The 56,877-nt window shown below is 32.7% G+C and carries 61 protein-coding genes and 11 pseudogenes (1 of these 72 only partly in view); 28 read left to right on the top strand and 44 right to left on the bottom strand.

The annotated features are described in order from the left end of the window. The 6 genes from IGJ63_RS13545 to IGJ63_RS13520 all read right to left on the bottom strand — a co-directional run. Positions 1–556: the 5' portion of a DUF916 and DUF3324 domain-containing protein gene (locus IGJ63_RS13545; RefSeq protein ID WP_438746716.1), read on the bottom strand. 467 nt of this gene lie to the left of the window's left edge; only the first 556 of its 1,023 coding nucleotides appear in the window; it begins with the start codon at positions 554–556; its stop codon lies beyond the left edge, outside the window. A gap of 136 nt (positions 557–692) precedes the next feature. Continuing rightward, entirely contained in the window at positions 693–1,409 is a 717-nt protein-coding gene (locus IGJ63_RS13540) for a WxL domain-containing protein (protein WP_438746016.1), read from the bottom strand. A 180-nt stretch (positions 1,410–1,589) separates the two neighbouring features. After that, complete coding sequence (locus tag IGJ63_RS13535; protein WP_000997695.1) at positions 1,590–2,768, bottom strand: IS256-like element ISEf1 family transposase; 1,179 nt, start codon at positions 2,766–2,768, stop codon at positions 1,590–1,592. 83 nt (positions 2,769–2,851) lie between these two features. Next, positions 2,852–3,238, bottom strand: coding sequence for a hypothetical protein (locus IGJ63_RS13530; RefSeq protein ID WP_438746715.1), 387 nt, complete (start codon positions 3,236–3,238; stop codon positions 2,852–2,854). 435 nt (positions 3,239–3,673) lie between these two features. Next, positions 3,674–3,931 (bottom strand): Txe/YoeB family addiction module toxin, encoded by a 258-nt coding sequence (locus IGJ63_RS13525; protein ID WP_016617334.1) that lies wholly within the window; start codon positions 3,929–3,931, stop codon positions 3,674–3,676. Further along, complete coding sequence (locus IGJ63_RS13520) at positions 3,924–4,193, bottom strand: type II toxin-antitoxin system Phd/YefM family antitoxin (protein ID WP_101732003.1); 270 nt, start codon at positions 4,191–4,193, stop codon at positions 3,924–3,926. Before IGJ63_RS13520 ends, IGJ63_RS13525 begins: the two co-directional genes overlap by 8 nt. Before the next feature lie 708 nt (positions 4,194–4,901). Between IGJ63_RS13520 and IGJ63_RS13515 the strand changes: the two genes are divergently transcribed. The 6 genes from IGJ63_RS13515 to IGJ63_RS13490 all read left to right on the top strand — a co-directional run bounded on the left by IGJ63_RS13515 (position 4,902) and on the right by IGJ63_RS13490 (position 8,580). Beyond that, on the top strand, positions 4,902–5,468 hold the full coding sequence (locus tag IGJ63_RS13515) for a hypothetical protein (RefSeq protein ID WP_438746711.1): 567 nt from the start codon (positions 4,902–4,904) through the stop codon (positions 5,466–5,468). Positions 5,469–5,474: 6 nt separating this feature from the next. Then, positions 5,475–5,720, top strand: coding sequence for a type II toxin-antitoxin system PemI/MazE family antitoxin (gene mazE, locus IGJ63_RS13510; RefSeq protein ID WP_016619114.1), 246 nt, complete (start codon positions 5,475–5,477; stop codon positions 5,718–5,720). Continuing rightward, positions 5,710–6,075: a type II toxin-antitoxin system PemK/MazF family toxin gene (locus IGJ63_RS13505; protein ID WP_014862256.1), complete on the top strand. Its 366-nt coding sequence runs from the start codon at positions 5,710–5,712 to the stop codon at positions 6,073–6,075. Before mazE (IGJ63_RS13510) ends, IGJ63_RS13505 begins: the two co-directional genes overlap by 11 nt. Positions 6,076–6,650: 575 nt before the next feature. Beyond that, positions 6,651–7,094, top strand: coding sequence for a hypothetical protein (locus tag IGJ63_RS13500; protein WP_016622506.1), 444 nt, complete (start codon positions 6,651–6,653; stop codon positions 7,092–7,094). A gap of 22 nt (positions 7,095–7,116) precedes the next feature. Further along, the gene (locus tag IGJ63_RS13495) at positions 7,117–7,503 is read left to right on the top strand and encodes a hypothetical protein (protein ID WP_016622507.1); all 387 of its coding nucleotides are present in this window, start codon (positions 7,117–7,119) and stop codon (positions 7,501–7,503) included. A 627-nt stretch (positions 7,504–8,130) separates the two neighbouring features. Further along, positions 8,131–8,580: a hypothetical protein gene (locus IGJ63_RS13490; RefSeq protein WP_016632486.1), complete on the top strand. Its 450-nt coding sequence runs from the start codon at positions 8,131–8,133 to the stop codon at positions 8,578–8,580. 429 nt (positions 8,581–9,009) lie between these two features. Here the strand turns inward: IGJ63_RS13490 and IGJ63_RS13485 are convergent, their stop codons facing one another. Next, positions 9,010–9,264, bottom strand: coding sequence for a hypothetical protein (locus IGJ63_RS13485; protein WP_016632484.1), 255 nt, complete (start codon positions 9,262–9,264; stop codon positions 9,010–9,012). Positions 9,265–9,427: 163 nt separating this feature from the next. Here IGJ63_RS13485 and IGJ63_RS13480 point away from each other — a divergent pair, with 163 nt between their 5' ends. Next, positions 9,428–9,721 carry a transposase gene (locus IGJ63_RS13480; RefSeq protein ID WP_104885382.1) on the top strand — a complete coding sequence of 98 codons (294 nt, stop codon included), beginning with the start codon at positions 9,428–9,430 and terminating at the stop codon, positions 9,719–9,721. 239 nt (positions 9,722–9,960) lie between these two features. Here the strand turns inward: IGJ63_RS13480 and istB (IGJ63_RS13475) are convergent, their stop codons facing one another. Beyond that, a complete protein-coding gene (gene istB, locus IGJ63_RS13475) occupies positions 9,961–10,716 on the bottom strand; it encodes an IS21-like element helper ATPase IstB (RefSeq protein WP_438746664.1) in 756 nt (251 codons plus the stop codon). Positions 10,717–10,728: 12 nt separating this feature from the next. Continuing rightward, the gene (gene istA, locus IGJ63_RS13470; protein ID WP_438746707.1) at positions 10,729–11,955 is read right to left on the bottom strand and encodes an IS21 family transposase; all 1,227 of its coding nucleotides are present in this window, start codon (positions 11,953–11,955) and stop codon (positions 10,729–10,731) included. A gap of 119 nt (positions 11,956–12,074) precedes the next feature. On the opposite strand from istA (IGJ63_RS13470), the pseudogene IGJ63_RS13465 reads away from it, so the two are divergent. Then, positions 12,075–12,743, top strand: a pseudogene (locus tag IGJ63_RS13465) (IS3 family transposase); the annotation flags it as partial. Between the two features lie 1,004 nt (positions 12,744–13,747). On the opposite strand, the gene traE reads toward IGJ63_RS13465, so the two are convergent. After that, complete coding sequence (gene traE / locus IGJ63_RS13460; protein ID WP_231433038.1) at positions 13,748–14,092, bottom strand: type IV conjugative transfer system protein TraE; 345 nt, start codon at positions 14,090–14,092, stop codon at positions 13,748–13,750. A gap of 627 nt (positions 14,093–14,719) precedes the next feature. After that, complete coding sequence (locus IGJ63_RS13455) at positions 14,720–15,721, bottom strand: replication initiator protein A (RefSeq protein WP_101731747.1); 1,002 nt, start codon at positions 15,719–15,721, stop codon at positions 14,720–14,722. Between the two features lie 464 nt (positions 15,722–16,185). On the opposite strand from IGJ63_RS13455, the gene IGJ63_RS13450 reads away from it, so the two are divergent. Beyond that, complete coding sequence (locus IGJ63_RS13450; protein ID WP_101731746.1) at positions 16,186–17,025, top strand: ParA family protein; 840 nt, start codon at positions 16,186–16,188, stop codon at positions 17,023–17,025. Next, positions 17,025–17,396, top strand: coding sequence for a DUF5388 domain-containing protein (locus IGJ63_RS13445; RefSeq protein WP_101731745.1), 372 nt, complete (start codon positions 17,025–17,027; stop codon positions 17,394–17,396). The genes IGJ63_RS13450 and IGJ63_RS13445 overlap by 1 nt, the downstream gene beginning before the upstream one ends. Before the next feature lie 137 nt (positions 17,397–17,533). Here the strand turns inward: IGJ63_RS13445 and IGJ63_RS13440 are convergent, their stop codons facing one another. Further along, a complete protein-coding gene (locus IGJ63_RS13440; RefSeq protein ID WP_010709172.1) occupies positions 17,534–17,824 on the bottom strand; it encodes a hypothetical protein in 291 nt (96 codons plus the stop codon). A 269-nt stretch (positions 17,825–18,093) separates the two neighbouring features. Here IGJ63_RS13440 and tnpA (IGJ63_RS13435) point away from each other — a divergent pair. From tnpA (IGJ63_RS13435) to IGJ63_RS13405, 7 genes and pseudogenes are all read left to right on the top strand, one after another. Next, positions 18,094–18,418 (top strand): annotated as a pseudogene (gene tnpA, locus IGJ63_RS13435) (IS200/IS605 family transposase); the annotation flags it as partial. Between the two features lie 220 nt (positions 18,419–18,638). Further along, positions 18,639–18,896 (top strand): hypothetical protein, encoded by a 258-nt coding sequence (locus tag IGJ63_RS13430; RefSeq protein ID WP_101731743.1) that lies wholly within the window; start codon positions 18,639–18,641, stop codon positions 18,894–18,896. 357 nt (positions 18,897–19,253) lie between these two features. Continuing rightward, positions 19,254–19,970 (top strand): WxL domain-containing protein, encoded by a 717-nt coding sequence (locus IGJ63_RS13425; protein WP_438746016.1) that lies wholly within the window; start codon positions 19,254–19,256, stop codon positions 19,968–19,970. Between the two features lie 136 nt (positions 19,971–20,106). Continuing rightward, entirely contained in the window at positions 20,107–21,129 is a 1,023-nt protein-coding gene (locus tag IGJ63_RS13420; protein WP_438746018.1) for a DUF916 and DUF3324 domain-containing protein, read from the top strand. Positions 21,130–21,149: 20 nt separating this feature from the next. After that, a complete protein-coding gene (locus tag IGJ63_RS13415) occupies positions 21,150–21,482 on the top strand; it encodes an LPXTG cell wall anchor domain-containing protein (RefSeq protein WP_227301284.1) in 333 nt (110 codons plus the stop codon). Further along, entirely contained in the window at positions 21,482–21,691 is a 210-nt protein-coding gene (locus IGJ63_RS13410; RefSeq protein WP_070363810.1) for a hypothetical protein, read from the top strand. Before IGJ63_RS13415 ends, IGJ63_RS13410 begins: the two co-directional genes overlap by 1 nt. 32 nt (positions 21,692–21,723) lie before the next feature. Beyond that, on the top strand, positions 21,724–23,637 hold the full coding sequence (locus IGJ63_RS13405) for a BspA family leucine-rich repeat surface protein (RefSeq protein WP_438746704.1): 1,914 nt from the start codon (positions 21,724–21,726) through the stop codon (positions 23,635–23,637). A gap of 577 nt (positions 23,638–24,214) precedes the next feature. Here IGJ63_RS13405 and IGJ63_RS13400 read toward each other — a convergent pair. The 7 genes from IGJ63_RS13400 to IGJ63_RS13370 form a co-directional block, all read right to left on the bottom strand. Further along, a complete protein-coding gene (locus IGJ63_RS13400) occupies positions 24,215–24,460 on the bottom strand; it encodes an IS30 family transposase (RefSeq protein WP_438746724.1) in 246 nt (81 codons plus the stop codon). A gap of 40 nt (positions 24,461–24,500) precedes the next feature. Then, the gene (locus IGJ63_RS13395; protein ID WP_438746702.1) at positions 24,501–25,169 is read right to left on the bottom strand and encodes a hypothetical protein; all 669 of its coding nucleotides are present in this window, start codon (positions 25,167–25,169) and stop codon (positions 24,501–24,503) included. Between the two features lie 31 nt (positions 25,170–25,200). Continuing rightward, complete coding sequence (locus tag IGJ63_RS13390; RefSeq protein WP_070363810.1) at positions 25,201–25,410, bottom strand: hypothetical protein; 210 nt, start codon at positions 25,408–25,410, stop codon at positions 25,201–25,203. Next, entirely contained in the window at positions 25,410–25,742 is a 333-nt protein-coding gene (locus tag IGJ63_RS13385) for an LPXTG cell wall anchor domain-containing protein (protein WP_438746700.1), read from the bottom strand. Before IGJ63_RS13385 ends, IGJ63_RS13390 begins: the two co-directional genes overlap by 1 nt. Before the next feature lie 20 nt (positions 25,743–25,762). Continuing rightward, positions 25,763–26,785, bottom strand: coding sequence for a DUF916 and DUF3324 domain-containing protein (locus IGJ63_RS13380; RefSeq protein ID WP_438746698.1), 1,023 nt, complete (start codon positions 26,783–26,785; stop codon positions 25,763–25,765). A 136-nt stretch (positions 26,786–26,921) separates the two neighbouring features. Beyond that, a complete protein-coding gene (locus IGJ63_RS13375) occupies positions 26,922–27,638 on the bottom strand; it encodes a WxL domain-containing protein (protein ID WP_438746016.1) in 717 nt (238 codons plus the stop codon). A 526-nt stretch (positions 27,639–28,164) separates the two neighbouring features. Continuing rightward, a complete protein-coding gene (locus IGJ63_RS13370) occupies positions 28,165–28,242 on the bottom strand; it encodes a putative holin-like toxin (protein WP_407027211.1) in 78 nt (25 codons plus the stop codon). A 220-nt stretch (positions 28,243–28,462) separates the two neighbouring features. Here IGJ63_RS13370 and IGJ63_RS13365 point away from each other — a divergent pair, with 220 nt between their 5' ends. Continuing rightward, positions 28,463–28,885 (top strand): hypothetical protein, encoded by a 423-nt coding sequence (locus tag IGJ63_RS13365; protein WP_438746696.1) that lies wholly within the window; start codon positions 28,463–28,465, stop codon positions 28,883–28,885. Here IGJ63_RS13365 and IGJ63_RS13360 read toward each other — a convergent pair whose 3' ends face one another. Then, positions 28,886–29,227 (bottom strand): type II toxin-antitoxin system PemK/MazF family toxin, encoded by a 342-nt coding sequence (locus IGJ63_RS13360; RefSeq protein WP_438746694.1) that lies wholly within the window; start codon positions 29,225–29,227, stop codon positions 28,886–28,888. Further along, positions 29,227–29,457 carry a type II toxin-antitoxin system PemI/MazE family antitoxin gene (gene mazE / locus IGJ63_RS13355; protein WP_438746692.1) on the bottom strand — a complete coding sequence of 77 codons (231 nt, stop codon included), beginning with the start codon at positions 29,455–29,457 and terminating at the stop codon, positions 29,227–29,229. The genes IGJ63_RS13360 and mazE (IGJ63_RS13355) overlap by 1 nt, the downstream gene beginning before the upstream one ends. 203 nt (positions 29,458–29,660) lie before the next feature. Here mazE (IGJ63_RS13355) and IGJ63_RS13350 point away from each other — a divergent pair, with 203 nt between their 5' ends. After that, complete coding sequence (locus IGJ63_RS13350) at positions 29,661–30,254, top strand: recombinase family protein (protein WP_438746690.1); 594 nt, start codon at positions 29,661–29,663, stop codon at positions 30,252–30,254. Positions 30,255–30,428: 174 nt separating this feature from the next. Here IGJ63_RS13350 and IGJ63_RS13345 read toward each other — a convergent pair whose 3' ends face one another. The 3 genes from IGJ63_RS13345 to IGJ63_RS13335 all read right to left on the bottom strand — a co-directional run bounded on the left by IGJ63_RS13345 (position 30,429) and on the right by IGJ63_RS13335 (position 32,705). After that, positions 30,429–31,907, bottom strand: a complete 1,479-nt coding sequence (locus IGJ63_RS13345; RefSeq protein WP_438746688.1) for a glucosaminidase domain-containing protein — start codon at positions 31,905–31,907, stop codon at positions 30,429–30,431. A gap of 104 nt (positions 31,908–32,011) precedes the next feature. Beyond that, positions 32,012–32,473 (bottom strand): hypothetical protein, encoded by a 462-nt coding sequence (locus IGJ63_RS13340; RefSeq protein ID WP_438746685.1) that lies wholly within the window; start codon positions 32,471–32,473, stop codon positions 32,012–32,014. Continuing rightward, the gene (locus tag IGJ63_RS13335) at positions 32,433–32,705 is read right to left on the bottom strand and encodes a hypothetical protein (RefSeq protein ID WP_438746683.1); all 273 of its coding nucleotides are present in this window, start codon (positions 32,703–32,705) and stop codon (positions 32,433–32,435) included. The genes IGJ63_RS13340 and IGJ63_RS13335 overlap by 41 nt, the downstream gene beginning before the upstream one ends. Positions 32,706–33,407: 702 nt before the next feature. Here IGJ63_RS13335 and IGJ63_RS13330 point away from each other — a divergent pair. Next, positions 33,408–34,569 (top strand): annotated as a pseudogene (locus IGJ63_RS13330) (IS3 family transposase). A gap of 1,245 nt (positions 34,570–35,814) precedes the next feature. Further along, a pseudogene (locus IGJ63_RS13325) lies at positions 35,815–35,907 on the top strand (IS200/IS605 family transposase); the annotation flags it as partial. On the opposite strand, the pseudogene IGJ63_RS13320 reads toward IGJ63_RS13325, so the two are convergent. The 5 genes and pseudogenes from IGJ63_RS13320 to IGJ63_RS13300 all read right to left on the bottom strand — a co-directional run. Further along, positions 35,882–36,718: pseudogene (locus tag IGJ63_RS13320) on the bottom strand (ABC transporter permease); the annotation flags it as partial. The pseudogenes IGJ63_RS13325 and IGJ63_RS13320 overlap by 26 nt on opposite strands. 1,008 nt (positions 36,719–37,726) lie before the next feature. Continuing rightward, positions 37,727–37,918, bottom strand: a complete 192-nt coding sequence (locus tag IGJ63_RS13315) for a hypothetical protein (protein ID WP_070363692.1) — start codon at positions 37,916–37,918, stop codon at positions 37,727–37,729. An 808-nt stretch (positions 37,919–38,726) separates the two neighbouring features. Further along, positions 38,727–38,912: pseudogene (locus IGJ63_RS13310) on the bottom strand (zinc ribbon domain-containing protein); the annotation flags it as partial. Positions 38,913–39,186: 274 nt separating this feature from the next. Further along, positions 39,187–39,747: a DUF805 domain-containing protein gene (locus IGJ63_RS13305; RefSeq protein WP_101731990.1), complete on the bottom strand. Its 561-nt coding sequence runs from the start codon at positions 39,745–39,747 to the stop codon at positions 39,187–39,189. 124 nt (positions 39,748–39,871) lie between these two features. Beyond that, positions 39,872–40,222 (bottom strand): hypothetical protein, encoded by a 351-nt coding sequence (locus IGJ63_RS13300; RefSeq protein WP_101731991.1) that lies wholly within the window; start codon positions 40,220–40,222, stop codon positions 39,872–39,874. Positions 40,223–40,724: 502 nt separating this feature from the next. Between IGJ63_RS13300 and IGJ63_RS13295 the strand changes: the two genes are divergently transcribed. Further along, a protein-coding gene (locus IGJ63_RS13295) for an IS3 family transposase (protein ID WP_438746680.1) occupies positions 40,725–41,881 on the top strand; the annotation gives its coding sequence in 2 pieces (ribosomal slippage) (positions 40,725–40,983 and positions 40,983–41,881; 1,158 coding nt in all). A 34-nt stretch (positions 41,882–41,915) separates the two neighbouring features. Here IGJ63_RS13295 and IGJ63_RS13290 read toward each other — a convergent pair. From IGJ63_RS13290 to IGJ63_RS13280, 3 genes are read right to left on the bottom strand one after another with little or no spacing between them, the layout of a single operon-like run. Then, positions 41,916–42,062, bottom strand: coding sequence for a hypothetical protein (locus IGJ63_RS13290; protein ID WP_226062445.1), 147 nt, complete (start codon positions 42,060–42,062; stop codon positions 41,916–41,918). Positions 42,063–42,086: 24 nt separating this feature from the next. Next, positions 42,087–42,371, bottom strand: a complete 285-nt coding sequence (locus IGJ63_RS13285) for a bacteriocin immunity protein (RefSeq protein WP_010717206.1) — start codon at positions 42,369–42,371, stop codon at positions 42,087–42,089. Positions 42,372–42,387: 16 nt separating this feature from the next. Then, positions 42,388–42,603 carry a class II bacteriocin gene (locus tag IGJ63_RS13280; protein ID WP_057086846.1) on the bottom strand — a complete coding sequence of 72 codons (216 nt, stop codon included), beginning with the start codon at positions 42,601–42,603 and terminating at the stop codon, positions 42,388–42,390. Positions 42,604–42,856: 253 nt separating this feature from the next. On the opposite strand from IGJ63_RS13280, the gene yajC reads away from it, so the two are divergent. Next, entirely contained in the window at positions 42,857–43,105 is a 249-nt protein-coding gene (gene yajC, locus IGJ63_RS13275) for a preprotein translocase subunit YajC (RefSeq protein ID WP_050560578.1), read from the top strand. A 207-nt stretch (positions 43,106–43,312) separates the two neighbouring features. On the opposite strand, the gene IGJ63_RS13270 is transcribed toward yajC, so the two are convergent. From IGJ63_RS13270 to IGJ63_RS13250, 5 genes are all read right to left on the bottom strand, one after another. Beyond that, entirely contained in the window at positions 43,313–44,401 is a 1,089-nt protein-coding gene (locus IGJ63_RS13270; RefSeq protein WP_438746676.1) for a hypothetical protein, read from the bottom strand. A 232-nt stretch (positions 44,402–44,633) separates the two neighbouring features. Next, positions 44,634–45,233 (bottom strand): recombinase family protein, encoded by a 600-nt coding sequence (locus IGJ63_RS13265; protein ID WP_256277677.1) that lies wholly within the window; start codon positions 45,231–45,233, stop codon positions 44,634–44,636. Between the two features lie 116 nt (positions 45,234–45,349). Beyond that, the gene (locus tag IGJ63_RS13260; RefSeq protein ID WP_002367773.1) at positions 45,350–45,619 is read right to left on the bottom strand and encodes a type II toxin-antitoxin system RelE family toxin; all 270 of its coding nucleotides are present in this window, start codon (positions 45,617–45,619) and stop codon (positions 45,350–45,352) included. Beyond that, positions 45,609–45,842: a type II toxin-antitoxin system RelB family antitoxin gene (relB, locus tag IGJ63_RS13255; protein WP_002334254.1), complete on the bottom strand. Its 234-nt coding sequence runs from the start codon at positions 45,840–45,842 to the stop codon at positions 45,609–45,611. The genes IGJ63_RS13260 and relB overlap by 11 nt, the downstream gene beginning before the upstream one ends. Before the next feature lie 137 nt (positions 45,843–45,979). Then, positions 45,980–46,600, bottom strand: a complete 621-nt coding sequence (locus tag IGJ63_RS13250; protein WP_438746674.1) for a DNA-methyltransferase — start codon at positions 46,598–46,600, stop codon at positions 45,980–45,982. Between the two features lie 106 nt (positions 46,601–46,706). On the opposite strand from IGJ63_RS13250, the gene IGJ63_RS13245 reads away from it, so the two are divergent. Beyond that, a protein-coding gene (locus tag IGJ63_RS13245; RefSeq protein WP_438746672.1) for an IS3 family transposase occupies positions 46,707–47,863 on the top strand; the annotation gives its coding sequence in 2 pieces (ribosomal slippage) (positions 46,707–46,965 and positions 46,965–47,863; 1,158 coding nt in all). Positions 47,864–47,903: 40 nt separating this feature from the next. On the opposite strand, the pseudogene IGJ63_RS13240 reads toward IGJ63_RS13245, so the two are convergent. From IGJ63_RS13240 to tnpA (IGJ63_RS13220), 5 genes and pseudogenes are all read right to left on the bottom strand, one after another. Next, a pseudogene (locus IGJ63_RS13240) lies at positions 47,904–48,302 on the bottom strand (IS256 family transposase); the annotation flags it as partial. Positions 48,303–48,450: 148 nt separating this feature from the next. Then, the gene (locus IGJ63_RS13235; RefSeq protein WP_438746670.1) at positions 48,451–48,966 is read right to left on the bottom strand and encodes an IbrB-like domain-containing protein; all 516 of its coding nucleotides are present in this window, start codon (positions 48,964–48,966) and stop codon (positions 48,451–48,453) included. Positions 48,967–49,136: 170 nt separating this feature from the next. Beyond that, positions 49,137–50,447 carry a DUF3440 domain-containing protein gene (locus IGJ63_RS13230; protein WP_438746668.1) on the bottom strand — a complete coding sequence of 437 codons (1,311 nt, stop codon included), beginning with the start codon at positions 50,445–50,447 and terminating at the stop codon, positions 49,137–49,139. Between the two features lie 174 nt (positions 50,448–50,621). After that, positions 50,622–51,192 (bottom strand): annotated as a pseudogene (locus IGJ63_RS13225) (helix-turn-helix domain-containing protein); the annotation flags it as partial. 11 nt (positions 51,193–51,203) lie between these two features. Further along, positions 51,204–51,610 (bottom strand): annotated as a pseudogene (gene tnpA / locus IGJ63_RS13220) (IS200/IS605 family transposase). Positions 51,611–51,885: 275 nt separating this feature from the next. On the opposite strand from tnpA (IGJ63_RS13220), the gene istA (IGJ63_RS13215) reads away from it, so the two are divergent. Both istA (IGJ63_RS13215) and istB (IGJ63_RS13210) read left to right on the top strand, forming a co-directional pair. Continuing rightward, a complete protein-coding gene (gene istA / locus IGJ63_RS13215) occupies positions 51,886–53,112 on the top strand; it encodes an IS21 family transposase (protein WP_438746666.1) in 1,227 nt (408 codons plus the stop codon). A gap of 12 nt (positions 53,113–53,124) precedes the next feature. Beyond that, positions 53,125–53,880, top strand: a complete 756-nt coding sequence (gene istB, locus IGJ63_RS13210) for an IS21-like element helper ATPase IstB (RefSeq protein WP_438746664.1) — start codon at positions 53,125–53,127, stop codon at positions 53,878–53,880. A gap of 150 nt (positions 53,881–54,030) precedes the next feature. Here istB (IGJ63_RS13210) and IGJ63_RS13205 read toward each other — a convergent pair whose 3' ends face one another. Beyond that, positions 54,031–54,450 (bottom strand): IS110 family transposase, encoded by a 420-nt coding sequence (locus IGJ63_RS13205; RefSeq protein WP_438746662.1) that lies wholly within the window; start codon positions 54,448–54,450, stop codon positions 54,031–54,033. Positions 54,451–54,723: 273 nt separating this feature from the next. Between IGJ63_RS13205 and IGJ63_RS13200 the strand changes: the two are divergent. Further along, positions 54,724–55,372, top strand: a pseudogene (locus IGJ63_RS13200) (ABC transporter ATP-binding protein). 712 nt (positions 55,373–56,084) lie between these two features. After that, positions 56,085–56,294, top strand: a complete 210-nt coding sequence (locus IGJ63_RS13195; RefSeq protein WP_438746660.1) for a hypothetical protein — start codon at positions 56,085–56,087, stop codon at positions 56,292–56,294. Between the two features lie 463 nt (positions 56,295–56,757). On the opposite strand, the pseudogene IGJ63_RS13190 reads toward IGJ63_RS13195, so the two are convergent. Then, positions 56,758–56,877: pseudogene (locus IGJ63_RS13190) on the bottom strand (type II toxin-antitoxin system PemK/MazF family toxin); the annotation flags it as partial.

The raw sequence follows: 56,877 nt of genomic DNA, 5'->3' as shown, positions 1-56,877 counted from the left end.
CCGATTCATTCGTTACGACCAACCCTATTGTATAGGTATATACATTTCCTATAGATAATTCGTTTTGTTTCTTCTTCTCTGATTGCTTTTCAGAAACAGTAATCCCTCCTATCGTTACCCCAGGTAACGTTTGTTTAGGCATCTGAATATCAATCGCTGTTTCTACACTACTTTTGGCCGGAACTTTTACTTCTTTTTGAGTAGCTTTTGCCATTGATGTCAACGGATATTTTAAAGACCGATGGTCTTTTAACTGACCGGTATAATCAATTAACCCGTTTGCGTTTGTATTTGCATTTGTTACTTTTACTTCTAACGTTTTTTCTTCAGAAGAATCATTGGTTAGTTTTACTTTAACCTGATCTTTATCCCCCGGATTTTCTTTTAAATAAAAGTAACTTACATTTTTATCTAATTGATGCTCATTAGGAACCCCTTCAATGGTATAGCCTCCTGCTAATTGACTAGAAGAAGAGGACGTTTCTTCCGCCAAGGCATTTTTATTCCCAACAAATAGACTAATCAAACACATGCCACATAAAACCCATTTTTTCATAAACTAAAATCCTTTCTAATATTTATTTAGTGCCCTTTTTATTAATATATGTAAAACAGCCAACAAAGCATCCTTCTGTTGGCTGTTGCAAGAAATAGAAAATGCTTCTACATTCCCCTTTAGGTTTAGATTAAACTTACATTGCGTTAGACAAGTTCCAGACAATATTTCCTGTGTACGTCCCTGCTGCAACAACAGTAGGATCTGCAATTTTTAATTGAGGCATTTTAAATTGATAGTTATATGTTCCGGACATAACTTTATCATTTTTCGCCGTCATAATGTCTGTTGGAGCGTCTGTTCCAATGGATAGACTACCTGTTACATCGTTATTAATTTTATCTGTACTGTTTAACCTTCCAGAAATATTCTCAGTTACGTTCCCTGTACCTTGAGCTTCAATAGATGATCCTGCTAAAGGAGAACCTGTCCATTGTAATTGAGCGCTTAACGTCCAGTGTCTTCCTGTTTTAGCAGTTTCGTCTCGAACCCCGACGTTTAGGTTAGTTACAGTATCTCCTTTACTAGATTTTAAGTTAACCATTTGATTAGCAGATTTTCCTAATTCAACGGTTTGTTCTTTCTGCACTAATTTAGCAGGAGCGTATGCAATACCAAATGGTCCTGTAATGGTGGTATTATTATCGCCTCCGCCAGGGTTGTTTGGATTGTCTGGCTCAGGAATCGGTGGTTTTGGCACCTCATCGGTGACATCACGCGGACTAAGAGTCACTTCTACTGGAGTAGACGCCGAATTTGGATCAGGTGTAGAATCATTCGCAAACACATTTCCTGCCCCTAGAAGCGCCGTAGAAGCTAATAGAGTAGCGCCTAATAAGTTGATAGATTTCATTACACATGTTCCTTTCCTAGGTTATTTTGTAAATTAAATTTACAGACGTAATTTATCATAACTATCCAGTTTGTGATTCTAAAAAATTTTTGAAAACACAAAAAAAATAAACATTTAGTCACAAAAGTGGGAGCGTCAATAATTTTGTGTAAATAAATTGTCCTCCTGCAAAATAATTAGTTACTCAGTAAACATTGAAACTAATGTATCGGTTACCTGTTGAAAACCTTTATGGCTTCTGTTTAGAAATTTTTGATTGTATGTATCAAAAATGCTGACTAGAAAGCGTTCTAGTGATTCTTCATTTTGAAACTGCTCTTTTCTACGGCTGTATCTTTTAATTTGCTTATTGAAAGACTCGATTAGATTGGTTGAGTAAATGGTTCTACGAATGCTAGGTGGAAAATCATAAAAAGTTAATAAGTCTTGGTTTTCTATGAGTGACTGCGTCACTTTAGGATAGTTTTTCTTCCATTTCTCAATCATGCCGGATAAGAAGGTATTCGCTTCTTCTTTTGAGTTAGCTTGATAAACAGCCTTAAAGTCATCACAGATTTCTTTTCGGTCTTTGACACGTACTTTATGAGCGATATTACGAGATACATGGATACAACAATGCTGATATTTTGCTTTAGGATAAATTTGATGGATAGTATCTTTCATGCCTTTTAAGCCGTCCGTAATAAAAAGCAAGACTTCTTGAACTCCTCTGGAGTTAATATCTTGTAGCAGCTCATTCCAAACGTATGTTGATTCAGTTGGAGCAATCGCATAACTCAGTACTTCTTTAGTGCCGTCTTCTCGTATACCAATGGCAATATAAATCGCTTCTTTGGATACGGTTTGACGTTTTAGTGGAATGTAAGTAGCGTCCATAAAAATAGCGACATACTTATCATTTAAGGCTCTGGATTTAAAGGCATTTACTTCTTCAGTCAGAACTTTAGTCATGTTGGACATGGTTTGTGGAGTATAGTGATGACCGTACATTTTTTCGATCAAATCAGCAATTTCAGACATCGTAACACCTTTTTCGAATAAATGGATAATAGTGGTTTCCAATGTATCGTTTGTTCTTTTGTAGGCTGGTAAAGTTTGTTGTTTAAACTCACCATTACGATCTCTAGGTATTTCCAATGTTAATTCGCCATATTCGGTTTTGATTGATCGAAAGTAAGAACCGTTTCTCGAATTACCTGAATTAAAACCAGTGCGATCATATTTTTCGTAATCTAAAAAAGCCGTTAATTCAGTCCGTAGGAGTGTGTTTATCGCTTTTTCTAAGTGCGAACGGAATAATTCATTTAAATCGCCTTTAGTGACTAGAGTTTGCACAATTTCTGTAGTAAAATCATTCATAGGGAAGTCCTCTTTTCTGTGAATTGGTTGTCGTTAACTTTATTCTACAGAAGCGACTTCCTTTTTTGTATGGATTTTTTCATTTACACAAAATATTTTACACTCTCAGAAATATCTCTTTCTATAATACCAAACACCGTCTGATAGTATTCACTATTATCATTAGTATTGAATTTAACTAAAAATTTCCTTTTTATCGGAAACATTTTTGTATAATGCAAACCATGTGCACAATTCTTAGGTGTAGTAGGTCTTGGAGGTAAACTTTTATATTCATCTTTTGGGGTTCTAGGAGATAATTTGGATCTAAAAGGAATGGCAAAATCCACTTTTTTTCCTCGATAATTTAAATTAACCATTATCATAAAAGGTCTATCTTTGCCCATATCTTTTCCATGCAATAGTTCCTTATCTTGAGGAAGCCCATTAAAAAACGATTTACTAATTCCTACAACTTTTATTTTTCTCATTTGCTCCTCCTGAAAAAATCTGAAAAAAATAGCCCACAACACGTGGGCTTCCATACAAATGAGTAATATTCTAAATTAACGACCCGTTACTCTCGGAGTCCACCATAAAACTGAATAATATTTTATACCCGTTATTCTCGGACTTTTACCATACAAATGAGTAATATTCTAAATTAATGACCCGTTACTCTCGGAGTCCACCATAAACTATCATTTTCTATACTCATTATAAATAAATATATTTAATTCGTCAACTTCAACACAAACATTAAATCAAAAAAAGAACTAGCCAAAAACAGCTAGTTCTTTTTAGTTCATTAAAGTTGCAGCTCTTTGCCTCATGCTTTTACAAACATCCGATTAATCACTTTTATTGCAATATCATAGCTAAGCGAAAAAATAAAAGTTTCTTACTTTCCTATTACTATTGATTAGTTAATAATGATCTTTGGCAGAATAAATGAATATCGTTTCATTTTCAACTTTATATATCAGCCTATGCTCATCTGTAATTCTTCTAGACCATTTCCCAGATAAATCATGCTTCAATGGTTCGGGTTTACCTAATCCAGCAAAGGGCGAACGATCTATATCTTTTATTAACCTATTGATTTTTTTTATGTTGCTTTTGTTTCCTTGATCATGCCAATAAAGATAGTCATCCCAAGCATCATCAGACCATGCTTTAATCATCAGATTCAACCTCAATTAAATCATGTGTCTTAAATAAACCTTTGGAAAACTGTTCATCTCCTCGACGAATTTTTTCCATAACATATTTATTACTAAGTGTTCTCAAAGTTTCTTGCATAGAATCATAATCTCTTTTTGATAATACCACTACTGTATCTTCTACTTCTTTACTTGTTACAATAAGTGTTTCAGCGTCCTCATTAACTTGTTTCATATAACTACGTAGGTTTTGGCGGAAATTTGAATAAGCTACTGCTTCCATTTTATTCACCTCTTATTATTGCTTTAACATAATTGTACATTATATTGTACAACAAGTCAAATAATTACAATTTTTGGATAATTTTACTTGAATCACACTGTTCTAACGACTATTTGTAATACTCTTCATTCGTTTTAAAACAATCAATTGCTGTTATTTCATCTAAAATCTAAAAAACTTTTTTTATGGATGCAAAATCTTACAGACTTTGCTATGAATTTGTCAATATACAGTCGTTCGCTCGTACCGTCTTCGACTTCGCTCACTACCTTTGACGCTTCGCTATATTGACAAATTCAGCCAGCTGTTACACAGCTGCCTTTTTATTAAAAAGGAACGGGGCTTACAGCCCCTTTTCCCCCATCAATCTACGATTGCTGGGTCCCCCTGCGTGTGCTACGCACACTTTCCGCCCGTTTACAACGGGCTGTCGGACTACGTCCTCCCTTTAGCGCTCCTTCGTCGCGCACCGGCCTTTTCGGCCTCCACCTTCTTGTCATTTTATTTTTTTGAAAAAGCGGCAATTCCATTGCCTTATATCCTATCCTCCGTTGGATTGACAAGGGTAAAATGCACTAACACCTGTATCCAGCTAAAGCTGGTACAGCTGTAAGCCCTTGTCAATCACTTCAGATAGGATCTATTTTTCTTAACAAAAAAATAAAAAAACAACAAGAAGGTAACCCCTTCAAAAAAGGAGAAATTCATATGCAAGATAATGAAATTCAAGGACTTTTAGAACTAGCATTAGATTATGATTATATGTTAGATTCATTTACACTAAACCAATACTTTCCTTACCCGCTTCGTTTACTAAAAACAGAAAATGGTGAAGAACTTTGGAACATGTTAGAAATCCTAAACTTTTCAATTATATCTTGTCCCTTTGTTCTTAAAAATATACCTTTTCGTTCTTTTCATGAAGAAATAATTATTTGTATGGAGCAGGATATACAATACAGTGGGGCGACACATTGGTTAGACTACCTCATTAATAAATTAGACAATGATACGTCCAATTTTGGTTCTAGCACATTTCCTACACATACTAGTTTTACATTCAAGGAATTTCTCAGTTCTTACAGACTAACTCGTTCTGATATTCCACTAGGGAATTTACCCGATTTGTTTACCTTTGTCTATTGTGCCAAAATAATACAAGAAAAATACAAAATTAGAGAAAACATAAAAGCATTAAGAAAAAACAACAATATTCCTTTTACTATTGACACTTCTTCCAAACTTGTATTACCTAGTGAATACATGTTATACTAAATAAAAATGGAGGTGTTACCTATGACATCAACAAAAACTAGAAAACAAGGCAATTCTTTAGTTATAACAATCCCTGCTACATTAGGGATTAAAGAAGGAGAAGAATTTGTTATCCTTCGTAAAAATAACGGGTCTATCGCCTTAATTCCAAAAGTTGAAGATTTTTTTGAAAATGCAGCGGAAGGTGAGTTCTATCTTCCTGAATTAGCGATAGATTATTCCCCTAGTGGAGGAGAAATTGATGGAATATAAGCCAAAACAAAGGGATATTGTAATTATCGATTTTGCACCTTCCAAAGGTTATGAAATCAGAAAACGACGCCCTGCACTCGTAATGAGTAAAGACAAATACAATACTTCTACAAATTTAGTTATTGTTTGTCCAATTACTTCATTGAATAAAGAACGTCCTTTTCTTGTACCTATTTATAGCGAAAAACTTCATACTCCAGATAATGCCATAAGTAAAGTGAATACATTGCAAGTATACTCACTAGACTATACAGAACACGCTCAACGCGGAATAAAATACGTAGATACATTAGACGAAGAAACATTTTACGAAATCGCTCAAAAGTTTTTACAAAATTTTTCTTTTGTTATTTAAGAATCAGAAGCCTTCAATTGAAGGCTTCTTTTTTATTCACTTGCTGTTCGCTTTATGGATGCAAAGTCTTACAGACTTTGCTATGAATTTGTCAATATACAGTCGTTCGCTCGTACCGTCTTCGACTTCGCTCTCTTCCTTTGACGCTTCGCTATATTGACAAATTCAGCCAGCTGTTACACAGCTGCCCTTTATTGAAAGGGAACGGGGCTTACAGCCCCTTTTCCCCCATCAATCTACGATTGCTGGGTCCCCCTGCGTGTGCTACGCACACTTCCCGCCCGTTTACAACGGGCTGTCGGACTGCGTCCTCCCTTTAGCGCTCCTCCGTCGCGCACCGGCCTTTTCGGCCTCCACCTTCTTGTCATTTTATTTTTTTGAAAAAACGGCAATTCCATTGCCTTATATCCTATCTTCCGTTGGATTGACAAGGGTAAAATGCACTAACACCTGTATCCAGCTAAAGCTGGTACAGCTGTAAGCCCTTGTCAATCACTTCAGATAGGATCTATTTTTCTCAACAAAAAAATAAAAAAACAACAAGAAGGTAACCCCTTCAAAAAGGAGGAAATTCCATGTCAAAAATTTATTTTGATGATTTTATCAAACTAACTAAAGATAAAATGGCTCAACAAATGGAAAACATGACTTATCAATACAAGGAAACTAAGGTTCCAAAAGCACATTATAAAAAATTATTGGAAACTGCTCAAGAAGAGATTATAGAACATAGTGTTGAAATAAACCTTGTTGATACCTATTATCGAACGTTAGAACAACTTGCTAAATCCAATTCTAAGTGGCTTTTTCAAGCACTTATTTGTCTAGATACTGGTATAAAGCCTAGCGCAATTAAACCTGCTGAATACCAAGCATTAGAACTTACTTGGTCTAAATTTATTGAAGATAAAAAAGCAAAACGAATGGACAAAACTTGGTTAGATTATTTTGAAAATATTAAAGAAAACGGTGCTACTTATGCATTCATTAAAGAAAAAAGCAACGACAAAGATTTTTAAAAGTTAAAAGGAGAGAACAAAAATGAAAACTAGAAAATATAAAAATTATACCGCTATTTATCTAGAAACTATTTCTATCGATGAATTTACAAAAAGTATAGAAAAATATAAGCAGGTAAAAAAGACAGAAAAATATGCTGTCATCAGACCCGCTAAAAAGGCAATAAACGACTTTATTCAGTCTCACCCATTATTACTATCAGAATGTACAATAGGGGATAGCTATGAACTTTTAGGGATACAATTTGACGTAGTTGATAAGTACAAAAGTCTTGTTACATTTTCTTATCTCAATAGAGAAGGAAAAAAAGAAGAAATAACACCTTTTATACAAAGTACTGCCCCGGTTGCCGGTGTGCTTCTAGAAACTATTTTCGAGTATGTAACAGGTAAACTCCTCTATTTTTAATTTATATAGAGACTTCCGCTTTATTTAAGTATTTACACTTTCTACCTTTCTCAATACTAGGTAGAAAGTGTTTCCGTCCTTGGTTAGTATTCGTTACACGAATACTTATGAATTTGTCAATATACGGTCGTTCGCTCGTACCGTCTTCGACTTCGCTCACTACCCTTGACGCTTCGCTATATTGACAAATTCAGCCAGCTGTTACACAGCTGCCCTTTATTGAAAGGGAACGGGGCTTACAGCCCCTTTTCCCCCGTCAATCTACGATTGCCGGGTCCCCCTACGTGTGCTACGCACACTTCCCGCCCGTTTACAACGGGCTGTCGGACTACGTCCTCCTTTTTGAGGGACTTTTTCTTCAAGTACGGCAATTTCATTGCCTTGTATCACACCTTCCATTTAAGTAACAAGGGTAAATACACTAACACCTGTATCCAGCTAAAGCTGGTACAGCTGTAAGCCCTTGTCACTCATTCCAGGTGTGATCCTCTATTGTTTACAAAGAAAAAGACCTTCCTTAAAAAGAAGGACAAATGGTTATAATTCTTTTTTCTTACAAATAGCCCATTTACTTATTTACAACAAATACATACAATAGATATTAGAAAAGAAAAGGAGTAGTTTATTATGAAAACAACTACAAATTACACTTGTAAATATTGCGGTTCGGAATTATCTGAACGATTAACTTGTAACTTTTGCGAAATTGGTTTTTCACTAGATTCTGTCTGCTCAAATAAAGAACGAACATCACAAGTCCCTTACGAAATTCCTATCTTAGGTGATGAAAATGAAGTCCTTAATCGTTCAACGATTGACTTTTTATCAGAAAAAACACTAACATTGTATTATTTACTAAAAATTGCTAGAAAAGCAAAAGATACTGCGTTTCGTGCCCACGAAGACGAAAAAGTTTCTATTTTAATAAAAAAAATATATGTTATTGAAAATATTCTTTTTGAAAGAGAAGGCATATTCCCAAAAGCTATGAACGATTCCGTGCTAAAAAGAAAAAGAAACGAAATTATTGAATTTGAAGCTTATCTACAAAATAAAAACAAATTCATTATGAAATGAATAAAAAACGCCAGAATAGCTGCTCTGGCGTTTTTTATTGTGTTATTTTTGCTTCTATTCTTTGTTTTAAGACACTCATTCTCAGACTTTTTACTCGATACCTGGAATAAAAATAAAGTTGCCAAGTCTGTACTGGGTAAAGCATATATGTCTGTTTATTCATCAAAGCTTCTTTTTCTTGCTCAATGATCTTTTTGGCTGCTATTTTTTTGAAAAATATAATTTTTCTATTTCCTGTAATTCTTCTAAACGTATGCGAAATAAATAAAGCCCTGCTGTTCGCTTAATGTTTTTCATAATTCTTTTCTCCTAACTTTTATTCCAAATAAAAAAGCTCTCTATCAACTAGAGAGCATCGTCAAAATTGAGAAATATAATGACCTTCTTAATGAAAATCACTTATTATTTTATACTATGGTTTTCCAAAATTCAATCTCTCATAATTACTTTTTCTTTGTAGGAAAGAAAAAATAATTGATTTGTTTTTTCAATATATTGATAGATTGCTACCTTAAATGTATCCGTTAACCCTGGTATTTGTTCAATTGTTTCGTTTACCTCTTTTTCATTATATACAAAAAAATCTCCCTCCCATGTCAACATTACTGTTAATTCTACGTTCCGAATTTGCAAAAAATACGTACAACCAAACGTATTGCCACACTCACGGCCGTAAATAAACATGTTACTTTCACTCTTTCCTTATACTAATCTTTCTCTTCTCTAACGCCTTACTGAAATGCTACTAGCACTAAAGCAAAAAAAGTGCATGTATCATAATAAAGTGGACACATTTTTTGGTATACTCTTAAATAAATAGACACAAATTTTGAAAGGACTTTTTAATATGGGAAACAACAGAAAATCACCACGTAAATTTGATGAAGAGTTTAAAAAATCCATTGTGAAACTTCACGAAAGTGGTAAAACTCAAAATGCTTTATCTAAAGAGTACGGCATTGCTCTTTCTTCAATTGCTCGTTGGGTCAAACAATATTCTGAAGTAAAAATTGACGATGACACGATCCTTACGGCTCGTCAGATCAAACAGCTACAAAAACGAAATGCGCAACTCGAGGAGGAAAATTTAATCCTAAAAAAAGCGATTGCCATATTCACGCCTCACTCGACGAACGATTAAAAGCCATACACATTCTTCGATATGAGCACAGTATTGTTACACTCTGTCGCGTACTCAAAGTCAATCGTTCCACCTATTACAAACGTTTTTCTGGAAAAGTAGCCCCAAGAACAAAAGAAAATCAACGCTTAAGAAAAATAATTTTAGAAATTTATACTTCTTCTCAAAAACGTCTTGGCGCTGCAAAGATTGTCAATGGCCATTCAAAAATGTAGGTTTTTGGCCCATAAATAACAAGGTTACTTATACGACAACTTTTTTTCTTTATAATCTTTAATTCGATAAGACTTTCCAGTAATTTGAATAATCTTAGCGTGGTGCACTAATCGATCGATTAGTGCATTTGTTAATTTTTTATCTTGAAAAGTTTCAGCCCATTGAGACAAAGGAATATTCGTTGTAATAATGGTTGATTTTTTTTCATAGCGTAGATTAATTAATTGAAAGAACAACTTTGCCCCGTCAGGGGTAAAAGGCAAATAACCAATTTCATCAATAATTAGTAAATCGTAAGAAGCATATTTTTTTAACAATCGATCTAAATTTCCACGTTGATTTGCACGATTTAATCGATTGACTAATTCATTGCTTAAAGCAAAATGGCAAGAATAACCTTTGGTTATAGCTTCTAGTGTAATGGAAATAGCTAAGTGAGTTTTCCCCACTCCGCTATTTCCAATAAACAATATATTATTGTTTGTATCCATAAAGCGTAAGGTGCACAAATCTAAAATTTCTGTTCGGTTAATCTTTGGTTGAAATCCAAAATCAAAATCATTGATTGTTTTTTTAAACGGTAAATTCGCCTTTCTTAAACGATTTTCTTTTTGTCGTTCATTTCGTGAGTTTATTTCTTCTGTCATTAAATGATTTAAAGCTTCTACAAAACTAAGATTTTCTTGAACAATTGTATCGAGATATTCTGGTAAAATTTCTCTCGTATGTTTTAAATTCAAATCTTCTAATTTGTTTAGTAAATGATAATAATTAGACATAATGATTCACCTCTATAATTCGTCATACGCTTGTAAATTTTCATCAACAAAGCGTTCTAATTCTTCGTCTTCTAAATGTTTAAACACGTCAGAACGCAGAATCTCTATATAGTCGTTTCGATGATAATTAAGCAATTGATGAGTAATTGTATGTGTACGAATAAGAGTGGAGTCATCGTAAATATAAAGTTTATCTTCTTTTACACGAAGTGTAAGAATTTTACCGATGTAATTTACTGGCACAGAATATTTATTTTGATTCCATTGAACCATCGCTTCGTTAGATACTTTTCGTTTCATTTGTTTTTCAACAGAAGAATAGATTTTAAATTGATTCGCATCAAAAGAAGACAGTTGTTCTTTTTCGTATGACCAACGGTCACTAGGACATTCATGAATCGCTTGAGAAATTTCTTCAGTATTTAATGAATCCATGATTGTTTGAATAATTTTCTCTAATTCATGAGTGGATTCAAATTCATAATTAAATACACGAATTCGTTCGATTGTTCGTGCAAGAGTTTCAACTTTTCCTTTTGTTTGAGGTCGAAAAGCACGACAAGCAATTGGAAGAAATCCCGCTTCTTTCGCATATTGTCGAAATCGCTCGTTAAAAACAACTTTAGAAAATTGACTTCGACTACGGTCAACAACAGTTTTCATATTATCAAACCATATTTCCGTAGGAACACCTCCGGTGTATTGAAAGGCATTAGTTAAGCAACGAAATAGAGTAGTTTGAGAACAATCAAAAGTTAGTTCTAAGTACTTAATTCTGGAATATCCTAAAACATAAAGAAAGATATTACAAGAAATAATTTCGCCGAATTTATTGACTAATTTTAAATCTTCTTTCCAATCAACTTGAGCAGATAAACCAGGGGTTGTTTCCACACGAATCGTTGCTTTTTGTATTTTATCTGCTCGGATATTTCGGCAATATCTTCTTAGTGTTCGTGCACTTCCACGATAGCCACGTTTAGAAATAAAATGATAAATGGCAGAAGCAGAACAACCTAAAGCTAATTTGTCAGCGATAATATCTTCAAAATCACTAACCAAAGTTTTTTTGTTTTTATTTTTTTGAGCAAGTAAAGGCAATTTATTGCTTATTCCAGCTTCATAATAACGTTTTACTGTACGATAATCGCAATTGTATTGTTTAGCTAGAGCAGCATAATTAGATTTTGTATGAGTCATAATGAAAGGTAACACTCCTTCATAAATATCTTTTCTCAATACGCTTTCCTCCTTGAATAAAATAACACAAGGAAAGCGTACCAGATGACGCATAAACCTACATTTTTATTTGGCCATTTTTTTACATTTTAACTTGGCCATTTACAGCAAAGATACGCCGAATTCTTTTGCGTGATTATGGCATTTCAATTAGTATTGGCCGAGTTTATCGCTTGATGAAATCAATGAACCTACCAAAAATGTCTACAATAAAACCTGTTTTCAAAAAAAAGAAAAATAAGGTTTCTTTGACACGCCCAAATCATCTAAAACAAGCGTTCAATCCACCTGCTCCAAACCAAGTTTGGACAAGTGATTTTTCTTATATCCCCATCGGGAAGAAAACATTTGTGTATTTGTGTGTCATTTTAGACTTATATTCTAGAAAAGTAATTGCTTGGACCGTAGGAGCAACAATGAATACAAGACTAGCCATTCAAACAGTAGACAAAGCCATTCACTCTCGAAAACCAATGAATTCGGTGCTTTTTCATACAGATCAAGGTTCTCAATATACCTCTTTAGAATTTAGAAAGTTTATAGAGAATCATCCGATTGTCCATTCTCTTTCTAAACCAGGTTATCCGTGGGATAACGCTGTCACCGAAGCTTTTTTTAAATATATGAAAAAAGAAGAATTAAACCGCCGTTCATTTCATTCAATCGAAGAAGTACGGTTAGCTTGTTTCGCTTACATTGAAGGATTCTATAACACCAAACGTCCTCATGGCACCTTAGATATGCTTACACCAAATGAAAAGGAGGCTCTGTACTTTGAATGTCTTTAAGTATCTTCTCTTTTTGTGTCTACTTTATTGACATCTATCCACAAAACTGAAATAATTGTCTATAATTTTTTTACATAGATTTTATCTTCTTTTTCAGATACAACATAGATTAATTTCATAATTAGCCTCCAAAAATTTCTTTTATTGTTTATTGTAAATGAGTTAAATCCCAAATCTTTCATGATTTTTCTAAATATTTTTTTGAAAAAATCATATTTCCTTACTAAAATAGTTTTAGAAACTAAAAACTAAATCGAAAGGACGAACGACCATGCAACTAACTGTTTTTATTTTATTTCTTGCTTTTTTAGTATTCGCTGTTGCCTTTTTATTACATAAAATCAGTTTAGGCGTTTTCTTGTTCTTCTTCCCTGTTGCGCTGCTTCTATGGTTTAGCCTTCCAGCCATAAAGAAACATAAAACAGACAAAAACACACACTGATTTTTCACTTTGTCTTCTTGGACCCACTTAAAAATTAATTTCGACTAGTTTATGGCGTCCGAAACTAGAAACCCTAATAGACAACGGTAAATGTAATGTCTTGTTTTTCATTACAAGTGCCTATATGTAGTGCAGCACACAACCTACCTTTTCCAGATAGGCGCTTCCCCATTACGAGAAGCCTTTTCTTTTTTATCAAAAAAAGTGTCAAAGCCTAGATCCCTTAGTAGCTGCTCTGATAAATCTAGACGCTATAGGTTACTTTCCTTTTGGCATCCTTTCTACGTGCTCCAATTGTTTACCAAGAATCGTCATCATTCTTGTTCATTTACAAAAGTTATTCACAAGCGTGTACTTCTACGCACCAATTTTTTGTTGTCCATAGACTAAGAGCAACCTTCGTTCACTCTAAAAAGGACTGGCAATCGTTTGCCCTAACTTTACCCGCTGACCGCTCACGTCACCTTCTTGTGTCCAACATTTCTCTTTTTCACATCACAGAAATCAACCAAAAGTTCCATAACATTTTCAAGCACGTCCAAGAAGACAAATCGTTTTTTATTTAGTTTTCATAACGTAAAAATTTGCTCATTCCTTTTCCCGTAGGTTTTAAGGGAGCGCCACGTTGAATTCTACGGCCAATCAAAATACCGTTGTGGTCATAGACATGTTTAATTTCAGGATAGACATCTTTTAACAAAATTCTCGCCCTTTCTCTTACTTTTTTCTTGGTTCCTTCGAAATAATGTTCTACTTCAATCGCTTCTAACCCATCAATCCGATAGTTTTTACTGCTTTTATGCGTTTCAGAACGTATATTTCTTAACTGGCGTTTTTCTCTAGACGAAAATGTCGTCACTCTTGCGCCATAATACCCAATATCCTCTTTACGTAAGACTCTAATCACAAAAATTCCTCCTCGACATCATCATGAAAAGTTAGCACGCAACAAAAAAAGGGGAGATTGTGCAATTTGGCGCAATCTCCCCTTTGAAACATCCTACGTACAGCAAAAACAGATTATACCAAAATAAGCGTCCAAAAATTCAGTTTCTCAAATGAGAAGAGAAAAAGAGTTTAAGGAAAATCAAGAAAAAATGTTTTTCTTTTTGCGCGTAAATTGATATAATACAATTTGTTGTAACGCAGGTTGCAACAAAAGGACCGAGGGCAATTCAGCCGATCAAAGCTGTATGAATTGTCTTAATCTTCTGGCTGGGAACCAGAAGACGGTTCTTTTTTTGTTGCCTGCTAGCTTCTCATGCTTACTTTTAAGCCGGAAGCTCAACAAACATCGCATTTATTTAAAGGTGTATTCTTAGATTCTAATAATTTCAAAAAAAGAATAGCATACCCTTAAAAATAATGCAAATAATTTTTTAAATTTACTAGTAAATTGTAATTAACACAAAAATCAATAGCAAAATGCGAACTTGCGTTCGTTTAAAATATACCATTAGCAAAATTTAGTGTCAATATTGATAAACAAATATGCAAATTTGCATACAATATTATCGTGATTGCTTGAAGTAGTTTAAACCCAATTATGAGTAGTTATTTCTGGCAGATTTTCAATTTTATTTGAATTTAACTGGTTCTTTTTCTCAATTGCGCATTCAACAAATAAGTTGTAAAAAGACTTATAAAATAACCCTTTAGGACTTTTAACAGTAGAATCAGTTTTAATTTTATGCATCACTCTTCGTAAACATTGGTCAATTTCTTCTTGATAATCTTCTCCAATCAAAACAACGTTATAGTCTTTTTCAGCTTTAATTTTAGCGCGAATAATGGTCCCTACTTGTTCATGAGCTTCTTGAATAGTATTAGAGAACGTAGCAATAAATTTTAAGCTATCTTTGTTAAGAAAAGTGTTCTCTTGAACTTCTGGAAACTGATCGAGCAATAATTGTTGTTGTAGTTCTTCTTTTTTAGTATCTAATGTATCTAATGTATCTAATGATATATTATTAAATATTGTACTGATTTTCATACCCTCTGATTTATCAACGTTTTGGCAGGGTATGATTTTCATACCCTCTTGATTATCAAGGGATCCAGCGTTTGTTTTTTCTTGGAAGGTGGGTATGATTTTCATACCCTCTGATTTATCAATGTTTTCCCGCATAGTTTCATCGAATGATTGTAATTGATAAATATCATTTTCTGTTACATCGAGTTCTGCAAGATAGAGTCTATTAGGATTATTTTTGCCTAGTTGTTTATTAAAACCCATTTGTTTTTGATAAAGTAATCCGTATTCTTCTAATTGTGATTTAATAGCTAAGACTTTCTGTTTTCCGCAATCAAGTACTTTTCCTAATTCATTAATAGTAAATGTAAAATATACATTTCCATTTTCATCTACTTGATTTTTTTTAACAGCAAATTCTAGACGTGCTTTTAAAAGCATGTATGCAATTTTTGTAGAATCTGACATTTTTTTGTACTTATCGCTTGCAATAAGTACTTTAGGAAATTGATAAAATAATTCGTTGTATATTCTGTTTACATTAAAAAATTTGAAATCATTCATAGTTAAGCTCCTCACTGTTTTATTTATAAACTTATGTAGTAAGTGTTCTTTTTTTAGAATACCAAAAGATAAGTTAAAATAAAGCAAAATTTATTTTTTGTAGTAAAGTAGTAAAGTAGTAGAGTAGTAAGATAGTAGAGTAGTAGAGTAGTAAGATAGTAAGATAGTAAGATAGTAAAATAGTAAGATAGTAAAATAGTAAAATACATATTTTTTTCAAGAAATTTTTTTAGAAATCCCTTTATAATTAGGATTTTAAATAAAATACTTATTGTAGTAAAATAGTAAGATAGTAAAATAGTAAGATAGTAAGATAGTAAAATAGTAAGATAGTAAAATAGTAAGATAGTAAAATAGTAAGATAGTAAAATAGTAAGTTTTTGTGAATGTTATTTGTAGTAAGAAAATATTTTTGATATACTATATGTAGTAAGAAAATATTTGTAGAATGTGGGGGCATTTTTATGGTAAAAAAAATTGTATTTGGTAATTTCAAAGGTGGCGTAGGTAAAACCACGAATTCTGTTATGGTAGCGTATGAATTAGCCAAAAAAGGATTTAAAATTCTAGTTTGTGATTTAGATCCGCAAGCAAATTCAACGCAATTGTTACGAAGAACATATGGATTACAAAATAATAAAGAATTACTTATCAAAGAAACAATGATGGTAGCAATTCAGGAAGGGAATTTAGGAAAAGCTGTTGTTAATGTAATGCCTAATTTGTATTTATTGCCTTCACATAAAGATTTTGTAAATTATCCTGATTTTCTTGAATTAACAATTATGCCTACAGAAAAAAACTATAAAGAGAGACGCATAGCTTTTTTTAGTGAATTACTTAAACCAATTGAAAATGATTATGATTATATTATATTTGATGTTCCTCCTACACTGTCTGTATTTACCGATACAGCTCTGTATTCTTCTGACTACATTGTAATTGTTTTGCAAACGCAGCAACGTTCCCTTGATGGTGCAGAAGCATTTTGGGAATACTTACAAACCTTATATGATACTTATAAAAACATTGACTTTGATATAGCAGGAGTACTTCCAGTATTGTTGAAAAATGATTCTGGTATTGATAATCAAATTATTAAAGATGCTAAAGACGCTTTTGGTGATGAAACTTTGTTTAATACAATTGTAAGACACATGGAACGTTTAAAACGTTATGATCGAAAAGGTATATCAGAAGAAGGGTATACTGAAATATACGATTTTCATGATAGAAAAGTTCATGAATTATATAATATATTATCTGATGAAATAATTGAGCGAACAGAAGGGACGATTGTTTAATGAGCAAGTATACATTTAATAGAGATCCTGAACGTAAACAATCAAAAGAAATTAAAGCAACTGAAATTTCAGAACCTGAAACTACTTTTGATTTAAGTAGTTTTTCAAAAGAAGAAAGTGTAGCAAGTGATTCAGGAACAAAAAGAATTGGACGGCCTGCTAAAAACAAAGTATACAGTACAATTAGGATACAAAAGAGTAACATCAATCGAATAAATGCGTTTCAGAATACTTTAGATTTTGAAACACAAGACGATATTGTGTCATTTATGTTAGATAGATTAGATAACACGCTAGAACCAGAGCAACGTACAATGTTTGAAATGTATATGAAAGCTTATGAATCGCGAGATAAAAAGAAACAAAAATAGTAAAACATGTTATTTTTGACAAAATAAAAGATAATGTTTAATTAAATAAAAACACAAGGGTATGTTTGAACAATATTCCTTGTGTTTTTATTTTTTGTAGTAGAATAGTAAAAAAATTAATTTATTGAAAAGGATTGTTATTCAATAATTTTTTTAGTACGTCTGTGACGTTCTAAGTGTAGCAAATAATCATCTTGAAGCTTCAGTAAGTCTGAATAGACTTGATCCATGGTTTTGCTGGCAGATAGAGAAAGAGAATAAATAAATGAGATAGGAAGTGTTTCAATCTTTTTGTTTCGAGTAATCCAAGAAGAAACAGTTCCTTGAGAGAAAGCGTGTAATTCACAAAATTCTTCTACAGTAATCCCTAGTTGCTTGATAATGTATGTGTTGATAGGGTGTGGATACACAAAGGTTTTTCTAGGCATGGTGGGTAATTTTCCTTTCTTTTGTTATTAATGCGTTTGCAGTAATATTGTACTAAAACCCCATGCAATAAAGGAAGAGTGTATCTACTTCTTTTTTATTGACCTCTTTTAACATAATTAGGTATTCATTGCCCATCCTATAGGTGGGTGATAAATGCCTTTTTGTTTTGTCTATGTCACAATCAGTTTATACAAGAAATAAGTTGATACAACATGGAATAGATACAAATAACTATTCAGTATTTCTTCTTTATTAGCACCTTGTTTTAGTGACGAAATATCGTAGACAAGTGATTGATGATAAAATATCTAATTACGCTAAAGCGACTTTTGAAAGAATCAATCGTATCACATCACTTTAGTTGAGTGGAATCATGATAAAGATCATATTCACATTATGTTCAAAGCTCAACCAAAAACAGAATTGACAAAATTTATCAATGCCTACAAAAATGCCAGCTCACGTTTGATAAAGCGTGGTTATCCAAGAGTCAAACAATTTCTTTGAAAAGAAATGTTCTGGTCAAAAAGTTTTTGTCTTTTGACCACTAGTGGAGCCCCAATTATGTGATTAAGAAGTATATTCAAAATCAATGTATTCTTTATGATTTTTACATGGGTGTACCTCACTCTTTTTTAGTTAAAATCAAGATACTTTTAATCTTTTGCGAAAAACTAACAAGGTATTAAAGTAATTTTTACTGTGTGTGTGTTTACAGAAATGCTTGAAGTTTTTTATCTAATAAATTACTTGATAAATATTTTTGCTTTTTGTATAATTCTTTATAAGAAATACAAAGGAGCGTGTTATACAATGAATTACGAGAAAAAAGAAGAAAAAGTAATCGAAAAAATTGGTAAAACAATTGAAAAATTAGATGCAGACTTAACAAAAATTGATGCTCTTAACGAAAACAACGATAAAAAACACCATTTAAAAAAATGGATTGAAGAGAAAAAAGCAATGCATGAAATTAAACATTTATTGCATGAAATAGGAAAATATGATAAATATGATGAAAAAGAAATGGAAAAAATTGAAAAACTTGAAAAAGAGCTTGATTCTATGTAAAAAGTATCTTATTTATAGATAGCAACTAGCTACAGGTCCTATACTACTGTTTCTATAGTAGTATAGGGCCTGTTCTATTTCTAAAAAATCCTCTATAATTAAAAAACAAGTGCTATAAGTAGATTATGATGGAATTATTTGAGGGATAAAAATGTAGAAGTCATCAAACTAAATCTAACCAATTTTTATACATAATAAACGTTTATTGATATAACTTTTGTGACTAAATGTTATTATCATAAATGTTTATTTTTTTGTGTATTTTCAAAAATTTTTTAGAATCACAAACTGGATAGTTATGATAAATTACGTCTGTAAATTTAATTTACAAAATAACCTAGGAAAGGAACATGTGTAATGAAATCTATCAACTTATTAGGCGCTACTCTATTAGCTTCTACGGCGCTTCTAGGGGCAGGAAATGTGTTTGCGAATGATTCTACACCTGATCCAAATTCGGCGTCTACTCCAGTAGAAGTGACTCTTAGTCCGCGTGATGTCACCGATGAGGTGCCAAAACCACCGATTCCTGAGCCAGACAATCCAAACAACCCTGGCGGAGGCGATAATAATACCACCATTACAGGACCATTTGGTATTGCATACGCTCCTGCTAAATTAGTGCAGAAAGAACAAACCGTTGAATTAGGAAAATCTGCTAATCAAATGGTTAACTTAAAATCTAGTAAAGGAGATACTGTAACTAACCTAAACGTCGGGGTTCGAGACGAAACTGCTAAAACAGGAAGACACTGGACGTTAAGCGCTCAATTACAATGGACAGGTTCTCCTTTAGCAGGATCATCTATTGAAGCTCAAGGTACAGGGAACGTAACTGAGAATATTTCTGGAAGGTTAAACAGTACAGATAAAATTAATAACGATGTAACAGGTAGTCTATCCATTGGAACAGACGCTCCAACAGACATTATGACGGCGAAAAATGATAAAGTTATGTCCGGAACATATAACTATCAATTTAAAATGCCTCAATTAAAAATTGCAGATCCTACTGTTGTTGCAGCAGGGACGTACACAGGAAATATTGTCTGGAACTTGTCTAACGCAATGTAAGTTTAATCTAAACCTAAAGGGGAATGTAGAAGCATTTTCTATTTCTTGCAACAGCCAACAGAAGGATGCTTTGTTGGCTGTTTTACATATATTAATAAAAAGGGCACTAAATAAATATTAGAAAGGATTTTAGTTTATGAAAAAATGGGTTTTATGTGGCATGTGTTTGATTAGTCTATTTGTTGGGAATAAAAATGCCTTGGCAGAAGAAACGTCCTCTTCTTCTAGTCAATTAGCAGGAGGCTATACCATTGAAGGGGTTCCTAATGAGCATCAATTAGATAAAAATGTAAGTTACTTTTATTTAAAAGAAAATCCGTGGGATAAAGATCAGGTTAAAGTAAAACTAACCAATGATTCTTCTGAAGAAAAAACGTTAGAAGTAAAAGTAACAAATGCAAATACAAACGCAAACGGGTTAATTGATTATACCGGTCAGTTAAAAGACCATCGGTCTTTAAAATATCCGTTGACATCAATGGCAAAAGCTACTCAAAAAGAAGTAAAAGTTCCGGCCAAAAGTAGTGTAGAAACAGCGATTGATATTCAGATGCCTAAACAAACGTTACCTGGGGTAACGATAGGAGGGATTACTGTTTCTGAAAAGCAATCAGAGAAGAAGAAACAAAACGAATTATCTATAGGAAATGTATATACCTATACGATAGGGTTGGTCGTAACGAATGAATCGGTAGTAGAACCTAAAAAGAATGTATCGGTGGCCTTAGATCACGTAGGGGCTGTTTTATTTGATGGACGTAAGATGGTTCAGGCAGATATTTTGAATCCCAATCCGTATATGTTTACGGATGCGACAGTGAAAGGCAAAATTTATGAAAAAGGCGCAACCAAAGCGTTGAAAGAACAAGAGAAATCCAATGTAAGTATTGCTCCTTACTCAGTGTATCCGTTTCAGTTTGATTGGGAAAAAGAAGAGTTAAAAGCAGGCACCTATGTTTTTAAAGGAACGGTGGAAGCGAATGGAAAAACTTGGAATTTTGACCAAGAATTTGATATTTCAGCGGAAAAGGCAAAAACAATTAATCACGACGCCGTCGTTAAAATTTATATTCCTAGCTGGCTAACGTATAGTTCTTATGGGTTAAGTGTGGTAAGTATTTTAGGTACCATATATTTATTTTTACGAAGAAAAAAATAAAAAGGATGTGTAAATAGAAAATGATGAAGAAATTAGTGATTGGAAGTCTGTTAGGGAGCTTTATGTTTCTAAATAGTGCGTGTCCTGTTTTTGCGGAAGAAACCAAGCTCTCAACAGGCAATACCCCAATATCTATTACACTGGTACGCCCCATTTCTTCTGGCGCATTGCCAGGACATGAAGGGGAAGCATCAGAAACGCCGGTTTATAGTCCCATTGTGAAACCTACTACGTCACAACGTTTGCCAAAGACAAATGAACAAAGAACGATGTTCTTCTCTTTTTTAGGTTTTTTACTGGTTGGCTGTAGTTATCTGCTTTATTACTTTAAAAACAGAAAGGAGGAGGAATAATGTATACTCCTGCAATTTGTTTATTGGTAACGGGTATGATATTACTTATTTTGAATAGTTATCTCTTTTTTAGAGACTATAAAGAACAACTTTCATATCCTCCGCAAAAAAAGAAAAATTTATATTTAAATGGGGTAGTTCTTTTAGAAACAATGGGTGTCATTGTATTAGGCGTAGTCTACTTATTTATGATTAATAATCAGCTGTAAGCTAAAGGAAAAAATTAGAAAGGAAGAGAAAGTTGAAAGTATTAAGTGGTATTTTATCTACAGTTCTTTTAGGAAACCTGTTTATAGCGCCGGCAGTATTAGCAGTAGAAGAACCGGCGGATAAAACGGTTCCAACAGAAGAAGTAAATCAAATTATAGATGAAGCAACTGGGCAGTCAACGATTGAAAAATTAGAAGACTCCCAACAAGAAACGATGCCAGAAGAGACAAACACTTCTACATCAGAGACAGAAGCCGTACAAGAAGCAACAGAGTCTTCAACAACTGAAACACAGACGCAACAGGAAACAACAAATTCGACAACAGAAGCCACTTCTAAAGAAGCGATGCCAGAAGCTAAAGCAACAGCTGAACAAAACTGGTATGCTACATGGGATCCATGGTCTCAAAGATATCGCCTAGAACAGTATCTAGGTACAGATCCTGCGATTGTCGTACCTAATGAATATAATGGGAAGCCAACGGAGATAAGGTGTGACAACGGAATTTTATGCCAAAAAGTAAAGAAATCTAGTGTAACATCAATTACATTTTCAAATGAAAATGGAAAAAAAGTAAAATTAGAACCTACGGTTCGTGGATACACTGATTTTACTATGAGAGATCATTCTTCTTTGAGATATTTTGATGGTTCTGGCTTAGATATTTCTGGTATTGATAGTTTGCACATGGCCTTTTGTTATGATAGGCAGCTAACTACAATTAAAGGTCTAGAAAATTGGGATACAAGCAATATAGAAACTATGTATGCTATGTTTGGTGACTGTTCATCTTTAAAAAGTTTAGATGTAAGTAGTTTTAATACAAAAAAAGTATGGAATACAAGTGAGATGTTCGAGGGCTGTTCGTCTTTAAAAAGTTTAGATGTAAGTAATTTTGATATGAGTCACGTAGAACTTGTAGATAGTATGTTCGCGGGCTGTTCGTCTTTAAAAAGTTTAGATGTAAGTAATTTTGATCTGAGTTCCGTAAGTTTTGGATATAATATGTTTAAAAACTGTATTAATTTACAATTTTTTGATGCAAGGAATTGGAATATTCCTTCTACAGCAGCTGATATTTCTAATATGTTCTCTATAGATAATGGAAAAGCGCCCTTAGTAATTTTAGGAAATGATGACCGATTGATACAAGGGACTACAAAAAATCGCTATCCTGGAGGCCCAAAATTCGTTGCGGGAAATAATGGGTATTTTGGAACGGCCGAAACTAAAGAAAAGTATTATTTTAACATGTTAGAAAAGGATCCAAAAAAACTAGAGGTTGCCTCATTTGAAGCTTTTAAAAAAGAGTTAAAACCTACAGTAGTAGATTCTACTGCCAAGTTTTTAAGATGGGATGGAGATAAGATCACTACTAGTGAAGAGTTAGTAAAAGAGCACGTTTATCAAGCAAAATATCTGTTTGATATAACTGCCCCAGGAGATGGGGATCAAAATGTATTGCCTTCAAGTGAATATGGAATTAGTTATGTACCAAAAGCATTCAGTGTACAAGGGAAATTGTCTAATGAAACAGATGTTCAAAGTATTGCGATTCCAGGAAACTTTCATGTAGCAGTGAGAGATAGAAGAAATCAATTAGGAGGATGGACATTATCAGCGCAGTTGCAATGGACAGGGACCCCGTTAACAGCAGAAATACAGACAACAGGGGGAGCGGTTAAAAAGAATAGTACTAACGGTCAAATGAACCAAGAAAGTAATTTAACAGATTGTCCAACTAGTGAGGTAACTGGCTATTCAAATGTGGTGATTGGTAGTATTCCGAAACCAATAATGAGTGCAAATGGTTCGGTTACCCATGATGCAATTTACGATTACAGTTTAGGAGGAGTTTCTTTAAGAATTAACCAACCTAAAGATGTCGCAGCAGGAAAGTATGATGGAAAGATTGTTTGGAATTTGAGCAATACACTAAATTAATTGCATTGAAAAATATGATTATTTGAAATAGAAATCAGTATATGGGCTAAGGGCACTGGAATAACTAAGCAAAAATAGCAGTAGTTGTTCCAGTGCCTCCTAGCTTTAATTTTTACATTCTCAAATAATTTAAATTTGTTTTGTTAAGCTAAAAGTTAGTTTTGAGGTAGTGTCATTAACAAGCGGGAACGTTTAGTGGATTGGAAAATTGCTTCCATAAAGAGAGAAGAAAAAAGTACCTTGTAACGCTCACTGGATGCAGCAAAATACACCTTTATGACCCTTAGTAGCGAATCAGAGAGGTGTTAAAATTTAAAGGAAACGAAGTATATATACCCAGCAACAGTGTATTATAATATTTCATTAAAATGTTGCGTTTGCTATTGATATCCGTCTAATTTATTCTAGTTAACATAAGATATATTATTCAAAGTAGTGTAAATGAGCTGAATTATAACATCAAACGCGACACAAAAACATTTATTTAATAACGTTTTTCCAATATTTAAATAACTAACTAAGTAACTAAAATTCATCGATTTAAACACTATGCAAATGCGACATCATATAACTACTATTAAACCGTCCGTAATTTTTTAAGTTCTTTTTTAAACACATGCTCAACTGATTTCCAACAATGAATTTTACGTGGCCGTTTATTAATAGCCTGAGCAGCCAAATCTAAGTCTTCTTGAGAGATCTTAGTAAATGTTGTTCCTTTTGGAAAATATTCACGCAATAAACCATTATGATTCTCATTAGAACCACGTTCATGAGGACTATATGGATGAGCTAGATATATTTTTACACCTAACTTTTCGATAATACTCGTATATATGCGGTTTAGAAATTCAGTTCCACGATCACAAGTAAATGTCTAACCCTGAGCCGTCAAAAAAAGTTAAGGAAGAATGAACAGTCATACGAAAATCAGCTTCTCCTGTAGAATCCACCGCTTTTACTTTTTTTCCATTTTCATTTGAAAAGGTAATTGACGTTACACTAGCTTGAGTTATGTTTTGGGTCGGAATACCTGCGGCACAATTTATCTCCGTAGGGGCTCCTTTATATTCATTAGGCACAACCACCGCTGGATCTGTCCCTATATACTGGGTTAATGTATATCTTTGAGTCGTCGCATTCCATGTGGCACTCCAGTTTTGTTCAGCGGAGGCTTTAACCTCTGTTGTTGCTTCTTGTTGTGTCTGGGGATCGGTAGTGGAAGCTTCAGTGGCTTCTGTTGTCGAATTTGTTGTTTCCTGTTGCGTCTGTGTTTCAGTTGTTGAAGACTCTGTTGCTTCTTGTACGGCTTCTGTCTCTGATGTAGAAGTGTTTGTCTCTTCTGGCATCGTTTCTTGTTGGGAGTCTTCTAATTTTTCAATCGTTGACTGCCCAGTTGCTTCATCTATAATTTGATTTACTTCTTCTGTTGGAACCGTTTTATCCGCCGGTTCTTCTACTGCTAATACTGCCGGCGCTATAAACAGGTTTCCTAAAAGAACTGTAGATAAAATACCACTTAATACTTTCAACTTTCTCTTCCTTTCTAATTTTTCCTTTAGCTTACAGCTGATTATTAATCATAAATAAGTAGACTACGCCTAATACAATGACACCCATTGTTTCTAAAAGAACTACCCCATTTAAATATAAATTTTTCTTTTTTTGCGGAGGATATGAAAGTTGTTCTTTATAGTCTCTAAAAAAGAGATAACTATTCAAAATAAGTAATATCATACCCGTTACCAATAAACAAATTGCAGGAGTATACATTATTCCTCCTCCTTTCTGTTTTTAAAGTAATAAAGCAGATAACTACAGCCAACCAGTAAAAAACCTAAAAAAGAGAAGAACATCGTTCTTTGTTCATTTGTCTTTGGCAAACGTTGTGACGTAGTAGGTTTCACAATGGGATTATAAACCGGCGTTTCTGATGCTTCCCCTTCATGTCCTGGCAATGCGCCAGAAGAAATGGGGCGTACCAGTGTAATAGATATTGGGGTATTGCCTGTTGAGAGCTTGGTTTCTTCCGCAAAAACAGGACACGCACTATTTAGAAACATAAAGCTCCCTAACAGACTTCCAATCACTAATTTCTTCATCATTTTCTATTTACACATCCTTTTTATTTTTTTCTTCGTAAAAATAAATATATGGTACCTAAAATACTTACCACACTTAACCCATAAGAACTATACGTTAGCCAGCTAGGAATATAAATTTTAACGACGGCGTCGTGATTAATTGTTTTTGCCTTTTCCGCTGAAATATCAAATTCTTGGTCAAAATTCCAAGTTTTTCCATTCGCTTCCACCGTTCCTTTAAAAACATAGGTGCCTGCTTTTAACTCTTCTTTTTCCCAATCAAACTGAAACGGATACACTGAGTAAGGAGCAATACTTACATTGGATTTCTCTTGTTCTTTCAACGCTTTGGTTGCGCCTTTTTCATAAATTTTGCCTTTCACTGTCGCATCCGTAAACATATACGGATTGGGATTCAAAATATCTGCCTGAACCATCTTACGTCCATCAAATAAAACAGCCCCTACGTGATCTAAGGCCACCGATACATTCTTTTTAGGTTCTACTACCGATTCATTCGTTACGACCAACCCTATTGTATAGGTATATACATTTCCTATAGATAATTCGTTTTGTTTCTTCTTCTCTGATTGCTTTTCAGAAACAGTAATCCCTCCTATCGTTACCCCAGGTAACGTTTGTTTAGGCATCTGAATATCAATCGCTGTTTCTACACTACTTTTGGCCGGAACTTTTACTTCTTTTTGAGTAGCTTTTGCCATTGATGTCAACGGATATTTTAAAGACCGATGGTCTTTTAACTGACCGGTATAATCAATTAACCCGTTTGCGTTTGTATTTGCATTTGTTACTTTTACTTCTAACGTTTTTTCTTCAGAAGAATCATTGGTTAGTTTTACTTTAACCTGATCTTTATCCCCCGGATTTTCTTTTAAATAAAAGTAACTTACATTTTTATCTAATTGATGCTCATTAGGAACCCCTTCAATGGTATAGCCTCCTGCTAATTGACTAGAAGAAGAGGACGTTTCTTCCGCCAAGGCATTTTTATTCCCAACAAATAGACTAATCAAACACATGCCACATAAAACCCATTTTTTCATAAACTAAAATCCTTTCTAATATTTATTTAGTGCCCTTTTTATTAATATATGTAAAACAGCCAACAAAGCATCCTTCTGTTGGCTGTTGCAAGAAATAGAAAATGCTTCTACATTCCCCTTTAGGTTTAGATTAAACTTACATTGCGTTAGACAAGTTCCAGACAATATTTCCTGTGTACGTCCCTGCTGCAACAACAGTAGGATCTGCAATTTTTAATTGAGGCATTTTAAATTGATAGTTATATGTTCCGGACATAACTTTATCATTTTTCGCCGTCATAATGTCTGTTGGAGCGTCTGTTCCAATGGATAGACTACCTGTTACATCGTTATTAATTTTATCTGTACTGTTTAACCTTCCAGAAATATTCTCAGTTACGTTCCCTGTACCTTGAGCTTCAATAGATGATCCTGCTAAAGGAGAACCTGTCCATTGTAATTGAGCGCTTAACGTCCAGTGTCTTCCTGTTTTAGCAGTTTCGTCTCGAACCCCGACGTTTAGGTTAGTTACAGTATCTCCTTTACTAGATTTTAAGTTAACCATTTGATTAGCAGATTTTCCTAATTCAACGGTTTGTTCTTTCTGCACTAATTTAGCAGGAGCGTATGCAATACCAAATGGTCCTGTAATGGTGGTATTATTATCGCCTCCGCCAGGGTTGTTTGGATTGTCTGGCTCAGGAATCGGTGGTTTTGGCACCTCATCGGTGACATCACGCGGACTAAGAGTCACTTCTACTGGAGTAGACGCCGAATTTGGATCAGGTGTAGAATCATTCGCAAACACATTTCCTGCCCCTAGAAGCGCCGTAGAAGCTAATAGAGTAGCGCCTAATAAGTTGATAGATTTCATTACACATGTTCCTTTCCTAGGTTATTTTGTAAATTAAAATTACAGACGTAATTTATCATAACTATCCAGTTTGTGATTCTAAAAAATTTTTGAAAACACAAAAAAAATAAACATTTTTGATAAAGCATTAAAAACAACTAAGTAAATTCAAAACGGAAACAGATAAATTCAGTCACTCAATTAATCAAAACACATAGACAGTATCTATAAATGAAAAACTATTTGAATCCTATGTAGTAACATGTTATAAAGGACTTATAGGAAGCACAAATTACTTCTTTACAAATCTATCTAAATGGTTAGCTGGCGGAAAACGGTTAACCATTTTATTTATCTAGGTAAAAAAAAGCACACATCTATAATAGATTGTTGTTCCTTAATTGTTTAGTAGTTTTTTTAGAATATGCTATATTATAAATGATAAGAGAACTGTGTACTAACACAACTCTCCAATGTAGAACTGTTTAAGACGGTAGCAAACTTAGAGTATTTTAAGAAATAATCGTTCTCTCGCTAAAGTAGACGGTTATTTCTTTTTATTATTTTTAAGCAAGTCCACAATCAACTTAATCAATGTAATGATAAACATACCAAAGCTTAATATTGTAAATGACCAAGTTAAAATGTAGGTTTATGCGTCATCTGGTACGCTTTCCTTGTGTTATTTTATTCAAGGAGGAAAGTGTATTGAGAAAAGATATTTATGAAGGAGTGTTACCTTTCTTTATGACTCATACAAAACCTAATTATGCTACTCTAGCTAAATAATACAATTGCGATTATCGTACAGAAAACGTTATTATGAAGCTGGAATAAGTAATAAATTGCCTTTACTTGCTCAAAAGAATAAAAATAAAAAAACTTTGGTTAGTGATTTTGAAGATATTATCGCTGCCAAATTAACTTTAGGCTGTTCTTCTGCTATTTATCATTTTATTTCTAAACGTAGCTATCGTGAAAGTGCACGAACACTAAGAAGATATTGTCGAAATATCCGAGCAAATAAAATACAAAAAGCAACGATTCGTGTTGAAACATCTCTTGGTTTATCTGCTCAAGTTGATTGGAAAGAAGATCTAAAATTAGTCAATAAATTCGGCGAAGTTATTTTTTGTAATATCTTTCTTTACGTTTTAGGATATTCCAGAATTAAGTACTTAGAGCTAACTTTTGATCGTTCTCAAACTACTCTATTTCGTTGCTTAACTAATGCCTTTCAATACACCGGAGGTGTTCCTACCTTATAGTTAAAAAATGTATTCAATGATTTGATCTATTTTAGCCATATCCTTTAATGGTAAATGTTCTATTTGGCTTAACTTTCTTTCTGTAAAATCTAAAGATTTTAATTGGGAAATAACGACTTGTCCATGAGTTTCCATTTCATCAGGTAATGTATAATGAGTTGGCATATTTTTAATTGTAGAAGTTATGGGACAAATTACTGCAAACATTGTCTTTCTATTAAACTCATATCTAGAAACTACTAGACCTGGACGTCTTTTCTGTATTTCTTTTCCAGCTGAAGGATCGAAATCTATCCATACAATATCGCCCTTTTTAGGAATATATTTCTTTTCGGCACTCATTAAAATAATTCTCTCCCTCCAGGTTCAATGTCATGCCATTCATCTTTTTCGTAGTACTCCCCTTCTGATCCACCACTAAATGGACCTTGTAATTTAGGGACTAACGTAATTGTCCCATCATCAGAATACATCACTATATATTCTTGGTCTGCTTTTGGTTTCTGTCCGTCATTAGATGGTAATGTCAATACTACAGAACTTCCTTGTTTTCTAGATTTTGTGGTTAACATAAAATCACCTCTTATTGTTTATTATACTAAAAAATTAAATAGTTTTAAATGATTATATACTATATTTAATTAACTTAGTGTAATTTAGTTATATAATCGACATTAGATGTTTTAGAATTAATTCGTTGGGTTCAAAAACTTAAAAGTTTTTGACCTCTTTGTTTTTTCATGCTATACTTGGAATTATCAAGTGTCAAAAACTTATGTTCAGAAAAGGTGAGGAAAAATTGGCCATTTATGGTTATTCAAGGGTAAGTACTAGTAATCAAGATTACAAAACCCAGATTCAAAAACTAGAACAAGCTGGAGCAGAAAAAATCTTCAGTGAAAAATATACGGGAACAAAAAAAGAAGGAAGGAAAGAATTAGAAGAACTACTTTCTATTGTAAAAACTGGCGATAAAGTTTTAGTGACGAAAATTGATCGGCTGGCTAGAAGTATTGTTGATTTAAATTCGATTATCTCTTCTTTAAATAATTCAGGAGTGACTATCACCTTCTTAGATAATGCCCTAACCTTTGAGCCAAATAAAAGTGATTCTATGCAAACATTGATGATGAACATGTTAGGGAGCTTTGCACAATTTGAAAGAGATTTAATCGTGACACGAACGCAAGAAGGAAAACAGTGGCATCGGGCCAATAATAAGAACTATCGAGAAGGACGTCCTAAAAGAGTTCTGAATGATAAATACAAACATGCACTCGAGTTAATGGAAACAAACAGTATGCGGGAAGTAGAAAAGAAAACAGAAATTTCTTTATCTACACTCAAACGAATCAAGAAACAAGCATAGGAACACTAAATCGACAATACCTATATTGGTTACTTGCTTCGCTAAACAATTTGTCTAAGAAAGAAGGATCATAGATTCGAAAAATTCTTTCCACTAACTACCCCTCCTAACATAAATATATCTTCTTACAAAAAGAAACAACCTTATACAATCATAAGGTTGTTTCTCTCATAATTATTTCGGCATGATATAACTTAACATGCTCGTTTGAGTTGCTGCAATTGTACGAGTAGATACGACGTTTAAGCCTTGTACATTCATTTCTGAAATGTAAATAGAACCGTCTTGATTCACTTTTTCGACAAATGCCACATGTCCATACACTGGGTCTGCACCCAACACACCCGCAGGGAAAGAAACAGCTGTTCCTGCTTGTGGTGTGCGACTCACTTCATACCCTCGAGTTTGGCCAGTCACTCCCCAATCTTTTCCATTGCCCATCGTTAAATCAATGTGTTTGCCTAATTGCGTGATTCGATTATAGACATATTGCGTACAATTCCCCCACGCATAGCTGTTTGCCGTATCATAGTTTTCCCCGTTATACGCTGGAAAATCAGATTCTGTCATTTCTACTGTCGCTTTCGGATGATCATACATGGTTAAATCGTAGGTTTCAATTAAACCATTTAATTTCTGATTGTATTGACTATCTGTCGCATAACGTCCTGTCAAATACTGAGTAGCTTCTTGATAGGTTTTCGCTTTACTTTTCCAGACACCTTCATAAAAAGAAGCATTCCCTGCCAACCCTTCTTTTAAGAGTTTCGCATAGTCTTTTAGGCTCTCTTCATAGCTCTGATATTGTCTAAAGGTTGCTTGGGTAGTATAAAGTGTTCCATTGCCTAAATCCTCTCGTGTCGCAAAAGAGACTCCTTTTCCATTATGTGTGCCTTTAATGCCAAACAAATTATAATTTGGTGCTTTTGACAGTAAACTTTGACCACTAGCAGATTCTAAAATCGCTTGGGCAATCATAACGGAAGCATACAAATCATTTTCTTGCCCCACTTTTCTAGCTGCTTCTCCAATTTTTTGAATAAATTGTTCCACACTTTCGTTTTTTTCGAAATGAATTGTTCCATCTGAAGAAAGCGTACTTTCTGGCACTAACTCTTGAATAGGAGCTGATGGGGCTTGGTGGTATTCTTTGACTTCGTCTACAACAGGTGCTGCTGTTCCTTGATTTGTGGTGCTTGTTTCTGTATTAGTAGAGACACCAGATTGAGTGTACACATTTGGCTGATTCGTCGGCGTTTCTGTCGGCTTTTGTGGTGTTTGTGTCGTTGTAGAATCCGTTGGCTTAGACTCTTCCACAGGCTGATTTTCTTCTGGTTTTTGTTCTGGTTCTACGGGTGTCGTTTCTGGTTTGCTTGAATCTGGCACCGTAGGTGTTTCTGGTTCCACTGGTTGCTCAGGTGTAGTTGGTTGTTCTTCCGTGGAAGAATCTGTTGATGGATCTTCTGGCGTTGTTTCTGGTGTAGAATCAACAGTTTCTTCTGTTTGTCCTCCATTACTTTCTTCTTGAACCGTCGCAGATTCTGAAGAAAGCGTTGGCGACGTAGGTTCTTCATTTGCAAAAACTGCTGGTGTATAGCCAAATACTTGGCTAACAACTAATAATGCAGACAATAATTTACTTGTTTTCTTCATGACTTTTCCTCCATTTATTTCATTTTTTTCTTACCAAACAGAAGTATATACATCTGTTTGTGAAAACTTTTTTAACACATTATAAAATTTTTTTAAAATTCTGTTTAAAGCAAGTCGTTTATTTGTGTTATATACTTGGTTAACTGCGGGACTTTCTTAAAAAAGTTTACCAGTGTCTGTTTTGAAAAAGTAGGTTTAAAGTAAAATGCAAAAGGGTGATTCTCCTTGATAGGTATCAAGACGTCAAAGGAATAAACTTCCATTGCTTGATCTTTAACTTGGTTAAGTAGTAATTCTTCAGGATCGGCAAATTCTCCTATAATGTATCCTTTATTTGTTTTAAAACACAAAACTAAAGAATACTCTCTTTGATTTTTGTCTGTGGGTACATACAAATCTGGCCAATAAGGTTCCGTCCATAATGAGTTATAATCAAATAGATAAAACTGATTGCATTGATACGCCATGATACCTTCTCCTTCTAATTTTTTACTTTCAGGTGCCACTTGTTTAATTTTCGTTTCTTTATTTTGGTACGTCAAATCCAAATAAATCTTTCCAAACACCGTGGCTTCCTTGCACAATTGGAATCGGCAAACACTTGCCTGAATGTATCAAAATTATCTGGGTATATGCCCTCAACTGATCTGGCTTCAACAAGCCGTTCTTCTGAAATTCCAACACTTTATTCGGTAAAAGTGAAATCCGAAAAAGATAATTATTTTCATCATAATAAAGTTTTACATCTGTTTCTCTCACTGCCAAAGCTTTTCCTTCAGCTTTAAAAATACTTCCCATAAAGTTCCTCCTAAAATTTTCTCAATTATTATAAGTAAAAACAGTGAACTTCACTGTCAAAAAATACTATGTTACTCAACGTGTAAAGCTAGATAACTTAAGCATACACTTAAGAAAAGACCAACTAGTAAGCCACAGGCAAAAAGAATGCCACTCATTTGTGAACTTCTCCTTCTATTTTCTTATCATTTACAAACAACTCTGTTCCATCTTGATTGACACGTACTTTTTGATTATCAGTTGTAATTCCGCTTAACTCTCCTGAATACAAGAAGTCCACTTGATACAAATCAATAGCATTATCTGCGAGCTTTTTGAACTGTTTTTGTTTATTTAGATAGATATCATTAACAACTTGAATATTTTTACTTCTTTTCCTCGAAGCTCTCCTGTTAAATAAAATTTGGGAAATATTGCCCTTTTTGTCCTGTTTTCTATATTAAAAGTAACAATAAAAGAAGGTCCTTCTTTTTTTAGCCTATCTTGAATCTTTATAATTGGACCAAACTTTCCATTTACTTTTTCTGGTAACAAATAATGTTTTTCTTCTAAACTCTGGTGGATGGTATCTTTCCACTCGTTCTCTTTCTCAATATAAAAATAACTTGTTGTACATATAGTTGCATGTATCCTAATAAAGTGGACACATTTTTTGATATACTCTTAAATAAATAGACACAAATTTTGAAAGGACTTTTTAATATGGGAAACAACAGAAAATCACCACGTAAATTTGATGAAGAGTTTAAAAAATCCATTGTGAAACTTCACGAAAGTGGTAAAACTCAAAATGCTTTATCTAAAGAGTACGGCATTGCTCTTTCTTCAATTGCTCGTTGGGTCAAACAATATTCTGAAGTAAAAATTGACGATGACACGATCCTTACGGCTCGTCAGATCAAACAGCTACAAAAACGAAATGCGCAGCTCGAGGAGGAAAATTTAATCCTAAAAAAAGCGATTGCCATATTCACGCCTCGTTTGACGAACGATTAAAAGCCATACACATTCTTCGATATGAACACAGTATTGTTACACTCTGTCGCGTACTCAAAGTCAATCGTTCCACCTATTACAAACGCTTTTCTGGAAAAGTAGCCCCAAGAACAAAAGAAAATCAACGCTTAAGAAAAATAATTTTAGAAATTTATACTTCTTCTCAAAAACGTCTTGGCGCTGCAAAGATACGCCGAATTCTTTTGCGTGATTATGGCATTTCAATTAGTATTGGCCGAGTTTATCGCTTGATGAAATCAATGAACCTACCAAAAATGTCTACAATAAAACCTGTTTTCAAAAAAAAGAAAAATAAGGTTTCTTTGACACGCCCAAATCATCTAAAACAAGCGTTCAATCCACCTGCTCCAAACCAAGTTTGGACAAGTGATTTTTCTTATATCCCCATCGGGAAGAAAACATTTGTGTATTTGTGTGTCATTTTAGACTTATATTCTAGAAAAGTAATTGCTTGGACCGTAGGAGCAACAATGAATACAAGACTAGCCACTCAAACAGTAGACAAAGCCATTCACTCTCGAAAACCAATGAATTCGGTGCTTTTTCATACAGATCAAGGTTCTCAATATACCTCTTTAGAATTTAGAAAGTTTATAGAGAATCATCCGATTGTCCATTCTCTTTCTAAACCAGGTTATCCGTGGGATAACGCTGTCACCGAAGCTTTTTTTAAATATATGAAAAAAGAAGAATTAAACCGCCGTTCATTTCATTCAATCGAAGAAGTACGGTTAGCTTGTTTCGCTTACATTGAAGGATTCTATAACACCAAACGTCCTCTCCTCATGGCACCTTAGATATGCTTACACCAAATGAAAAGGAGGCTCTGTACTTTGAATGTCTTTAAGTATCTTCTCTTTTTGTGTCTACTTTATTGACATCTATCCAAAGATGAAATCTTGATAAAATATTAATAGGTAACAACTAATTTCTCAATATTAATGTATGGTATCAATTAAAATGCATAGAGTAATCCCTTAATTTTTAGTTGTTGCCTTCATGATAAATAAAATTGAAATAGTTAACAAAGATGAAAGTGTTTTGGTTGAGTATACTTCTTGTGATTGTGGCACGTTAACGGAACGTATTTGTTGGAAACAAACAGAATACAAATGTAAAAGTTGTGGTAAAAAGTATAAACGTGTATTTGATAGACAATATAGAAGTAAAAAATTGAGGTGACAGCTAATGAAAAAGAAAGTCATTCTTATCATACATATAAATTTTTGAAGAAAAGAAAATATAATCCAAAATGAAGAGACGAGTATCTAAAGCGAAAAGAAGAACACACTGTAGCTTTTATGTATAAAATTTTTTGGTTTTTCGTAGTCTTGAATATTGTTATTTGGACATAGGGTTTTTACAAGTATTTTTAGTTGAAAGGGTAAAATGTGCATTGTAATAAGCAAAATGTTGGGTAGACTAGAATAAAGCTTCAAAAGAAATTGGGAAAATTATTGTTAATGGTTGGGTGTAACATGGGCCCAGGGCTCCTAGAGTAAGAAGGGTTATTTTAAGAAAAAATAATAGAGTTGCCGTAAAAGCAACTCTATCACCGATTAGAATATAAAGAACGCTCTTTCATTATGAAAAAACTTCTTGTAAAATACATACTTATTGTATATAACTTTATTTTATCTTTCAATAAAGAAATGATTTTTATTACAAAAGTAAATATGTTATATGAAATAAATTTATGATAAAATTCTACTTAATCAAAATATTTTGTAAAAATTCAAGTAAGCTTCTTAGCTAAACCTGACGGACCTTAACGACTGTAACAGAAATTTCTTAAAACAAGAGTATGCTTGATAGTTTATTTTTTACTAACAACGTTGTTTAATTTCACTGGAAATTCCCTTTTTTCTAAGGTCCTTGTAGCTTCTTAAATCACTGACTGGTATCCTTATCTCCTCTTCATTTCCTTGATTTTGAATATACACAATTTAACATAATTAGGCATTCATCATCCTCCATAGGTAGGTGATAAGTGCCGTTCGGCTTTCGGATTATCGTTGGTAAACCGAAGACCGACATATGACTTTGTGTTTTACTCCATGTTGTATTTAGTCTATATAAGAATGGACTATAAACGGAATTGACAAAATTTATCAATACATATAAAAGTGCTAGGTCACGCTTGATAAAATGTGATTTCCTGAGATATTTAGTTCTTGAATTTCTTTTGATTGTGTAAATGGATTGATTCCAATTTGATCACCATTAGGACCACCGTTTCCGCCATCAGGTGCTTGTCCTGGGTTACCTTGATTTGGACCGCTATTTCCTGCCGTATTCGCTTCTTGTCCATCTGGATTTTGCGAAGTTGTTTGCTGGTTCAACAACTGATTGCCGACTGCATTGCCAACAACATTTCCGCTAGCTGCAGCAATTCCTAAAGCGAAGATCATGCAAACAAAAATCTTAACGAAAAATTGTGAAATAACTTTGACTCGTGATTCACCTAATGAAAGTAATACACCGATTTCATATTTACGTTCACGAATCGACAGCATAATAATCAAGGTTAAAATAATGACTCCGGCTACAGCTACTAAAATCACGATATTCTTCGCAAAGCTTGCTACATTATTCAATGGTTGAAGCATTTGCTGATACATTTGAGCATTGGTTTCTAAACTGAATGTATCCGTATCGATCAATTTATTCGCTGCTTCTACAAAGCTGTCCATGTCTTGGGGATCATCTAAGTTATACACCGCCGAATCAATCGTTTTTCCTTCTGATCCAGTTAAGGTGTTAACCAGTGTATAAGAAGAAAAAATCGTATTCGCTGGATTCATAAAGTTGAAGCGAACACTCATACTATTGCTAGAATCACTTGTTTTGTAAATACCTTTAATAGTAACTTCAACATCTTTATCATCGAGATCTTTAATCTTAAATTTATCCCCGACACTTAGATCGTTTGCTTCCGCTAAACTTTGCTCGATCAGTACATTATTAGTCCCTTCATCATCCAAAGTGATTACCTTTCTGAGAAAAAATCACTAGCATCTTAGAAAGATAATCCAAAATCTACCAAAAATTTGAGAAATACCAAATAAGTAACAAACAACAGCAAAATTAATGTTTGTGTTTCTTGTCAAATTTTGAAAATTTCTTCTTATTTCTTGATGCTAAGTACTTTTCTCTAAACCTCTTTGCTACGTTTAGTCAAGTACTTTTTTCTATTGGTTTCATCAAGAAAAAATATACAAAATAAACCTAATAAATTAGAAATTTTTTATTGGGTACGCTGTAATTCTGGGTAAGAACACACTCCTTATGGGTCGTTAGAAGCCATGTATAAGTAATCATACGGGCTTGAATATCGTGTCATAGAGTGGAAACCTTTCAAGAGCTTGTTGATGTAAGCGATGAGCGCAATCTTATGCTCTTAAAATGAAAGTTGTGTTCTCAATTTATAGTAATAATCTCTCAGGTGATTGAGCCCCGCTGATTGTTTCCTGATTATGTTCATAATAAGAGAAGTAAAATTCTTGCTTTCAAACAAACATTGCTTTCTACGGTCAGATTGTTTAAAGATGTGTTCGTTTCGTTTTCACATTGTACTACGCAGTTTCCTAAGGGATCCTTTGCTAAAATCCGTTTTTAAAAAGGGCATCGTGAGGCTCTGAGAGCTTTTTTAACCGTTTTAAAACAGTTTTAGTAAAATATATCTTCTTAGTCTTGCTTATGAATGTCTTACAAGCCAAGCGGCCAGGACAATCCCTACTAACCCACGTACTTACTGTCGCAATAAATAAAAACCGCCCAACCTATTGCGAGTAGGTGTTGAGCGGTCGTGTCGTAATGCTGTACGAAACGAAATCCACATTTCGTACGTTTGCTATAACAAACTAAAATCAAAAACGCAAACAATACAATACATTTTAAATTGAATAGTCTTAAGAACCATTATTTTTCGATTTAAGTAATTTTGTATTCAAATCTATATTTTTTACCTGATCAAACCTAAAACCTCTTAAAATTGTTTTTAGTTAATTGTCGGTGAAAGACTCTTTAAATTTAAAAATATTTGCTCGCACTTGTTTATTTTCAAAATCTAGCCGTTTGGAAAGCTTGATTAATTCTTGACATTTGTCATTTAGATTTTTGTTTTCTAGCAACAAGCCTTTATTTATTTCTTTTGCTATTTTTGAAACATTAATTGTTTTCTGTGCTTGTTCCAACAGATTACATAGCTCTTGATAGTATTCGGAAGAAAACTTGGCTGTTTTAGAAGATTAGGAAAATGAATATATTGCTTAGAGAATACTTCTCTAAAAACAAAGAGATGACTACTGTTTCTGACAACTATATTGAACAAATTATTCTCAAACTAAACTTACGACCAAAGAAATGTCTAAATTGAAAAATACCTTATGGAGTGTTTTTTGATAAAACATTGCACTTAATTTGATAATTCATGATAAAAAAAGTCCCCGCTGAAAGACGGAGGCAGAGGGGACTTTTTTCGAGTGATAAACCTTGTTTTAGCAAGGTTTTTTAGATGAATCTACAATTATTTTATCGAAAAATTAATTTGTTTTCAACATTTATATTTTACGTATTTTGTAATAGTTACTATTATAAAAATAAATAAAAAAACAACCATATCAGCTGTTCTTTTCAAGAATAAATTTGTTAAGAATGATGTATTTTCCACTAAAACCATAAACAAATTTTACATAACTTTAATCTTAAGTAAAGAAATATTCTTTTTATTCGTGAAGGTGACAAAGTAATTGTGTATAAATGTAGTAGATGTGGCACTAAAAACCATTGTAAAATAGTTGAATTTAAGTATTTTCTGTATGTTGTTTTAACTTCATATTACTTGTTAATCAGTAACTACTCACCACTTAGCTAAACCTGACAGTTCTTAATGCTTGAAGCGGGAGCTTCTTGGGAAGAGAACATACTTTATAGCTTATTTTTTACTAACAGAACTGTCTCTTATTTACCAAGCCATTCCGCTATGGTTGTTGTTCATTTAATCTAATTTACTTCCTCAGTCAGAACATTAATACTAGCGTTGATATCTCGTTCATGATGAGTATGGCAAATAGGAAAAGTTCATTCTCGAATTTCGAGCGATTTTTTTGCTATTTTTATATGACTAGATGAAAACCACTTATCTGCTTTGATGATTTTCTGACCGTACCAGTCTGTTTTGTATTGTAGTGTCTAAATAATCATATTAATTAAGTATTAATGCGCAATGCCCGTGGGTTTCGTAACTTTTATAATTTCAAATTGCAGATTTCCGTCTAACAACACAAACCAAATAAAAAAGTCCAGAGAATTTTCTCCTCTGGACTTGACGCGATTTTACAATGTTTTTTACCAACATTATTTGACAAAAAAACTAAATTAAAACATAGCCAAAAATAATTTTACAACTAAATACAAAAATAATACGAAGACTATATAAGTTGCTTTCAGATATATTTTAAAACTAGTCTGCTAACCTGAAAAAGAAACGTAAAATTTTATTTTCACTTTTGATAGTTAGCGTGTCTGTAGGAAAAATTGTTAATAAGAACATAAAGACACTGAGAGCAAAAGTTAAAAATGTGAGTAAAACATTGTCTCCCAATATAAATTCGCCTGTGACAAAATCCAAACTAGAATTTATTGGCTGAGACACGACAAGGACAAAATATAAACAAAAACTTCCCCAACCTGTCAAACCTACATCACGGTTGCGACGAATAGTCAATGCTAGACTCGGAATAATAACTATTATAATAAAAAGGAAAAAAGGAAGCGCCTGGAAAATATAATTCCGAATATAATTCCAAGATACCTCGCTTTCATTCATCAAGATAACCTCATCAAATTCAAACAGGCTGGAAGACGCCATCATACCTGTAACAATAGCAATTATCGCTAGTATAAGCATTACCCACCAATACCCATCTCGGGTGGTTCTTCCTTTAAAATCTATATATCCTCGAAAAAAATCCTTAATGGCTCTATTAAAAGTTACTTTTCCTTTCTGTTCTATTCTAACCATATTACTAATTCACCTCTAATTTTTGTTAATCTTATTCTTATCAAGAATTTATACTAAAAATTCTTGATACACACACTTTTATTATACATTTTACAAACTGCTAAATTAAGATTTAGGTAAATAATTATACATATATTTCTTTACCATTAGAATAAATTACCTTTACTTTATTTTTAGTAATCCCTTTTACTAGAAAAATCTTATCTTTACTTTTATAATTATCAATTTTAAAACTATTCTTTGAATAGTCGTACGAAAAATAACTAGATTTACCATTGGAATTTTTTGCCATAACAAATATTCCATACGTATCTGTTATACTATCATAAATTATTTGCTCAAATTTCACCTCGACAATTCCTGAAAATGTATTCTTTAAGACCTCCACTGATTGTTTCTCTACAATAGCTTCTTGTGAGTTTTGTACATGTTTTTTTCCCGCAATCCCTATAAAAAGTACACTAAAAAATAACATTATTAAAAATTTTTTTCTTATATATATCAACTCATTTCTTACAAAAATTTATAAATAAACCAGCAAATACAAATATATAACTAATAATTCTTTATTTTCTCCTCTTCCATCTGCATAATTTATAGAAAAGACCTTCGATTAGATACTCTATAAATTAATTGTTATGTTAGTAACGTAATATACATTTTTTTTACATACATAATAAGATATATGATTTGCTATCGGTAATGCTCTATTTTCAACTTTATATCTTTTCAACTCATTCATTAGTTTTTTCTTTGCAAGTTCTAAACATGTTGAAACTAAATCCGCTTCTATAATTATGTTACTTATATCAGGGAAGTAACCATATACCGACTGTTCATAAAAAATTATAATAAATGGATACTTTTTTTTCATATTTTTGTAGTTCCTTTATATGTGCATGTATCCTAATAAAGTAGACACATTTTTTGGTATACTATTAAATAAATAGACAGAAATTTTGAAAGGAATTTTTAATATGGTAAATAACAGAAAATCACCACGTAAATTTGACGAAGAGTTTAAAAAATCCATTGTAAAACTTCACGAAAGTGGTAAAACTCAAAATGCTTTAGCTAAGGAGTACGGCATTGCTCTTTCTTCAATTGCTCGTTGGGTCAAACAATATTCCGAAGTAAAAATTGACGATGACACGATCCTTACGGCCCGTCAAATCAAACAGCTACAAAAACGAAATGCGCAACTCGAGGAGGAAAATTTAATCCTAAAAAAAGCGATTGCCATATTCACGCCTCGCTTGACGAACGATTAAAAGCCATACACATTCTTCGATATGAACACAGTATTGTTACACTCTGTCGTGTACTCAAAGTCAATCGTTCCACTTATTACAAACGCTTTTCTGGAAAAGTAGCCCCAAGAACAAAAGAAAATCAACACCTAAGAAAAGTGATTTTAGAAATTTATACTTCTTCTCAAAAACGTTTTGGCGCTGCAAAAATCCGCCAGATTCTTTTGCGTGATTATGGCATTTCGATTAGTATTGGTCGTGTTTATCGCTTGATGAAAGCAATGGACCTCCCAAAAATGTCTACAGTAAAGCCTGTTTTCAAAAAAAGGAAAAACAAGGTTTCTTTGACACGGCCAAATCATCTAAACCAAGCGTTCAATCCACCTGCACCCAATCAAGTTTGGACAAGTGATTTTTCTTATATCCCCATCGGTAAGAAAACATTTGCGTATTTGTGTGTCGTTTTAGATTTGTTTTCTAGAAAAGTAATTGCTTGGACCGTAGGATCAACGATTGATACAAAACTAGCCATTCAAACAGTAGAAAAAGCACTTCATTCTCGAAAATTAATGAATCCTGTTCTTTTTCATACAGATCAAGGGTCTCAATATACCTCTTTTGAATTTAGAAAGTTTATAGAGCATCATCCGATTGTCCATTCTCTTTCAAAACCAGGTTATCCGTGGGATAACGCCGTTACCGAAGCTTTTTTTAAATATATGAAAAAAGAAGAATTAAATCGCCGTTCATTCCATTCAATCGAAGAAGTACGTTTGGCTTGTTTCGCTTACATTGAAGGATTCTATAACACCAAACGTCCTCACGGAACATTAGATATGCTTACACCAACTGAAAAGGAGGCTCTTTACTTTGAATGTCTTTAAGTATCTTCTCTTTTTGTGTCTACTTTATTGACATCTATCCAACTTCTCCTGATAAAGCTTCTTTTCTTATTCTTAATAAAAGATCATTTAAGTTTTTATCTGAATAAATCTGTGGATTCGCTAATGCATTATTTGTTAATTGAATAATCTTTTCCAACGCTTCTTTTTTCTTGATGTCCATAAACTCTCCTAAAAAAACGATTGTTTAACTCCAAATACCGATAGACGCCCAGCCTCTATATTTTTGGCCCTCTTTAGTCACAAATTTTTGCAATTCAATAATTGATTTAGGCATTTCAAAATGATGTCTTGCTAAATACTCACTATTAATTGTACTTAATTTATAACAGACTTCACCGATATTTGTTTCATTAGTTGTCAATCTTTTGGCACATTCAAATAACTTATCTTTTAACCCCTCATATTCATTTATTTTAGGATCATTATACGCTTTACTAAGTAAATCTAGTAATTCTTGTTGTTTATCCATTTTAAACTAATCCTTCCTATCTAGGAGCCCAAGGGCCATGTTGTACCCAACCATTAACAATAATTTTTCCAATTTCCCTTGAAGCTTTATTCCAGTCTACCCAACATTTTTGCTTATTACAATATAAACCATTTCCGTAATACGTAGCAGCTTCTACATTTGTTCCTAATGCTGTAAAACCAATCCCAATCATGCCACAAATAACTAAGCCTTTAACTAATTTCTTTTTCATGAATGTTCACCTCGAAAAATAAAAATTAGAAAACGTCTTCTATATAGAAATTATAGAACTATTGGTATAGTTTTGTAAATGTTAAAACAAAAGAATTTCCCTAACATTTTTGTAAGTTGGTATTCATCATTTCCAATTGTTTTTCGCCTGATTATTGTACCATTTCATTCAAAACAAATATTGCCATCAATACTTTCTTTTTATAAAATAGCCTTGATGTCTATATATAAATTTTTCAAACTAACAAGGAGAAATGAAACCGATGCTTATCATGCTGCTAGTTATTGTTGCTATGTATTTTTATCTGTTTCGTACACAGAAAAAGCAACAAAAAGAACGACAAGATTTTTTAAACAATTTACAACCAGGAGACGCTGTTGTGACTATTGGAGGGTTACATGGAGTAATTTCTGAAATATCTTCAGATAAAAAGAAGGTAACTCTCGACTGTGAAGGGGCGTTTTTCGACTTTGATCAACAATCTATACGAGCGAAAAAATAAGCAGAAAAGAACCCCTCTCTGCTTATTTTTTCTTTTATTTGGTAAAGAATAGCCTAACTCTTTCAACTGTTTTTTCGTGACGGGAGTGTAAAATAAACTGTGTAAGTTGCTAATTCTAGATAAAGCAGCTTCACAGTTTATTTTACACTCCCTAGTTATGATAGTTATCTCGTTAATCCAAACACCAAAATAGTTTTATATAATTACTTAATCTACGGTTTCTTTAATAAGATCATATAAAGTTACTGGCTTTTCACTTGTTTGATTATTTAACTGAGTTTGCCAAGTAGTATTCCCTAACTTATTAAGCACCTCACACCATAATCCACCAGAAGAATAAATCCAGTTAGAAGGAATACTACTAATATCCATCTGTCCATTTTGAATGAAAGGCATAATCTCATTGAACGGAATATGTTCTATCTTTTGTCCTTTGGAATCACTAAAACATGTCACATTATATTTATAATTTGCTGCCTTTGCTGCTTTTGCACTAACATAATTTGCTGTTCCTTCAAATGTTTCTGCCATCGTTTCATCTTTAAAATAAGCGGGATTTGATTTTTTCAATTTCTCTGATTCTACAATATATTTCTTTACATTAGCCTTCAATATATTGAGGTTAGTTGTTTCTTTCCATGTTTCTTCTTGAATATTTTGCAAAATATCATAACGAGTTGCTAAAAGTTCTTTATCTTTATCAGTCAATGATTCTGTTGAAAAACGCCCCCCTAAAAGTTCATTTCCCCAAGATGGTTGTACTTGATTATGAAAAGCCTCATGAGATAAGAAGTTAATAAAATGAGAGGAATCATAAGCACCATCATCAATATTCGCATTTTTTTCATAACGTAAATAAAAAACTTCATTCGCGCAAACATTTACCTGTTCTCCTAATGTATTGAATTTACTCAATAAATAAGTTTTATACAATGTAGGAGACATTGCCGCAATCCGATACACTTTCACTACAGAATCACTTGGCATGTTAATTTCTTTTGCAAAAATACTTTTAACAGTTTTTTTAGGATTGATTAAATAAGCTTCGCCACCTCTGCCATCCACAGCCAGAAAGCTATATTTGTTGAGATCATATCCTGCCCAAACTTGTTTAGTTTTATATGCCTTATAGTAATCCTCAATTTCTTGTAACACTATTTGATTACTTTTACTTAGATCTTTATAATTCGTACCAAACTGATTTTTGATAGTAAAAAACAACGTTACAACAAACAATATAGAAAATAAAATTAAAAAAATTTGTCCAACTCGATACAAATATCTTTTTTTTACCATTGATTTCCTCCCAAAAATTATTGTCTAATTTTTCAAATAATACCTTTTTTACTGACATCGTAGCAAAAATAACCATTGGCTTGTTTTCTTTTTAAACGCGTTTTTTTGTATCTTTGATAATTTGTAGAATAGATTCGACCATTTGACATTTCTTATTCGATACCCTGAAACCAAAGAATTTTCCAACAACTAAATAATCTTCTCTCTATTTTCCATAATAACTTCTCTTTATCTATTTTTCACTAAGTAATTGTTCTTCTTTAGCTTGTCTTTTAATTCGTTTAAGAGTAGACAAAGAAATGCCTGTTTTCTTTTCTACTTCTCTCATACTGTTTGTTTCCATTAACTCTAATGCATGTTTGTATTTATCATTCAAGACTCTTTTCGGACGTCCTTCTCGATAGTTTTTATTATTTGCTCTGTGCCACTGTTTTCCTTCTTGGGTTCTCGTTACGATTAAGTCTCGTTCAAATTGCGCAAAACTACCTAACATGTTCATCATTAACGTTTGCATAGAATCACTTTTATTTGGCTCAAAGTTTAGGGCATTATCTAAGAAGGTGATAGTCACTCCTGAATTGTTTAAAGAAGAGATAATCGAATTTAAATCAACGATACTTCTAGCTAGCCGATCAATTTTCGTCACTAATACTTTATCGCCAGGTTTTACAATAAATAGTAGTTCTTCTAATTCTTTCCTTCCTTCTTTTTTTGTTCCCGTATATTTTTCACTGAATATTTTTTCTGCTCCAGCTTGTTCTAGTTTTTGAATCTGGGTTTTGTAATCTTGATTACTAGTACTCACTCTTGAATAACCATAAATAGACAAAATTTATTCACCTTTTCTGAACATAAGTTTTTGATACCTGACAATTCTAAGTATAGCACGAAGAACCAAATAGGTCAAAAACTTAAAAAGTTTTTGACCTCTTTGGTTCTTACTATAAATTATTTTTTGTAGATAGTACTCCTATGTCCTATTGAAAATATTTGTATTATAATTTCTGAATCACAAATATTAGCCAATATTCGATAATTTCCGATTCTGTAACGCCATTCACCACTTCTATTTCCAGTCAAGCCTTTTCCATGTTGACGAGGATCAGTAGTTCCTTCTAAATTTTTTCTAATCCATGCTACTATTATTCTTGCCTGGTTTCTATCCATTTTTTTTAATTGTTTCTGAGCTTGTGGCATATATACAACTTTATATTTCATTTAATAGATTCTCCATTTCCTCTTGAGAAATACCAATCTCTTTTTTCTCTTTGGAAATTTCCATTGCGTTCCGTAAGGTTTTTAAATCAATTTCATCTTCAATTTTATCTAATACAGTTTTTCGATAAAGTTCAGTTAATGAAGAATTGTGAGCTTTTGCATATTCTAACACAAGTTCTTTTTCATCCTCAGGAATTCTAAATGTAATTGTTGATTGAGACATCTTATTACCTCCATTCGCGCTTTGTAATAACATTGTATTAAAAATAAGCAAATTTGTCAATACATTGTAATTACAAATATAATAGTTAATCCAATATATAGAATAAAATATGAACGATAATTATCTAGTACGTATTATCAAAACAATTCTACTTGTGTCACATTGGTTTTTATCCGTTCCAAAGACTGTTTATAATATTTTTCATTCGTTTCAAAACCAATAAACTGTCGGTCTGTATTCAAACAAGCAATCGCTGTTGTCCCACTTCCCATACAATTATCCAAAACAATTTCTCCTGGTTTTGTGTATGTTTTTACTAGATATTCTAATAACGCTACAGGTTTCTGTGTAGGGTGAATGGTATATTTTGTCGCATCTTTTGAAAAACGCAAAAGATTGTTAGGATAACCTGTTACCTCTTGTGTGTAGGTCTTTCCAGAAAGCCTACTAGAATAAACATTATCATCATATTCTGATCGACTAGCTACACGCTTATTTTTTAAGGGAATTAAGCCTTGCGGATAATAATTAGGTCTTCCTTTTGAAAAAACAGAAATCGTTTCTATGCAACGCATTGGTTGTGTTTTCGCAAATGTAAAACCAGTCACATTATTTTTCAACCAATACCAGTCATATTTATAAAGTTTGAAATTGCTCATACGTAATGCAGTAGAAAAAGGTTCTGCCCCGAATAAAACAATAGGGGTATCTTTTTTAGCTATTCGCAAATAGGATTCCCACAACTTATCCCAGGACAATACCTCATCCCAGGAACAAGCTGTATGCATGTATCCTAATAAAGTAGACACATTTTTTGGTATACTATTAAATAAATAGACAGAAATTTTGAAAGGAATTTTTAATATGGTAAATAACAGAAAATCACCACGTAAATTTGACGAAGAGTTTAAAAAATCCATTGTAAAACTTCACGAAAGTGGTAAAACTCAAAATGCTTTAGCTAAGGAGTACGGCATTGCTCTTTCTTCAATTGCTCGTTGGGTCAAACAATATTCCGAAGTAAAAATTGACGATGACACGATCCTTACGGCCCGTCAAATCAAACAGCTACAAAAACGAAATGCGCAACTCGAGGAGGAAAATTTAATCCTAAAAAAAGCGATTGCCATATTCACGCCTCGCTTGACGAACGATTAAAAGCCATACACATTCTTCGATATGAACACAGTATTGTTACACTCTGTCGTGTACTCAAAGTCAATCGTTCCACTTATTACAAACGCTTTTCTGGAAAAGTAGCCCCAAGAACAAAAGAAAATCAACACCTAAGAAAAGTGATTTTAGAAATTTATACTTCTTCTCAAAAACGTCTTGGCGCTGCAAAAATCCGCCAGATTCTTTTGCGTGATTATGGCATTTCGATTAGTATTGGTCGTGTTTATCGCTTGATGAAAGCAATGGACCTCCCAAAAATGTCTACAGTAAAGCCTGTTTTCAAAAAAAGGAAAAACAAGGTTTCTTTGACACGGCCAAATCATCTAAACCAAGCGTTCAATCCACCTGCACCCAATCAAGTTTGGACAAGTGATTTTTCTTATATCCCCATCGGTAAGAAAACATTTGCGTATTTGTGTGTCGTTTTAGATTTGTTTTCTAGAAAAGTAATTGCTTGGACCGTAGGATCAACGATTGATACAAAACTAGCCATTCAAACAGTAGAAAAAGCACTTCATTCTCGAAAATTAATGAATCCTGTTCTTTTTCATACAGATCAAGGGTCTCAATATACCTCTTTTGAATTTAGAAAGTTTATAGAGCATCATCCGATTGTCCATTCTCTTTCAAAACCAGGTTATCCGTGGGATAACGCCGTTACCGAAGCTTTTTTTAAATATATGAAAAAAGAAGAATTAAATCGCCGTTCATTCCATTCAATCGAAGAAGTACGTTTGGCTTGTTTCACTTACATTGAAGGATTCTATAACACCAAACGTCCTCACGGAACATTAGATATGCTTACACCAACTGAAAAGGAGGCTCTTTACTTTGAATGTCTTTAAGTATCTTCTCTTTTTGTGTCTACTTTATTGACATCTATCCAGTTTGTGGAGTATAGTGATGACCGTACATTTTTTCGATCAAATCAGCAATTTCAGACATCGTAACACCTTTTTCGAATAAATGGATAATAGTGGTTTCCAATGTATCGTTTGTTCTTTTGTAGGCTGGTAAAGTTTGTTGTTTAAACTCACCATTACGATCTCTAGGTATTTCCAATGTTAATTCACCATATTCGGTTTTGATTGATCGAAAGTAAGAACCGTTTCTCGAATTACCTGAATTAAAACCAGTGCGATCATATTTTTCGTAATCTAAAAAAGCCGTTAATTCAGTCCGTAGGAGTGTGTTTATCGCTTTTTCTAAGTGCGAACGGAATAATTCATTTAAATCGCCTTTAGTGACTAGAGTTTGCACAATTTCTGTAGTAAAATCATTCATAGGGAAGTCCTCTTTTCTGTGAATTGGTTGTCGTTAACTTTATTCTACAGAAGCGACTTCCTTTTTTGTATGGATTTTTTCATTTACACAAAATATTTTACACTCTCACAAAAGTTATATCAATAAACGTTTATTATGTATAAAAACACTATTTTTTATAATATTTTTTTTCAAAAGCTACCCAAGATTTACTAAATTCATGATTACTAAATGCTTCCTTTAATCCTGAGGTTTGCTTAAATCTAAATACTTCTTCTAAATCCATCCCAAGCTTTTCTGCTATTTTCTTATCATTCCACCCTTTGCTAACCAACTCTTTAACTATTATTTCCATTTTGTTTACTTCATGGGTTCCTCTAGCTCTGTTATGTCTTATTGTTGAAGCCATTCTATTTTCTAATGAACGATTTATTATTGTGACAGGAACTTTAGATAACCCCAGTCGTTCTTTGGATACACGATATCTATGAAAACCATCAATCAATATATATTTATCAGAATTTTCATCATAATAACATACTAATGGTTGTGTAAATCCATCTTCAATAATCGATAACTCCAACAAATCCATTTCTGGTGGAGCAACTTTATTGGGATTGTAGTCATTTGCTATTATTTTATTTAAAGATACTAATTTCACATTAAGAACAGGAAATTCAATCATATTTTTATCACACATCCTTTTGCAAAAAATAAAAATTTTTTTCAAATAACAGCATATCACATATACTATCTAAATTTTTTAACTATATACGTATTACTTATATTAACTAGAAAGAGTATTTTTTATACACTCTTTCACCACACTTCTATAGCTTAATGCGATTATAAATTTCACTTGAATAAATAATCTATCTTGGTATTCAGTTTTTCTAATTGATATTTAGGCAAGTTTTCAATTCCTAAGCTTGCGCCAAATTCTACTGCTAATTCATACAATTCCTCTTCATCAACTTTAGTAAGTCCATATTGTCTTGTACTTAGACAATAATCATTTTTTTCTAAAGCTTTTGCAATTCCTTTCCAGTTATGCCATAACTTCTCATCTTTTTCCCATTCTTTTCGTGAGGATTCCTCAGGTATATCAGCAATATTAATTCCAAAATTTTTTTTATAATAATTAATTAAAATTGATATTTTTCTATAATAGTGATCTTGCATTTTCCTAGAATGTAATCCTATAGATTCCAACAAAAACACAGTATATTCTTGCCAAGTCATATGTAAAGGCTTATTTGTTTTATAATGAGCTAACAATGTTGTTTTGGAATATATTTTTCCAAAATTTGCACCAGAAACTCTATTAACAACTTTTTCCCAAGTAAATGGTTCTACTAATGCGTACTGCGCAAGCCCTTTTCTTTGTTGTAAGCCGTAAGGTTGACAAATTCTCATCTGTGATAAGGGAACTCTCATTTTATATAGCTTTTCATAAAATTCATTAATAAACCAATTATATTTGGAATAAGCCCCCCACACGTCCTCAACTGACCAATCATATATCGGATAAAAATTTACAGTGTTTTTATTATACTTAGATTGACTTTTAATCCACGGTTTACCATCGTAGCAAAATCTAACATTAGATACTGAATTATATCTATTCAAGCTTTCTTGGGCTCGTATCCCAATACCACATGCAACAGCCTCTTCATTGTGTTTATAAGAATACCAATAAATAAAATTTTTTAAAAATTTATCTGGATTAAAATTTGAACTTTTATATAAATTTGTTAGACTATTGCTAGAACAAATCGTTTCAAAAGTTATAGCATCTTTAGGCATTGGCTGAACCCATCGCTTTTTTTCTTTTTCATCCCACATTAACCACTGAGGTTGAAAAATGCTTGCTGTGTTATCTTCATAAAAAGGCAAACAAAAATGATATATTTGCTTTACAGAATTTAATTTTTTTATTTTTTCCATAAATTTTCTAGTAGCACTATAATTTGCTTCAATATCCAAAATTAATAAATCAAATTTTTTATTCATTTTACGTGCTACAATATCGGCAAGTTGAATCATAGCTCCACTATCTTTACCACCACTAAAAGAAAAATAAACATGGTCAAATCTTTCAAATATATACATTAAACGTTTTTCTGCTGCTACTAGAACATTTTCTGAAAAATAACATTTTCCCATACAGAATCCTCCATTTCTTAGTGAACTACTCACCACTTAGCTAAACCTTACAGTTCTCAACACTTGAAGTGGGAGCTTTTTGGGAAGAGCACATACTTGCTAGTTTATTATTACGCAACATACTTTTTGTATTTAATTCTTCAATACAAACAATAATATCGTGGTTTTTGTTTAAAGAATCATAAAATCTATAATACCTAAATCAATAGCAAAATTAGACAGTTCACTAATTTCTTCTTTACATAGCAGAGAAATAGAGTATTTACCACTAGAATGATAGACTGTTGTAACAAATTTGATTCGGCCTTTAGGTTGTCTATGAAGCGTAATTTTAACTAACGACTTCAACTTAGGAAGTTTGACGAATTTGTTAACAATCAAAGCGATTGTTCTACTTTGTTTGTTAGTTGTGTAACTTTGAATCGGATTTTTCTTGCTTTTGAAACGAAGAAATCCGACGGATTTATCGCGAAAGAAGTTCTTGTACGCTTTATCAAGATTGAGTTGTGCATACGCTAAAGCAAGATTATCCACTTCTTTCAGGAACGGAAAATCTTGCTTGTATTTTACTGGAGATAGAAAACTCATTTTTAGAGGAATCATGTCTAGTTTCTTCATAAGCTTTCATTCGGTCATCAAGCATTAGATTGTAGACTTTACGGACATAGCCAAAAGATTTACCAAAGAAATTTTTTGCCTCTTCTGTTGGATAAATTCTAAATTTATATACTTTTAGACATTCCATAAGATTCACCTCTATTTGTGATTGTTTCCTTGATTTTGAATATATTTCTTGATGACTTCGATAGATACACCACCAGTTGTCAAAAGACAAAAACTTTTAGACCAAAACATTTCTATCCAAAGAAACTGTTTGATTCTTGAAATATCACGTTTTATCAATCGTGAACTAGCGCTTTTATAAGCATTGATAAATTTTGTCAGTTCTGTTTTAGGGTGAGGTTTGAACATAATATGAACGTGGTCTTTATTATGATTTCGTTCAACTAAAGTAATATGATACGATTCTGAAATTCTTTCAAAAATATCTTTAGCAAATTTAGATAGTCCATCATCAATGACTTATTCACGATATCAGTTACCAGTACAAGACGATAATAAAGTAGAAACACTGAACGATTATTAGTATCTAATTTCCATATTATATCAGCTCATTTCTTATATAGAGTGATTATAACATGGGGTAAAATAAAAAGGCAATAATCCTTATGTTCGGTCTTCTAGTTACCAACGGCATTCCTCATTCTCCTATAGAGGATGGACGACTTCTGCCTAATTAGGTTAAAACAACTTACTTAGATTTTTATAACAAAAAGAAAAAACAATGTAAACACTGTAAATGACCAAGTTAAAATGTAGGTTTATGCGTCATTTGGTACGCTTTCCTTGTGTTATTTTATTCAAGGAGGAAAGCGTATTGAGAAAAGATATTTATGAAGGAGTGTTACCTTTCATTATGACTCATACAAAACCTAATTATGCTGCTCTAGCTAAACAATACAATTGTGATTATCGTACAGTAAAACGTTATTATGAAGCTGGAATAAGCAATAAATTGCCTTTACTTGCTCAAAAAAATAAAAACAAAAAAACTTTGGTTAGTGATTTTGAAGATATTATCGCTGACAAATTAGCTTTAGGTTGTTCTGCTTCTGCCATTTATCATTTTATTTCTAAACGTGGCTATCGTGGAAGTGCACGAACACTAAGAAGATATTGCCGAAATATCCGAGCAGATAAAATACAAAAAGCAACGATTTGTGTGGAAACAACCCCTGGTTTATCTGCTCAAGTTGATTGGAAAGAAGATTTAAAATTAGTCAATAAATTCGGCGAAATTATTTCTTGTAATATCTTTCTTTATGTTTTAGGATATTCCAGAATTAAGTACTTAGAACTAACTTTTGATTGTTCTCAAACTACTCTATTTCGTTGCTTAACTAATGCCTTTCAATACACCGGAGGTGTTCCTACGGAAATATGGTTCGATAATATGAAAACTGTTGTTGACCGTAGTCGTAGTCAATTTTCTAAAGTTGTTTTTAATGAGCGGTTTCGACAATATGCGAAAGAAGCGGGATTTCTTCCAATTGCTTGTCGTGCGTTTCGACCTCAAACAAAAGGAAAGGTTGAAGCTCTTGCGCGCACAATCGAACGAATTCGTGTATTTAATTATGAATTTGAAACAACTCAAGAATTAGTTGAAATTGTTCAAACAATCATGGATTCATTAAATACAGAAGAAATTTCTCAAGCTATTCATGAATGTCCTAATGACCGTTGGTCATACGAGAAAGAACAATTATCTTCTTTTGATGCGAATCAACTTAAAATCTATTCTTCTGTTGAAAAACAAATCAAACGAAAAGTATCTAACGAAGCGATGGTTCAATGGAATCAAAACAAATATTCTGTACCCATCAATTACATTGGGAAAATTCTTACACTATGTGTAAAAGAAGATAAACTTTATATTTACGATGATTCTACTCTTGTTCGTACACATACAATTACTCATCAATTATTTAATTATCATCGAAATGACTATATAGAGATTCTACGTTCTGACGTTTTTAAACACTTAGAAGACGAAGAATTAGAGCGCTTTGTTGATGAAAATTTACAAGCGTATGACGAATTATAGAGGTGAATCATTATGTCTAATTATTATCATTTACTAAACAAATTAGAAGATTTGAATTTAAAACATACGAGAGAAATTTTACCAGAATATCTCGATACAATTGTTCAAGAAAATCTTAGTTTTGTAGAAGCTTTAAATCATTTAATGACAGAAGAAATAAACTCACGAAATGAACGACAAAAAGAAAATCGTTTAAGAAAGGCGAATTTACCGTTTAAAAAAACAATCAATGATTTTGATTTTGGATTTCAACCAAAGATTAACCGAACAGAAATTTTAGATTTGTGCACCTTACGCTTTATGGATACAAACAATAATATATTGTTTATTGGAAATAGCGGAGTGGGGAAAACTCACTTAGCTATTTCCATTACACTAGAAGCTATAACCAAAGGTTATTCTTGCCATTTTGCTTTAAGCAATGAATTAGTCAATCGATTAAATCGTGCAAATCAACGTGGAAATTTAGATCGATTGTTAAAAAAATATGCTTCTTACGATTTACTAATTATTGATGAAATTGGTTATTTGCCTTTTACCCCTGACGGGGCAAAGTTGTTCTTTCAATTAATTAATCTACGCTATGAAAAAAAATCAACCATTATTACAACGAATATTCCTTTGTCTCAATGGGCTGAAACTTTTCAAGATAAAAAATTAACAAATGCACTAATCGATCGATTAGTGCACCACGCTAAGATTATTCAAATTACTGGAAAGTCTTATCGAATTAAAGATTATAAAGAAAAAAAGTTGTCGTATAAGTAACCTTGTTATTTATGGGCCAAAAACCTACATTTTTGAATGGCCATTGACAAATTACCAAATGTATCTGAGAAAATTTGGTCATATTCAGAAAATACTTGATCTAAACAAGCAATTATTTTTCTTTTCAAATCGGAAGCAGAGTCTACTAAACTATAACGAAATCTTTCTAACTTGTTTTAATTGGAAAGTATCTTCTGTCGGAAGAGTAGTTTTCTCTGGCATATCTAACCTAATTACTTGAGCAATCAATACAGCATCAACTGTATCGGTTTTAGTTTTACGGATATAAAAATCACGTAAAACATCCGATTGAATGGGATTGAAAGCAGTAACTGAAAAATCCAATTTGTTTAAAAAAGAGTAAATGGATAGCCAATAATGGCCAGTAGCTTCCATTCCAATCATTGTATTATTTGGCGTTAGATTGTGTTTGTTAAAAAAACTGATAAGTTTTTCACTTCCGTGTTTTGTATTGGTAATACGAATGTTTTTTCCGATAACGTTACCTTTTTCATCAATTAAAGCCACTTCATGATGTCGTTTACCAATATCAATACCAATAAAGAACATAAAATCAGGTCCTTTCAAGGATTTGTCAGATAGTGGTTTTCCTCTCAGTTCTTGGACGATATAGCCTCGTTAGATATTCAGAAACAATGTTCTATCTAGCTCATTCATATACTAGTCTCAAGAATAGAGGCATCAGTCTTAATTAGGAAGATTGAAACTTCAAGGAGGCAACGGATGACCCCTATCTGCTTTACACAATTCTAAACCACAAAGTGGTTTGAATATAGAGTCACTTATTTAGTGCTCTAATAATATACGAAGGAGGAATTTTTAATGACACTATCAACAAAAGATTTAAGCTACTGGTACGAAGATAACCGACGATTATTCGAAAATGTTAATTTAACTTTTGAAAAAGGCAAAATGTACGCAATTTTAGGTACGAGCGGTTCAGGGAAAACGACTTTTTTATCTCTGATCGCAGGATTAGATACACCAAAAAGCGGGGAAATTTTCTATGACGACAAATCGTTGAAAAAAATTGGATTGCGGGAATATCGTCGTAAAGATGTATCAATTGTGTTTCAAAACTATAATCTACTGCCATATTTATCAGCAGTAGACAATGTGGTAACAGCGATGGAGATTGCTCAAAGCCAACAGACAGATAAAAAAAACTACGCCTTAGCGAACTTAGAAAAAGTCGGAATCACTATGGATTTAGCAGATAAAAAAGTTACGATGCTATCGGGTGGTCAGCAACAACGAGTAGCAATCACTAGAGCCTTATGCTGTGAACACGATCTAATTGTTGCGGATGAACCGACTGGAAACTTGGATGAAGGAGATCGTTAAACTTTTCCAAGAGATTGCACATAAGCAAAAAAAATGTATTATTTTAGTCACCCACGAACAGGATGTTGCTAAAGACTGCGATGTAGTGTATGAACTGAAAAATCAAGAATTCAATCAAGTCTCTTAAACAAACATAATTTCGGTGTAACTAATATGAAGAAATTTCTCAAGATGCTGCTTTTGTCTCTCCGTTTATTCGTTTTTAGAGATACCAGAAGAGCCCAGGACAAGTTTTGTTCAGTATCTTTTTTAGTAATAGTCGTTTTTTAGGTTGAGTGGAAGTTTTTTCTCAACAGTATTTTATTCGGCATAAACTATAAACATTTAATCACTAAGCAAATCACTCAATTATTTTGAGTGATTTTTTTAGTTCTTAATTTTAAAACAAAGTGTCCATAAACTCATATCAAAATCTATGTTCAATTATACTGGTTGATTAAAATTATGTTACAATAGACTCAGTAAAGGAGTGATTTCTTTGAAAATAGGATACACTCGAGTGTCTACTAGCGTTTAGATCGTCTATGCAGAAATATGGAAGACTTGATTTCAATCGTCAGCGGTAAATACTATATTTCTTTGTTATATAATAGGATTTACAAATAATTGGTATGATATGTTAAAAATAGTGGATGAATGATTATTCATCCACTATTTTTTAAGAAGCTCCCACTTCAAGAGTTAAGAACCGTTAAGTTTAACTAAGTGGTGAGTAGTTCACTAGGCTTGTATTTAATGAGAATAACTAATTATATATATATAAAATAATTATCTTAAAAAAATATATACATTGGTATAATAAAGATAGTAGATATATAAGAGAAAGAAGGAAAATACATATGTATTATGTAGAAGTGGAAACAAGAGGTGTAAAAAACAAACAATATGTAAAATCAGTGATGTATGATGAATATCCGTTATTAGGATCAATAAAGGAAGCAGAACCTTTTTCCAAAGAGTACGCTGAAAGAATCAAGAAAAAACTAGAATCAGAATTACATTGTGAAAAAGCACATGTACAAATTGTGGAAGAATTAAAGCATAACTAGTTATATGTAAAACTAAGTATCTATGTGTTATTTTTTATAATGTAATATAATGGTTATTATACACTTTAATCATAGATGTAATCTTGAATAGTAAAGGGTAAATTGTTCTATTAGTTATAGATTTTATCTTTATTTATCTCTGGCAACTATCTTTTAAAGAATATAACTTTTCTGATTAACGATTAAGAAAGATAGGCGCAATTATTAATAATATTGTACATAAACTAGTTTATCATGTTTTTCCTTTAATTTAAATAGTAATGGCTTATGAAGTTTCTGAAGTTAAACTAGTTTATTGTTTAAAACACTGAATATAAAATTCAGTGTTTTTTATTTTAAGTTATAGTTTGACACAAATAATTTTGCCAAACTTTTATGTACAAAATAAATAGAAGAGTAATTAATTTAAGAAAGGAATTTATTAATGTTTAACAGGTCAAAAACTTAAGTTTTTGACCTGCAACTAAAATTTATCTGTTTTATTTACTTTTTGAAATACGGTTCTAACTTTTAGCAATAATTCATCAATCAATTTTTCGTGTGCTGTTTCTAAAAACATGCATTGCCTAGCCTCATAATCGAT

The sequence above is a fragment of the Enterococcus sp. DIV1375a genome (genome assembly GCF_051712205.1).
Lineage (GTDB): Bacteria > Bacillota > Bacilli > Lactobacillales > Enterococcaceae > Enterococcus > Enterococcus faecalis.
The sequence above is the reverse complement of the archived record's forward strand: the minus strand, read 5'-3'. Positions and strand labels throughout refer to the sequence as shown.

Coding starts and splice junctions, on each gene's coding strand:
- IGJ63_RS13540 (WP_438746016.1), bottom strand. CDS start 1,409: ATGAAATCTATCAACTTATTAGGCGCTACTCTATTAGCTTCTACGGCG.
- IGJ63_RS13535 (WP_000997695.1), bottom strand. CDS start 2,768: ATGAATGATTTTACTACAGAAATTGTGCAAACTCTAGTCACTAAAGGC.
- IGJ63_RS13530 (WP_438746715.1), bottom strand. CDS start 3,238: ATGAGAAAAATAAAAGTTGTAGGAATTAGTAAATCGTTTTTTAATGGG.
- IGJ63_RS13525 (WP_016617334.1), bottom strand. CDS start 3,931: ATGATTAAAGCATGGTCTGATGATGCTTGGGATGACTATCTTTATTGG.
- IGJ63_RS13520 (WP_101732003.1), bottom strand. CDS start 4,193: ATGGAAGCAGTAGCTTATTCAAATTTCCGCCAAAACCTACGTAGTTAT.
- IGJ63_RS13515 (WP_438746711.1), top strand. CDS start 4,902: ATGCAAGATAATGAAATTCAAGGACTTTTAGAACTAGCATTAGATTAT.
- mazE (WP_016619114.1), top strand. CDS start 5,475: ATGGAGGTGTTACCTATGACATCAACAAAAACTAGAAAACAAGGCAAT.
- IGJ63_RS13505 (WP_014862256.1), top strand. CDS start 5,710: ATGGAATATAAGCCAAAACAAAGGGATATTGTAATTATCGATTTTGCA.
- IGJ63_RS13500 (WP_016622506.1), top strand. CDS start 6,651: ATGTCAAAAATTTATTTTGATGATTTTATCAAACTAACTAAAGATAAA.
- IGJ63_RS13495 (WP_016622507.1), top strand. CDS start 7,117: ATGAAAACTAGAAAATATAAAAATTATACCGCTATTTATCTAGAAACT.
- IGJ63_RS13490 (WP_016632486.1), top strand. CDS start 8,131: ATGAAAACAACTACAAATTACACTTGTAAATATTGCGGTTCGGAATTA.
- IGJ63_RS13485 (WP_016632484.1), bottom strand. CDS start 9,264: ATGTTTATTTACGGCCGTGAGTGTGGCAATACGTTTGGTTGTACGTAT.
- IGJ63_RS13480 (WP_104885382.1), top strand. CDS start 9,428: ATGGGAAACAACAGAAAATCACCACGTAAATTTGATGAAGAGTTTAAA.
- istB (WP_438746664.1), bottom strand. CDS start 10,716: ATGTCTAATTATTATCATTTACTAAACAAATTAGAAGATTTGAATTTA.
- IGJ63_RS13455 (WP_101731747.1), bottom strand. CDS start 15,721: ATGAATGATTTCAAATTTTTTAATGTAAACAGAATATACAACGAATTA.
- IGJ63_RS13450 (WP_101731746.1), top strand. CDS start 16,186: ATGGTAAAAAAAATTGTATTTGGTAATTTCAAAGGTGGCGTAGGTAAA.
- IGJ63_RS13445 (WP_101731745.1), top strand. CDS start 17,025: ATGAGCAAGTATACATTTAATAGAGATCCTGAACGTAAACAATCAAAA.
- IGJ63_RS13440 (WP_010709172.1), bottom strand. CDS start 17,824: ATGCCTAGAAAAACCTTTGTGTATCCACACCCTATCAACACATACATT.
- IGJ63_RS13430 (WP_101731743.1), top strand. CDS start 18,639: ATGAATTACGAGAAAAAAGAAGAAAAAGTAATCGAAAAAATTGGTAAA.
- IGJ63_RS13425 (WP_438746016.1), top strand. CDS start 19,254: ATGAAATCTATCAACTTATTAGGCGCTACTCTATTAGCTTCTACGGCG.
- IGJ63_RS13420 (WP_438746018.1), top strand. CDS start 20,107: ATGAAAAAATGGGTTTTATGTGGCATGTGTTTGATTAGTCTATTTGTT.
- IGJ63_RS13415 (WP_227301284.1), top strand. CDS start 21,150: ATGATGAAGAAATTAGTGATTGGAAGTCTGTTAGGGAGCTTTATGTTT.
- IGJ63_RS13410 (WP_070363810.1), top strand. CDS start 21,482: ATGTATACTCCTGCAATTTGTTTATTGGTAACGGGTATGATATTACTT.
- IGJ63_RS13390 (WP_070363810.1), bottom strand. CDS start 25,410: ATGTATACTCCTGCAATTTGTTTATTGGTAACGGGTATGATATTACTT.
- IGJ63_RS13385 (WP_438746700.1), bottom strand. CDS start 25,742: ATGATGAAGAAATTAGTGATTGGAAGTCTGTTAGGGAGCTTTATGTTT.
- IGJ63_RS13380 (WP_438746698.1), bottom strand. CDS start 26,785: ATGAAAAAATGGGTTTTATGTGGCATGTGTTTGATTAGTCTATTTGTT.
- IGJ63_RS13375 (WP_438746016.1), bottom strand. CDS start 27,638: ATGAAATCTATCAACTTATTAGGCGCTACTCTATTAGCTTCTACGGCG.
- IGJ63_RS13360 (WP_438746694.1), bottom strand. CDS start 29,227: ATGAGTGCCGAAAAGAAATATATTCCTAAAAAGGGCGATATTGTATGG.
- mazE (WP_438746692.1), bottom strand. CDS start 29,457: ATGTTAACCACAAAATCTAGAAAACAAGGAAGTTCTGTAGTATTGACA.
- IGJ63_RS13350 (WP_438746690.1), top strand. CDS start 29,661: ATGTTCAGAAAAGGTGAGGAAAAATTGGCCATTTATGGTTATTCAAGG.
- IGJ63_RS13345 (WP_438746688.1), bottom strand. CDS start 31,907: ATGAAGAAAACAAGTAAATTATTGTCTGCATTATTAGTTGTTAGCCAA.
- IGJ63_RS13335 (WP_438746683.1), bottom strand. CDS start 32,705: ATGGGAAGTATTTTTAAAGCTGAAGGAAAAGCTTTGGCAGTGAGAGAA.
- IGJ63_RS13305 (WP_101731990.1), bottom strand. CDS start 39,747: ATGGTTAGAATAGAACAGAAAGGAAAAGTAACTTTTAATAGAGCCATT.
- IGJ63_RS13300 (WP_101731991.1), bottom strand. CDS start 40,222: ATGTTATTTTTTAGTGTACTTTTTATAGGGATTGCGGGAAAAAAACAT.
- IGJ63_RS13290 (WP_226062445.1), bottom strand. CDS start 42,062: ATGGACATCAAGAAAAAAGAAGCGTTGGAAAAGATTATTCAATTAACA.
- IGJ63_RS13285 (WP_010717206.1), bottom strand. CDS start 42,371: ATGGATAAACAACAAGAATTACTAGATTTACTTAGTAAAGCGTATAAT.
- IGJ63_RS13280 (WP_057086846.1), bottom strand. CDS start 42,603: ATGAAAAAGAAATTAGTTAAAGGCTTAGTTATTTGTGGCATGATTGGG.
- yajC (WP_050560578.1), top strand. CDS start 42,857: ATGAAACCGATGCTTATCATGCTGCTAGTTATTGTTGCTATGTATTTT.
- IGJ63_RS13270 (WP_438746676.1), bottom strand. CDS start 44,401: ATGGTAAAAAAAAGATATTTGTATCGAGTTGGACAAATTTTTTTAATT.
- IGJ63_RS13260 (WP_002367773.1), bottom strand. CDS start 45,619: ATGAAATATAAAGTTGTATATATGCCACAAGCTCAGAAACAATTAAAA.
- relB (WP_002334254.1), bottom strand. CDS start 45,842: ATGTCTCAATCAACAATTACATTTAGAATTCCTGAGGATGAAAAAGAA.
- IGJ63_RS13235 (WP_438746670.1), bottom strand. CDS start 48,966: ATGATTGAATTTCCTGTTCTTAATGTGAAATTAGTATCTTTAAATAAA.
- IGJ63_RS13230 (WP_438746668.1), bottom strand. CDS start 50,447: ATGGGAAAATGTTATTTTTCAGAAAATGTTCTAGTAGCAGCAGAAAAA.
- istB (WP_438746664.1), top strand. CDS start 53,125: ATGTCTAATTATTATCATTTACTAAACAAATTAGAAGATTTGAATTTA.
- IGJ63_RS13205 (WP_438746662.1), bottom strand. CDS start 54,450: ATGTTCTTTATTGGTATTGATATTGGTAAACGACATCATGAAGTGGCT.
- IGJ63_RS13195 (WP_438746660.1), top strand. CDS start 56,085: ATGTATTATGTAGAAGTGGAAACAAGAGGTGTAAAAAACAAACAATAT.